The 57,671-nt window shown below is 41.9% G+C and carries 50 protein-coding genes (1 of these 50 running past the window's edge); 26 read left to right on the top strand and 24 right to left on the bottom strand.

What is annotated here, in order from left to right:
* On the bottom strand, window positions 1–755 hold the 5' portion of the coding sequence (locus KZA12_RS12065) for a solute carrier family 23 protein (protein ID WP_201622838.1). Its footprint begins 682 nt before the window's first position; the window shows 755 of its 1,437 coding nt (coding positions 1–755); it begins with the start codon at window positions 753–755; the stop codon falls past the left edge of the window.
* A 641-nt stretch (window positions 756–1,396) separates the two neighbouring features.
* Between KZA12_RS12065 and KZA12_RS12060 the strand changes: the two genes are divergently transcribed.
* Window positions 1,397–2,830, top strand: a complete 1,434-nt coding sequence (locus KZA12_RS12060) for an L-serine ammonia-lyase (protein WP_218690385.1) — start codon at window positions 1,397–1,399, stop codon at window positions 2,828–2,830.
* A gap of 195 nt (window positions 2,831–3,025) precedes the next feature.
* On the opposite strand, the gene KZA12_RS12055 is transcribed toward KZA12_RS12060, so the two are convergent.
* The 3 genes from KZA12_RS12055 to xthA all read right to left on the bottom strand — a co-directional run bounded on the left by KZA12_RS12055 (window position 3,026) and on the right by xthA (window position 6,032).
* Entirely contained in the window at window positions 3,026–3,424 is a 399-nt protein-coding gene (locus KZA12_RS12055; protein WP_201622836.1) for a DUF4377 domain-containing protein, read from the bottom strand.
* A gap of 307 nt (window positions 3,425–3,731) precedes the next feature.
* Complete coding sequence (gene argJ / locus KZA12_RS12050) at window positions 3,732–4,967, bottom strand: bifunctional glutamate N-acetyltransferase/amino-acid acetyltransferase ArgJ (protein ID WP_218690384.1); 1,236 nt, start codon at window positions 4,965–4,967, stop codon at window positions 3,732–3,734.
* A gap of 240 nt (window positions 4,968–5,207) precedes the next feature.
* Window positions 5,208–6,032 (bottom strand): exodeoxyribonuclease III, encoded by an 825-nt coding sequence (gene xthA, locus KZA12_RS12045; RefSeq protein ID WP_201622834.1) that lies wholly within the window; start codon window positions 6,030–6,032, stop codon window positions 5,208–5,210.
* A 243-nt stretch (window positions 6,033–6,275) separates the two neighbouring features.
* Here xthA and KZA12_RS12040 point away from each other — a divergent pair, with 243 nt between their 5' ends.
* The 3 genes from KZA12_RS12040 (at window position 6,276) to fetB (ending at window position 8,629) form a co-directional block, all read left to right on the top strand.
* Window positions 6,276–6,881, top strand: a complete 606-nt coding sequence (locus KZA12_RS12040; RefSeq protein ID WP_201622833.1) for a thioesterase family protein — start codon at window positions 6,276–6,278, stop codon at window positions 6,879–6,881.
* A 3-nt stretch (window positions 6,882–6,884) separates the two neighbouring features.
* Complete coding sequence (locus KZA12_RS12035; RefSeq protein WP_218690383.1) at window positions 6,885–7,757, top strand: ATP-binding cassette domain-containing protein; 873 nt, start codon at window positions 6,885–6,887, stop codon at window positions 7,755–7,757.
* An 80-nt stretch (window positions 7,758–7,837) separates the two neighbouring features.
* Window positions 7,838–8,629, top strand: coding sequence for an iron export ABC transporter permease subunit FetB (gene fetB / locus KZA12_RS12030; RefSeq protein WP_218690382.1), 792 nt, complete (start codon window positions 7,838–7,840; stop codon window positions 8,627–8,629).
* 227 nt (window positions 8,630–8,856) lie between these two features.
* On the opposite strand, the gene KZA12_RS12025 is transcribed toward fetB, so the two are convergent.
* The 5 genes from KZA12_RS12025 to sohB all read right to left on the bottom strand — a co-directional run bounded on the left by KZA12_RS12025 (window position 8,857) and on the right by sohB (window position 14,856).
* Window positions 8,857–9,726, bottom strand: coding sequence for an SDR family oxidoreductase (locus tag KZA12_RS12025; protein WP_218690381.1), 870 nt, complete (start codon window positions 9,724–9,726; stop codon window positions 8,857–8,859).
* Window positions 9,727–9,942: 216 nt separating this feature from the next.
* On the bottom strand, window positions 9,943–10,704 hold the full coding sequence (locus KZA12_RS12020; RefSeq protein ID WP_218690380.1) for a histidine phosphatase family protein: 762 nt from the start codon (window positions 10,702–10,704) through the stop codon (window positions 9,943–9,945).
* Between the two features lie 54 nt (window positions 10,705–10,758).
* On the bottom strand, window positions 10,759–12,135 hold the full coding sequence (locus KZA12_RS12015) for a phosphotransferase family protein (protein WP_218690379.1): 1,377 nt from the start codon (window positions 12,133–12,135) through the stop codon (window positions 10,759–10,761).
* Window positions 12,136–12,335: 200 nt separating this feature from the next.
* On the bottom strand, window positions 12,336–13,574 hold the full coding sequence (locus tag KZA12_RS12010) for an acyl-CoA dehydrogenase family protein (RefSeq protein WP_218690408.1): 1,239 nt from the start codon (window positions 13,572–13,574) through the stop codon (window positions 12,336–12,338).
* 307 nt (window positions 13,575–13,881) lie between these two features.
* Window positions 13,882–14,856, bottom strand: a complete 975-nt coding sequence (gene sohB, locus KZA12_RS12005) for a protease SohB (RefSeq protein ID WP_201622827.1) — start codon at window positions 14,854–14,856, stop codon at window positions 13,882–13,884.
* Window positions 14,857–15,416: 560 nt separating this feature from the next.
* On the opposite strand from sohB, the gene aspS reads away from it, so the two are divergent.
* From aspS to KZA12_RS11985, 4 genes are read left to right on the top strand one after another with little or no spacing between them, the layout of a single operon-like run.
* Entirely contained in the window at window positions 15,417–17,246 is a 1,830-nt protein-coding gene (gene aspS, locus KZA12_RS12000) for an aspartate--tRNA ligase (protein ID WP_218690407.1), read from the top strand.
* A 58-nt stretch (window positions 17,247–17,304) separates the two neighbouring features.
* On the top strand, window positions 17,305–18,255 hold the full coding sequence (locus KZA12_RS11995; protein ID WP_218690378.1) for a lysophospholipid acyltransferase family protein: 951 nt from the start codon (window positions 17,305–17,307) through the stop codon (window positions 18,253–18,255).
* Window positions 18,256–18,290: 35 nt separating this feature from the next.
* Entirely contained in the window at window positions 18,291–19,091 is an 801-nt protein-coding gene (locus KZA12_RS11990) for a glycosyltransferase (RefSeq protein WP_201622825.1), read from the top strand.
* Window positions 19,092–19,130: 39 nt separating this feature from the next.
* A complete protein-coding gene (locus tag KZA12_RS11985) occupies window positions 19,131–19,979 on the top strand; it encodes a hypothetical protein (protein WP_256932956.1) in 849 nt (282 codons plus the stop codon).
* A gap of 39 nt (window positions 19,980–20,018) precedes the next feature.
* Here the strand turns inward: KZA12_RS11985 and KZA12_RS11980 are convergent, their stop codons facing one another.
* On the bottom strand, window positions 20,019–21,116 hold the full coding sequence (locus KZA12_RS11980; protein WP_218690376.1) for a glycosyltransferase: 1,098 nt from the start codon (window positions 21,114–21,116) through the stop codon (window positions 20,019–20,021).
* A 189-nt stretch (window positions 21,117–21,305) separates the two neighbouring features.
* Here KZA12_RS11980 and KZA12_RS11975 point away from each other — a divergent pair, with 189 nt between their 5' ends.
* Together KZA12_RS11975 and KZA12_RS11970 are read left to right on the top strand one after the other, a co-directional pair.
* Complete coding sequence (locus KZA12_RS11975; protein ID WP_218690375.1) at window positions 21,306–22,073, top strand: hypothetical protein; 768 nt, start codon at window positions 21,306–21,308, stop codon at window positions 22,071–22,073.
* A 101-nt stretch (window positions 22,074–22,174) separates the two neighbouring features.
* The gene (locus tag KZA12_RS11970; protein WP_218690374.1) at window positions 22,175–22,873 is read left to right on the top strand and encodes a putative nucleotide-diphospho-sugar transferase; all 699 of its coding nucleotides are present in this window, start codon (window positions 22,175–22,177) and stop codon (window positions 22,871–22,873) included.
* A 183-nt stretch (window positions 22,874–23,056) separates the two neighbouring features.
* Here the strand turns inward: KZA12_RS11970 and KZA12_RS11965 are convergent, their stop codons facing one another.
* Both KZA12_RS11965 and KZA12_RS11960 read right to left on the bottom strand, forming a co-directional pair.
* Window positions 23,057–24,142, bottom strand: coding sequence for a glycosyltransferase (locus KZA12_RS11965; protein ID WP_218690373.1), 1,086 nt, complete (start codon window positions 24,140–24,142; stop codon window positions 23,057–23,059).
* Between the two features lie 86 nt (window positions 24,143–24,228).
* Window positions 24,229–25,092: a glycosyltransferase gene (locus KZA12_RS11960; RefSeq protein ID WP_201622873.1), complete on the bottom strand. Its 864-nt coding sequence runs from the start codon at window positions 25,090–25,092 to the stop codon at window positions 24,229–24,231.
* A gap of 266 nt (window positions 25,093–25,358) precedes the next feature.
* Here KZA12_RS11960 and KZA12_RS11955 point away from each other — a divergent pair, with 266 nt between their 5' ends.
* The 4 genes from KZA12_RS11955 to KZA12_RS11940 all read left to right on the top strand — a co-directional run bounded on the left by KZA12_RS11955 (window position 25,359) and on the right by KZA12_RS11940 (window position 29,689).
* Entirely contained in the window at window positions 25,359–26,978 is a 1,620-nt protein-coding gene (locus KZA12_RS11955) for a glycosyltransferase family 39 protein (protein WP_218690372.1), read from the top strand.
* A 125-nt stretch (window positions 26,979–27,103) separates the two neighbouring features.
* On the top strand, window positions 27,104–28,201 hold the full coding sequence (locus tag KZA12_RS11950) for a glycosyltransferase family 2 protein (protein ID WP_201622819.1): 1,098 nt from the start codon (window positions 27,104–27,106) through the stop codon (window positions 28,199–28,201).
* Complete coding sequence (locus KZA12_RS11945; protein WP_218690371.1) at window positions 28,194–28,682, top strand: GtrA family protein; 489 nt, start codon at window positions 28,194–28,196, stop codon at window positions 28,680–28,682. The genes KZA12_RS11950 and KZA12_RS11945 overlap by 8 nt, the downstream gene beginning before the upstream one ends.
* Entirely contained in the window at window positions 28,679–29,689 is a 1,011-nt protein-coding gene (locus KZA12_RS11940) for a ChbG/HpnK family deacetylase (protein WP_201622817.1), read from the top strand. Before KZA12_RS11945 ends, KZA12_RS11940 begins: the two co-directional genes overlap by 4 nt.
* Before the next feature lie 137 nt (window positions 29,690–29,826).
* Here the strand turns inward: KZA12_RS11940 and KZA12_RS11935 are convergent, their stop codons facing one another.
* A complete protein-coding gene (locus KZA12_RS11935) occupies window positions 29,827–30,756 on the bottom strand; it encodes a branched-chain amino acid transaminase (protein WP_201622816.1) in 930 nt (309 codons plus the stop codon).
* Between the two features lie 205 nt (window positions 30,757–30,961).
* Window positions 30,962–33,799 carry a bifunctional [glutamate--ammonia ligase]-adenylyl-L-tyrosine phosphorylase/[glutamate--ammonia-ligase] adenylyltransferase gene (gene glnE, locus KZA12_RS11930; protein WP_218690370.1) on the bottom strand — a complete coding sequence of 946 codons (2,838 nt, stop codon included), beginning with the start codon at window positions 33,797–33,799 and terminating at the stop codon, window positions 30,962–30,964.
* Between the two features lie 417 nt (window positions 33,800–34,216).
* Between glnE and KZA12_RS11925 the strand changes: the two genes are divergently transcribed.
* The 6 genes from KZA12_RS11925 to KZA12_RS11900 all read left to right on the top strand — a co-directional run bounded on the left by KZA12_RS11925 (window position 34,217) and on the right by KZA12_RS11900 (window position 38,558).
* On the top strand, window positions 34,217–35,503 hold the full coding sequence (locus KZA12_RS11925) for an amidohydrolase (protein ID WP_218690369.1): 1,287 nt from the start codon (window positions 34,217–34,219) through the stop codon (window positions 35,501–35,503).
* 199 nt (window positions 35,504–35,702) lie between these two features.
* Window positions 35,703–36,755, top strand: a complete 1,053-nt coding sequence (locus KZA12_RS11920) for an NADP-dependent oxidoreductase (protein ID WP_218690368.1) — start codon at window positions 35,703–35,705, stop codon at window positions 36,753–36,755.
* A 160-nt stretch (window positions 36,756–36,915) separates the two neighbouring features.
* Window positions 36,916–37,362 carry a sulfurtransferase complex subunit TusD gene (tusD, locus tag KZA12_RS11915; RefSeq protein WP_218690367.1) on the top strand — a complete coding sequence of 149 codons (447 nt, stop codon included), beginning with the start codon at window positions 36,916–36,918 and terminating at the stop codon, window positions 37,360–37,362.
* 68 nt (window positions 37,363–37,430) lie between these two features.
* Window positions 37,431–37,754, top strand: a complete 324-nt coding sequence (locus tag KZA12_RS11910; protein WP_218690366.1) for a hypothetical protein — start codon at window positions 37,431–37,433, stop codon at window positions 37,752–37,754.
* Between the two features lie 64 nt (window positions 37,755–37,818).
* A complete protein-coding gene (locus KZA12_RS11905; protein ID WP_218690365.1) occupies window positions 37,819–38,163 on the top strand; it encodes a hypothetical protein in 345 nt (114 codons plus the stop codon).
* A complete protein-coding gene (locus KZA12_RS11900) occupies window positions 38,160–38,558 on the top strand; it encodes a TusE/DsrC/DsvC family sulfur relay protein (protein WP_218690364.1) in 399 nt (132 codons plus the stop codon). Before KZA12_RS11905 ends, KZA12_RS11900 begins: the two co-directional genes overlap by 4 nt.
* 112 nt (window positions 38,559–38,670) lie before the next feature.
* Here the strand turns inward: KZA12_RS11900 and KZA12_RS11895 are convergent, their stop codons facing one another.
* Complete coding sequence (locus KZA12_RS11895) at window positions 38,671–39,222, bottom strand: tRNA (cytidine(34)-2'-O)-methyltransferase (protein WP_218690363.1); 552 nt, start codon at window positions 39,220–39,222, stop codon at window positions 38,671–38,673.
* 354 nt (window positions 39,223–39,576) lie between these two features.
* Here KZA12_RS11895 and KZA12_RS11890 point away from each other — a divergent pair, with 354 nt between their 5' ends.
* The gene (locus KZA12_RS11890) at window positions 39,577–39,717 is read left to right on the top strand and encodes an entericidin A/B family lipoprotein (RefSeq protein ID WP_201622872.1); all 141 of its coding nucleotides are present in this window, start codon (window positions 39,577–39,579) and stop codon (window positions 39,715–39,717) included.
* A 100-nt stretch (window positions 39,718–39,817) separates the two neighbouring features.
* On the opposite strand, the gene hemW is transcribed toward KZA12_RS11890, so the two are convergent.
* The gene (gene hemW, locus KZA12_RS11885) at window positions 39,818–41,110 is read right to left on the bottom strand and encodes a radical SAM family heme chaperone HemW (protein WP_373416618.1); all 1,293 of its coding nucleotides are present in this window, start codon (window positions 41,108–41,110) and stop codon (window positions 39,818–39,820) included.
* Window positions 41,111–41,464: 354 nt separating this feature from the next.
* On the opposite strand from hemW, the gene KZA12_RS11880 reads away from it, so the two are divergent.
* Window positions 41,465–41,950, top strand: a complete 486-nt coding sequence (locus KZA12_RS11880) for an EVE domain-containing protein (RefSeq protein WP_201622806.1) — start codon at window positions 41,465–41,467, stop codon at window positions 41,948–41,950.
* Between the two features lie 58 nt (window positions 41,951–42,008).
* Here KZA12_RS11880 and KZA12_RS11875 read toward each other — a convergent pair whose 3' ends face one another.
* Window positions 42,009–42,818: a tetratricopeptide repeat protein gene (locus tag KZA12_RS11875; protein ID WP_218690361.1), complete on the bottom strand. Its 810-nt coding sequence runs from the start codon at window positions 42,816–42,818 to the stop codon at window positions 42,009–42,011.
* A gap of 570 nt (window positions 42,819–43,388) precedes the next feature.
* Window positions 43,389–43,955: a hypothetical protein gene (locus tag KZA12_RS11870; RefSeq protein ID WP_218690360.1), complete on the bottom strand. Its 567-nt coding sequence runs from the start codon at window positions 43,953–43,955 to the stop codon at window positions 43,389–43,391.
* 976 nt (window positions 43,956–44,931) lie between these two features.
* Here KZA12_RS11870 and KZA12_RS11865 point away from each other — a divergent pair.
* The 3 genes from KZA12_RS11865 (at window position 44,932) to accC (ending at window position 48,867) form a co-directional block, all read left to right on the top strand.
* Window positions 44,932–46,299 carry an MATE family efflux transporter gene (locus KZA12_RS11865; protein WP_201622803.1) on the top strand — a complete coding sequence of 456 codons (1,368 nt, stop codon included), beginning with the start codon at window positions 44,932–44,934 and terminating at the stop codon, window positions 46,297–46,299.
* Between the two features lie 573 nt (window positions 46,300–46,872).
* On the top strand, window positions 46,873–47,301 hold the full coding sequence (gene accB / locus KZA12_RS11860) for an acetyl-CoA carboxylase biotin carboxyl carrier protein (RefSeq protein WP_201622802.1): 429 nt from the start codon (window positions 46,873–46,875) through the stop codon (window positions 47,299–47,301).
* Window positions 47,302–47,505: 204 nt separating this feature from the next.
* The gene (gene accC / locus KZA12_RS11855) at window positions 47,506–48,867 is read left to right on the top strand and encodes an acetyl-CoA carboxylase biotin carboxylase subunit (RefSeq protein ID WP_201622801.1); all 1,362 of its coding nucleotides are present in this window, start codon (window positions 47,506–47,508) and stop codon (window positions 48,865–48,867) included.
* A 312-nt stretch (window positions 48,868–49,179) separates the two neighbouring features.
* On the opposite strand, the gene KZA12_RS11850 is transcribed toward accC, so the two are convergent.
* Both KZA12_RS11850 and leuA read right to left on the bottom strand, forming a co-directional pair.
* Window positions 49,180–49,839, bottom strand: a complete 660-nt coding sequence (locus KZA12_RS11850; RefSeq protein ID WP_218690359.1) for a hypothetical protein — start codon at window positions 49,837–49,839, stop codon at window positions 49,180–49,182.
* 355 nt (window positions 49,840–50,194) lie between these two features.
* On the bottom strand, window positions 50,195–51,985 hold the full coding sequence (leuA, locus tag KZA12_RS11845) for a 2-isopropylmalate synthase (RefSeq protein WP_201622799.1): 1,791 nt from the start codon (window positions 51,983–51,985) through the stop codon (window positions 50,195–50,197).
* A 219-nt stretch (window positions 51,986–52,204) separates the two neighbouring features.
* On the opposite strand from leuA, the gene KZA12_RS11840 reads away from it, so the two are divergent.
* Window positions 52,205–52,702, top strand: a complete 498-nt coding sequence (locus KZA12_RS11840) for an Lrp/AsnC family transcriptional regulator (RefSeq protein WP_201622798.1) — start codon at window positions 52,205–52,207, stop codon at window positions 52,700–52,702.
* 100 nt (window positions 52,703–52,802) lie between these two features.
* Here the strand turns inward: KZA12_RS11840 and KZA12_RS11835 are convergent, their stop codons facing one another.
* The 4 genes from KZA12_RS11835 to prmC all read right to left on the bottom strand — a co-directional run bounded on the left by KZA12_RS11835 (window position 52,803) and on the right by prmC (window position 57,588).
* Window positions 52,803–54,059: a YbfB/YjiJ family MFS transporter gene (locus KZA12_RS11835; protein ID WP_218690358.1), complete on the bottom strand. Its 1,257-nt coding sequence runs from the start codon at window positions 54,057–54,059 to the stop codon at window positions 52,803–52,805.
* Between the two features lie 158 nt (window positions 54,060–54,217).
* A complete protein-coding gene (locus KZA12_RS11830) occupies window positions 54,218–55,567 on the bottom strand; it encodes an AarF/ABC1/UbiB kinase family protein (RefSeq protein WP_218690357.1) in 1,350 nt (449 codons plus the stop codon).
* Between the two features lie 190 nt (window positions 55,568–55,757).
* Window positions 55,758–56,582 carry a ThiF family adenylyltransferase gene (locus KZA12_RS11825; RefSeq protein ID WP_373416617.1) on the bottom strand — a complete coding sequence of 275 codons (825 nt, stop codon included), beginning with the start codon at window positions 56,580–56,582 and terminating at the stop codon, window positions 55,758–55,760.
* A gap of 112 nt (window positions 56,583–56,694) precedes the next feature.
* Complete coding sequence (gene prmC / locus KZA12_RS11820; RefSeq protein ID WP_218690356.1) at window positions 56,695–57,588, bottom strand: peptide chain release factor N(5)-glutamine methyltransferase; 894 nt, start codon at window positions 57,586–57,588, stop codon at window positions 56,695–56,697.
* Window positions 57,589–57,671 lie beyond the last annotated feature (83 nt).

Genomic DNA, 57,671 nt, shown 5'->3' with positions numbered 1-57,671 from the left:
ATCAAGCCGACTAATAATAATAGGCGTCTGAGCATACCGCGCGTAAATACCGCCACGCCACTGATCAACAGCACCGTAAAGGCTGCCATCCAAGCGTCAAACTGATTGGCAGATACCCCTTGAATAGTCACCGGCGCTAAGTTAAGACCGATGATCATCACAATCGCCCCAGTGACGATAGGCGGCATCAAGCGCTCAATCCAGCCAGTACCAGTCTTCATCACTAGCAAGCCGACTAAGGCATAAATGATACCACAGACCATAATACCGCCTAACGCGACATCTAAGTTGGTATTGAAGCCGACGCCTGCATAGGCAGTAACCGCTATCACTGGTCCAATGAAGGCAAAACTAGACCCTAAGTAACTGGGCATACGTCCACCGGTGATGATAAAGAACATCACGGTACAGATACCTGACATTAAGATAGCTAAGTTGGGATCAAAACCCATCAGTAATGGAGCCAGCACTGTCGAGCCAAACATAGCAAAAGTATGTTGCACGCCTAGTAGCAAACTCTTAGAGGGCGGTAGATACTCATTGATACCTACCGGATTACGATCTATATCACCTTTGAACGGTCGCCAAGTAGGGAACCAACGGCCATTTTCAAAATCTGGATTGTCAGTATATTGCCTCTTTGCGCTGCTAATACCAGCATTGTGCAAAGCGTTAGGCTCATTATTAGACGATTCATTAGATGAATGACTATCTACAGCTTTAGATGAGGATGAATGCTCTGAGGGAGGTGTCATGCGCGCTTTTCCTTTAAGGCTTGATATTATAAAGCGATATCCTTAACTGACATCAAAAGATAACTGGGTAAAATTGGCTGGTAACAATATTGGGCTGGGCTGGCTAGCCACTATATTACCTATATTGTATGACACTAGCGTATTTCGCTAGCTGTCAACGATTAGATATGCTTAACTAACTCCACTAGGTTGAGTATTGACAAGATAAGCATATTTTTTGGCATTGCCATATTTACAGGATGTTACATAATTATAGATGCCGAGCATCATAACGGAATTCAATAATAAACAACAGCTATTATTCACGTGTCTCACGTACTCTTACGTTTAAAAATTTCTATAGACCCTAGCATTAACTTACCTTTTTGCCTGCCTTACAAGCCACTGTTATCGATGCTATTTACTTTAGTATTTATGCTAGTGCTTATACTGATAGCTATGTTAATAGTTAAGTTTATAGTTCAGTTAATAGTTATGCTGCTATTGATCATTATATTTGCTAGCTAATTACTAGCTGATGAGCCACTCAGCTAAACTCTAAAACTGCCCGAAAAACTAGATAAAAAATAAATAATTTTTCAATATAAAGCGGTGTATCATCACCACATTGACTCCCTTTAACTTCTCTTTGGTAATTGACTATGATTAGTGTATTTGATTTATTTAAAATTGGTATTGGTCCATCAAGCTCCCATACGGTAGGCCCAATGGTAGCAGCTAATTTATTCTTAGTCTCCCTACTCAAGCAAGCAAAACTGACTGATGTAACCGCTATTGAGATTGAGTTGTACGGCTCTTTAGCGGCAACTGGTAAAGGTCACGCTACCGATACTGCCATACTGTTAGGTTTACTTGGACATAAGCCAAGTACTATTGACACCCGCTTAACAGACCAGTATCTAACGCCGATATTTTCTGAGCAGCAATTGAACTTATCAGGTGAGCATAGCGTCGGCTTTGACATTGAACGCGATATTCGCTGGTACGGCGACACGGTATTGCCTTATCACCCTAACGCTATGACTATCTGCGCTGTATTGGCTGACGGCACTCGCTATCAGCAGACTTATTACTCCGTAGGTGGCGGTTTCGTCATCAATGAAGAAGACGCCAACGATCCTGAGCAAGATAGTGCTGCGCCAACTATTGGTCGCATTCCTTATCCCTTTGATAGCGCCGCAGAGCTACTTGAACAGTGCCACCTGCATAACTTAACGGTTAGCGAACTAGTATTAGCCAATGAGTGTCACTATCGCCATAAAGATGAGGTTTATGCTTATCTAGATTCGATTTGGGAGGCGATGCAGGACTGTGTCACTAGAGGCTGTGAAAATGGCGGTATCCTACCCGGCGGCTTGAACGTTAGGCGTCGGGCGCAGGCTCTGCATTTGCAACTTTGTGCCGAAAAAGATCTTCCTGCTACTAAAAGTGATAAATTAGCAGCGATGGATTGGGTGGATTTATATGCCTTGGCAGTTAATGAAGAAAACGCTAATGGGGGCAACGTAGTGACTGCTCCGACTAATGGTGCTGCCGGTATTATCCCAGCAGTCATGCATTACTATCGTGATTTTATCGCCAGTTATAGTAATGATGGCGCGCGTAAATTTTTATTAAACTCTACTGCTATTGGCAGCCTAATTAAGCAAAACGCTTCTATTTCTGGTGCGGAAGTCGGCTGTCAAGGTGAAGTTGGTTCTGCTTGTGCTATGGCGGCTTCTGGTCTAGCTGAGATTATGGGCGGCGATCCTGCTAAGTGCTTAAATGCTGCTGAAATTGGTATTGAACATAACCTAGGTCTAACTTGTGACCCTGTCGGCGGCTTAGTACAAGTACCTTGCATTGAACGTAATGCTATGGGCGCGGTCAAAGCCATCAACGCTGCACGTCTAGCCTGCCGAGGCAATGGAGAGCATTTTGTCTCTTTCGATAAAGTAGTCAAAACTATGAAACAGACTGGCGCTGACATGCTAGATAATTATAAAGAGACTTCACGTGGTGGTCTGGCAGTTTATGCCGATAATCGTATTCCTACTGTCTCTCAAGGGGTCAGTGTCAAATACAGTCAATGCTAATACTTGTATATTTTTTAGACACTAACAGATTTTAATATTAAAAGATAAGCAAAAAAAAGCCTCTAACGAATTAGAGGCTTTTTTTATTGAGCATCGCTGTCAAATATTATAGCTATCAGATTAAGCAGCTATCAGATTAAAAACTTATAAATCAGACAGCTATCTAATCAAATAATAACCCAACTTAGACAATGATTACTCTGCAGTCTTTGAAACCACTTCATTCAAGATCCACATAGGCTTAACTGTACCAGCCGCTTCGTCAGCTACCGCTTCTTGACGTAAGTCTAGGATATAGCGATAGTTTGGCTCATAAGTGAACCCTTGGATGTTACCATTCAAAGTGTTGTAGTTCTTTTGATAAGTTTGACGATACTGAATACATTCAGCTTCAACAACATTGCCATCATTAGCAGTATATTCACAGATAGCCTTACGTGGGGCAATCTCTACTTTAAAGCTTGGAATGTTAACGACTTTAACGTTTACAGACTGGCCTTCAACAACCATAGTGCGCTCGTTATCCAAGCCCATAGTAGAACAACCCGCTAATACAAAAGTTGATGCTAATGCTGCTAATACTAATTTTTTCATTATGCTATTCCTCAGTTAATAAACGTTTTATGACTGTTAAATTATCTATATAAGCTTTTAGAATACTTGCTATTGCCAAAACAATTGGTAATAAGCCTTAACCTTATCAAAAGCTATGTATCTTATTTTTTTGCTGCGATAAGTATAGACCGCTTAAAACCTTGTACTCTATAACTGCTTTGTAATTAAACGTCAAAGTTTGCAACAGCATTCGATCTCAGTCTTATAGTTATACCCTTACTGGTGCGATAGTAGTTTCTGTCAAAATCTGAATAAGCACTAGGGTTACTTGTCTAAAACACCCTGATTAGCTGCGATAATCAGCATTAATCTTCACGTACTCATAAGATAAATCACAAGTATAAACCGTATCACTAGCACTGCCTCGTGCTAAATCAATATGAATAGTAATCTCAGGACGACTCATGACCTCATTACCTGCTTGTTCGTTATAACTAGGTGCTACTACGCCATTCTGACAGATCATCACTTCGTTCAACGACACATCGACTTGTTCTGTATCTAAATCTTCAACGCCAGCGTAACCGACTGCTGCTAATATCCGTCCCCAGTTGGCGTCACTAGCAAAAAATGCAGTCTTAACGAGCGGCGAATGGGCAACAGCATACGCCACATCACAGCACTCTTTAGTAGTCTTACCACTCGTAACTTTAACCGTTATAAACTTAGTAGCCCCTTCTCCATCACGCACAATCAATTGGGCTAAGCGCACAAAGACAGCCGTTAATGCGCTAAATAACGCTTGGTAATGAGGATGTTCTGGACTATCAATAACCTCGGCGCTGGCTTTACCGGTGGCAATCAATACACAACAGTCATTAGTCGATGTGTCGCCATCTACGGTAATGCGATTAAAGGACTGCTCATTAATGGCAGTGAGCATCTCTTGTAATAGATCAGCTGCGATGTTGGCATCAGTAGCAACATAGCCAAGCATAGTCGCCATGTTGGGACGAATCATTCCTGAGCCTTTAGACATACCAGTGATATGGTAGCTGATACTACTATCCCCACTAGTTATCTCTACTTTTTGGCTGGCTACTTTGGGTATAGTATCAGTAGTGCGGATACCATTAGCAGCGGCTAACCAATTGTCAGCGCCTAGCTGAGACAATGCTGTATCTAGTCCCGCTACTATAGCCTCGCTGTTTAATGGCTCACCAATGACTCCTGTTGAGAATGGTAATACCATTGTCGTATCAACTGCAGCTTTACTGGCTAACGCTTGGCAAATATCCAGTGCACGGCGTTTACCATCAGCACCAGTACCGGCATTGGCGTTACCCGTATTAGTCACTAGATAACGGGGACTATTAGCAGCAAAATGCTCACGCAATACTCGTACTGGCGCGGCACAAAATGCATTTTTGGTAGTGACCACTGCGGTATTAGCGCCTTGCGCAATCTCTATTACCACTAAATCATTGCGGTCTTGGTAACGTACCCCAGCGGCAGTAGCACTTAAAGTAATGCCATCGATAGCATAAATGGTATTTGGTACTGCAACATTGCCAACAGCCATAGTGACTCCTTATTATTGGTAGATTGTTATTAATAAATTATGATTAATAAATTATTTTTAATGGTGCTCATTAGTACGTCTAACTGTTTATAGATATAACTGCGCGTAGCTATAGTTAAGAGTAGATATAAGCAGTAATTATTAACAGGAGGCGATCAAAAGTGCTGTTTAGAGTTGACGTCTAACAGCACTAGCTACTATAACTAACTGACCTTGAGCTTTATATCGATAAGGCAATAATTAAGATTTGCTTAAGTCAAACTTTGACCAAATAGGAGCATGATCAGAAGGCTTTTCCATAGCACGTAGCTCATAGCTTATACCAGAGTCTAGACATTGCTCAGTGAGATCTGGGGTACATAAAATATGATCAATTCGCATACCACGTTTAGGCTCGTCATTAAAGCCACGGCTGCGATAATCAAACCAGCTATATAGCTCATTGCTCTTTGGATAATGCTGACGATAAGTGTCGATAAGATCACGTGACATCAGTGCTGCATACCATTCGCGCTCCTCTGGCAAAAATGAAGTTTTACCATTTTTGAGCCAACGCTTAGCATTGACTTCACCAATACCAATATCGATATCTTCAGGAGCAATATTCATATCACCCATGACTATCAATGAGCGTCCTTCAGCTTTTAGCGTATCAATATACGCCATCAAATCAGCATAATAAGCACGTTTCATAGGGTATTTAGTGGGATGATCTTGACTCTCACCTTGTGGAAAATAGCCATTAAGCACATCTATCTCACGGCCCTGCAATAGATAACGGCCATGAATAAAACGCTTTTGCGCCTCTTCATCTTCTCCAGGAAAGCCTTTTTGCACAAAGATAGGCGGCTCTTTAGACATCAACGCCACGCCATAATGACCCTTTTGTCCAAAGTACTCTACGTGATAACCAAGACCTTCTACATCATCAATAGGGAACTGATCATCATGTACTTTGGTCTCTTGTAGACCTATGACATCAGGGTCGATTATATCGCGTAAAGCCTCTAGCTGATGTGGGCGGGCACGAATACCATTAACATTAAAACTGACAAAACAAGTCATGCATAATCCTATTCTTTTTAGTGGGTTTATTAACAGCGTTTTATTTTAAACAATATATAATTTTAATCAGCTACTGACATAAACTTTGCTTGGCTCTAGTGGTTAAGATAAAGTATAAATATTATGGCTGCTATAAGTACTATGACTACCGCTATTGTCTTCTATAATGCTAGTCTAATAGCCAATAATACGCTAAAAACACTAGTAGACACGCCTAATCATTAATCTCTATTGAGACCCTTTATGACTAATCAAAAAATAAGCAGTACTGCCAATCTATTACAACAAACCACGCCTTTATTCGCCACCGATTACCATATCTATATCAATCATACCGATGCTGGCGGCATAGTCTATCATGCCAATCATCTAGTGTTTTTTGAGAACTGCCGTCGTGACTGGTTTACTAAGATTGGACTTAATACCTATTTTTTGCAAGCTGATGATGGTCAAATCCAACATTTTGTAGTCAGTCAAGCCGAGCTACAATACCGTAAAGCTATCTTTCTCGATGAAATTATCACTGTACAAATCGATAAAGTTGACCTAAAACCAGCCAGCATTATATTTTATCAAAGCATTCACCGCCAATCAGCAGCAGCTGATTCACTAGCCACTACCAGTCCTAGTAGTAGCCTGTTAAGTAGCGCTAGAATTGTCATCGCTTGTGTACAAAATCAAATCAAAAGTGAAACGCCTTCGCCAATTGAAAACTCAGCGGACAACCAAGCAGCGACTCAAGCACCAGCAGCTGCCCCTAGTGCCGCGCCTATTAGACCGATTCGAGTGCCCAAAAAGCTGCATCATCTCATTGAGCAAGCCATGATTCAGCATGCACAAGGTCAATAGCCGTTGCCAATTCCTACTGCTATTAATAACCAGCCCTTATTGAGCTTTAGTGAGCTCAGTGCGCGGGGCACAGCTTCCCTAGGATCTCATACTGATAGTAGTATCGGGACTAGTAACGCTGTTGCTAAAACTGCCACTAACGCTGCCAAAGCACCTAAACCTTATAACCTAGCTAGCATCTATAAACCAGCTAAAAGCTGGTTTGGCAGTTTATGGCGCCAATCATTATCGACCCAGCTACCCTTAGAGACTCAGCGGCCCTTACTACTTGACGGTGCGAATGGTCAGCTATTAGCAGGACAATTGACAGTCTTAACTGGGGCCTCAGGCAGTGGCAAGTCGGTACTGCTACGCTTGCTTGCCGGCCTAACCTCAATCAGTACAGGCGACATTCATCTTAATGGAATTAGTATTTTTGATTCGTCGCCTATCTACTGGCGAGCTCAAGTAGCGTTGCTCAGTCAGCATCCACAGCTAATAGAAGGCAGCGTTCTTGACAATCTACAGTTGCCTTACACTCTAGATGCTCATCATAATCAGCAGTTTGATAAGCAATGGCACCTTAAACAGCTGAGCTATTTGCAGCGCGACGAGCAGTTATTATATCAGTCAACGGCCTATCTATCAGGTGGTGAACGACAACTAGTAAATATCTTGCGCTTATTACAATTAGACCCCCAAGTACTGCTACTAGATGAGCCCACGGCCGCTTTAGATCCACAAACCGCAGCAGACTTGATTAGACTGTTGCTTAAGTGGCTGCATGATGACTCAAATCGTGCGCTACTATGGATAACTCATGATATCGATAGCATTATGCCGTTTGCTGATAGCCATTGGCAGATGCAAGCGGGGCGGCTGACCAAGCTGGCCTAAACCAGATCTACCATTAGATATATTTTACAGCTTAACCTCACCCTGATAAAAATGACAAACACTTTTGATGATAAGCCCCTATGACTAACACTAATGAGCTGCAAATCTTGCTAACCACTACTGATATAGCTTTGGCCAGCAGCTTAATTTTGCTAGTCATGTTGGTATCTTGGCGCTTACGTTTACACTTAGGCTCTACTTTGCTGATAGCGGCAGTACGTACTATTGTACAGCTGAGCTTTATAGGGCTGATACTAGCTTGGGTGTTTGCCCGTGAGCAATGGTATGAAGTGCTCTTGATTCTAACCATGATGACTCTGATCGCTGGTATTGCTGCCAAAAACCGAGTCAAGCGGGTGTATAAAGGCTTGTTTACGGATACTTTGCTTGCCGTTAGTTTATCAGCAGTCCTAGTAACTACTATTGCTATCACGATAATATTGCAAGTTAGTCCTTGGTACACCCCGCAGTTCATTATCCCGATTCTAGGTCTCATACTGGGCAATTCACTTACCGCTATCTCTTTGACTAGCAATCAGCTTGTCGAGGCTTTTTATAGTCAGCAGCCACGAATTGAGATGATGCTATCCTTATCCGCCACCCCTTATGAGGCGATACACTCGCCGATGCGCGCCGCTATTATCAGTGGTATGACCCCTACTCTGAACTCCATGCTGGTGGTCGGTATTGTTAGTTTACCGGGAATGATGACGGGTCAAATACTTGCCGGTGCTGATCCAAGCCAAGCGGTACGCTATCAAATTGTGTCTATGTTTTTGATTTGTGCCAGTAGTACTCTTGGCTGCACTTTGAGCGCCCTACTCACTTACCGCCGGTTCTTTAATGCCAATAAGCAATTCGTCCTTCCTTAACTGCTCTTATCCGCTTGTTATTTAACTGATTTAAAATTACGTTTTTCTATAACTTCCTAAATACTTGTAAGCACTTGACTGTGAGGACTACCATTACACAGCCCCTCACTGGATAGTAAATAAAAAAAAATCAATAAAAAAGCCCTGCAAGCTACTTATTGATAATAAATAACTTACAGGGCTTTTGCTGGCGATTAATCAAAACCAACACCACAACGCTACCGAAATCAGCTTATTTTGTTGACCACATTTAAGGGAAGATGTTTCATTGCTTGACCAACTATAGACCATGGTAAGCTTGGCACACAAGCTTCATCAACCCCAGACTCAATCGCCGCTACCATAGCTTTAGTGCCAGTATCGGCATCCACCTGAAAAGGTAATGGCTTAGCATTAGTATTGATTTCAGTGCGGATATAACCCGGATAAATTGTCGAGACTTTGATCGGTAGCTTGGTGAGCAGCATATCAGCACGAATCCCTTCTGCTAAATGTGCCAAGCCCGCTTTACTAGCCCCATAAGTGGTCATGTGCTTAGGCAGTCCACGCATAGCGGACATACTCGATATCACTACTAGATGACCATTATTTTGTGCACGAAATATTTGCATAGCCGCTTCACACTGGGCCAAAGCTGAGACAAAGTTGATTTCAGCAGTACGGCGATTGGTTTCAAACCGGCCTTTACCGATCCGGCGACTCTCACCAACACCAGCATTAACGACTACTCGATCTATCTGGCCAAAGTCGGTAGCAAAGCGGTCGAACACTTCAAATATAGCAGCATAATCACTGACATCAAGCTCTCGATACTCCACTCGTATATTAGGGTAGCTAGTTGTCAGCTCTTCTTTAAGCTGCTCTAAGCGCTCAGTACGCCGTGCACAAATCGCTAAGTTATAGCCCAATTTGGCAAACAATCTTGCCATACCTTCACCTAAACCTGAGCTGGCACCAGTGATCAAAACGGTTTGGTCTTTTCCAACTTGCTTTTTGTTAAGAGTAGCTAGATAACGGGCAGGTTGAATGGCACCAAACGCTTGATCTTTAGTTTGCTTTGCCGCTTGGGTTACCAAGCTCAATAGTTTATGCTGCATGGGCAATCCTTGCTATGTCTGTAGGCAGATAAAGCCTAAAAATGTTGAGTTCAACCGGACATTATAAGGTTTATCGTTGCAACAATGAATGCAAGTTGTGTAGTTATGTAGGCCTAGCCCGCCCTCTAATTATTGGGCGAGCTGTCTTTGATAAACACCCCAGTTATCCTACGGCTGGAAAAATAGTGCTTAGCACTGAGTAGTTACTAGTTAATACTAATGTTTAGTCACAAAACTATTACCGGCACTGAACAGATGACTGTGCTCGTTATACGATAGTAATTGTAGCTTCTGTTGATGAATACTAATAGCAGTAACCCCAGTGTTGACTGAACTCTGAGTCAATTGATAAGCAGTAGCACTATGCTGCTGCAACAGATGGGCAGTAATGGCGGCAATCACCCCACCTGAAGTAAATACTAATACTGTACTGTCTTGATTAAGATGCGCTAGATTGTCTACTTGCGTACGTAGCTGCTGTAGCGCTTGCTGCGCACGTTGGCTAAATTGTGGCCAGCTCTCCAAGTAATCTTCATCATGATCACCAGCATGCCAGCGTTGCATAGCCATCCCAAACAGCTCCCCTAATCGAGACAAGGGCTTATTTTCTCGCTTAAGCTCAGCGGCAATCTGAGCTTGCGTAGACAGCGTCGGATTAGACTTGACGAATACATCCTCGTGATTGAATTCATCGAATAAAGGCAATACATAACTTTCAGGGTTCGCTAGATCTAAAATAGCAGCGGAACCCTGATGATCAATGTTGGCTTGGGCTGGCTGATATGATTGCCAAAAATGCTGTGCTGAATCACGTTGACGCACTAAGCTGCCACTAAAGATAGCATCTATACGCCGCTGACTATTGCCATAATGCTGACCAAGCATCTTAGCTTGTAGCGTCCCAAGCTCTGAGAGCTGATCATAATTCTCTTGTCCAAATGAGGCTTGGCCGTGACGAGCTAAAAGGAGGGTTGTCATAAAGTAGTGCCTGTTATCATTATATTTTAGAATAAGGTTATAAATTTAAGCCGATTACTTATCTATAGATTTTGCGTCCTGTTCAATAGCCGCTGCTGGCGCAAAATAAGCTTTAGGTAATACACTTTTGATTACCGCTTGTAGCGGGCCAGGAAGCTGTTCAATAGTAGTAGCATCGATACCTCTATCTGCTAAGTGTGGCTGCACGTAATTCATAAACAGCGCATCGCCTTCATACTTAGCGATCAGTTTAAGGCATTTAGCATGCAAGACATGGACAATAATCCAAAAGTTCTTAAAAGCCGGATTGCTAGTTTGTTTATGGTAAAAACGATAATAGATCTGCTGCACTATACCAGCTAAGCGGAACAAGCCAAACACTTCATAAAAGGTCCAATTGTCTAGCTCTAGGCCCGTCTGGGCAAGATAATACTCAACCACTTCATCACGAGTCATCATACCGGCAAGATGAGTGGGCTGTCGACGCGACTGCTGCATAATAATATTGTCATCGGCCTCAATCCAATAAGCCAAGGCACTGCCTAAATCCATTAATGGATCGCCTAAAGTAGCCATTTCCCAATCGAGTACCCCTATCACTTGGGTGGGATCGTCAGCGGCCAAGATGACATTATCGAAGCGCCAATCATTGTGGATGACGCAAGTGTTACTGTCTTTAGGGGTATGGTTAGCTAGCCATTGTCTCACCACAGCGAAACTAGGTACATTCGGGGTCTTGGCTTTGACATAGCGCTTATCCCAACCACTGACTTGACGCTCACAGTAACCCTCACCGCGGCCTAAGGCTACTAGCTCAGGGTGCTGCTGATAATCAACTTGATGCAGCTTAATTAAGGCATCAATGACGTTAGTGCATAGCTCATGAGTTTGACTAGTATCAAAATCTATTTCTTTAGGCAAATTAGCACGAGGAATAATACCTTCCATGCGCTCCATCACATAAAAGTCGGCACCGATAACCGCCTCGTCAGTACACAGAGCAATCATCTTTGGCACGTAAGGATAGACCTTTACTAGCGCTTTTTGTACTGTATATTCCCGTACCATATCATGCGCTGATTTGGCTTTAGTGCCTTTAGGGGGACGACGTAGAATAAGGTCTTGATTGGCATATTGTAGACGATAAGTCCAGTTTGATGCCCCGCCTGAGAACTGAGTAACGACAGGCTCTCCTACTACCTCTACGCCCTGCTCGCGTAGCCATATAGTTACTGCTTGCGCATCAAGCTCCTCGCCTTCACGCACCTCACCGCCTTTATCTAGTACAGTATGGGTCAATGATTTATCGGTGCTATTGGATTTTTGATTAGTATGGCTATCGGTAGCTAGGTTGTCGCTACTGTTATTGCCATTGCCATTGCCACTGTTATTTGAGCGGCTACTTTGCAGATTGTTATTATTGTCTGACATGTGATAATCCTTATCTCGATGTTAAGCTAACTGCAAATTTTTATTAAAAAAACGAAATCTAATAAGGGCTAACGAAATTCCATTGTTTACTTAGGCTATTTTACATGAGTTCTTACTGGCTCATCGTAAGGTTGTAGCGGCTATCAAGTTGCTATTATTTAGCTAGTCTTGATAGCGCCATTAGCCTATATTTCGCTTTACTACTTGCGCTTAGAGCTAAAACCTTGACGCTTAAGCTCCAATTTAGCAATCATAGTTTTATGCACTTCATCAGGGCCATCCGCCAGTCGTAGTGCTCTTGCTTGCGCAAAGAAACCCGGTAGCATAGTATCTTGACAGACTCCCATACCGCCGTATATTTGAATCGCCATATCGACTACTTCTTGCAACATCGTTGGTGCTACTACTTTGATCGCTGATATCTCAGTTAACGCCGCTTTGGTGCCTTGGCTGTCCATCTTTTGCGCAGCATATAAGGTTAGCAGACGCGCCTGATCAATTTTGATACGCGCCTCAGCGATACGCTCGAGATTGCCCCCCAATTGTAGTAATGGCTTACCAAAAGCTGTACGCGTCATACCACGCCCGACAGCCAGCTCTAATGACTTTTCAGCAGCGCCAACACAGCGCATACAATGATGAATCCGGCCTGGCCCTAAGCGACCTTGCGCAATCTCAAAACCCATACCTGGCCCACCAATAAAGCTATCTAGCGGCACACGTACATCAACAAAGCTTACCTCACCATGACCGTGCGGCGCATCATAATCACCGAATACTTTTAGCATCCGCTCTATAGTGACACCAGCAGTATTGACGGGCACTAATACCATAGAGTGCTGATGATGACGATCTCTATCTTCGCTAGGGGTATGCGCCATAACGATTAATAAATCAACGGCAGGATCTCCCAAACCAGATGACCACCATTTGCTACCATTAATGATAATCTCATCGCCTTCTACTACTGCTGTTGCTTGCATGTTAGTGGCATCACTTGACGCTACCGAGGGCTCTGTCATGCAGAATACTGAGCGTGTCTTGCCTGCTAACAATGGCGTTAACCATCTGTCCTGCTGAATGCTACTGCCGTAACGCCATAATAGCTCCATATTGCCACTATCAGGAGCATTACAATTAAAGATATGTGGGGCCAATAAACTACGCCCCGTCAACTCAGCAATAGGAGCGTAATCGGTCACTGAAAGACCAGCTCCCAAAATATCATCAGGCAAGAACAAATTCCAAAGACCTGCTTCACGTGCTTGCAGACGTAACTGCTCATACGCTGCTGGCCATTGCCAACTCTTCCAGTTGCCATCAGGATTGAGCTCATGACACTGTTGCCAAAACTGGGCCTCTATTGGCTCGATTTGGGTGGCGATAAAGTCTTTTACTTGCTGGTAAATAGCTTGGCCTTGCTCACTAGTAGTGAACATCAAATCATTAGTAGACATGAATAACTTCCTTTTTATTCTAGATTAATTATCTTATTGAAGGTTGCTGGGAGGTTGGGTAGCAGTAGCTATTAAAAGCCATTTGAATAATAAGGTATACAGGGGCTTATTGTGGTTGCTCAATCCAGTTATAACATAGCAATTATTATTAAACAGTAAAAAAGGCGCGACTAGTTAGGTCACGCCCTTACAAAATACAAACACTGAGGGTATTAAAAAACCAGCACTAATAAAGGCAGCTTTTAGTGCGTTTAAAGCTTAAGCTAAAAACACCTTTTATAGTCAATCCCTACTTTAAGATATTGAGGCGACTGTTGAAGTCAAAACGGGCTAAGGCTTCTGGTAATTTATCAATGACTATACTCAATGTGGCCTCTGCTGCTTGTGCTAGTCCTAGCTTTTCAGCAAAGGTTGGCTTTTGACGTGAGTGCAAAGCATAAACTTCATAATCTTCCATCAGCTCTAAAATATAGCTATCTGACGTCTGCAAGCTGTCTACTAAGTTAAGATGTAGCGCATCTTCGCCATACCAATGCTCACCAGTAGCCACTTTATCTAAATCTAGCATTGAGCGATAACGATTGACGAAATGCTTAAATAGCTCATGAGTTTGCTCTAGCTCTTGCTGATATTTGGCACGATCTTCATCGTCATTTTCACCGAATACAGTTACGGTGCGCTTATAGTCACCAGCAGTGAACTGCTCATAATCTACATCGTGATTCTTTAACCATTTATGGAAGTTGGGTAGCTGCGAAACCACGCCGATAGAACCAACAACTGCAAAGGGAGCCGCTACGATCTTGTCCGCAACACAAGCCATCATATAGCCACCGCTAGCTGCCACTTTGTCCACGCATACAGTTAGCTTTAAGCCCGCGTCTCTAAGACGAACCAACTGTGCTGCTGCTAGACCATAACCATGGACTATGCCGCCTGGTGACTCTAAGCGTATGACGACTTCATCACCTTTATTGGCAGTGCTGATTAACGTGCTAATCTCTTCACGTAAATGCTTGACGGCGGAAGCTTTCATATCACCATCGAAATCAAGGACAAAAACTTGCGCGCTTGGGGTTTTATTCTTACTCTTATTTTTAGCTTTTAATGCTTGCTTAGCTTTTTTGGCGAGCCCTTTTTTGAGTAGTTTGAGCGCCGCTTTACCTTGAGTGGCCTCAACCAAATCCTCACGATGCTGTTTTTGAGATTCATTAAGATGCATTACTTTTAGTTCGACAGGATTTTTAGGCGGATGAAATAACATCGATAGTATTCCTTAATTAATAGGTTAAATGACAAAGAGCTGCCAAGTTAAAACAGTAATATTTTTGGTATCAGCATGATATGACCCCTATATTAAAACTTTTCAAGTCGCTCAGCGATTATTGAAAGCTAAAACATTTTACAGGCATTATTTAGTAATCAGGAGTTACAAAATGGGCAGATACAGCCTATCCCTACCAGAGGATTCTATCAGTAGAGTTGTATAACAAAAGCACATTAGGCATAATATGCGTTTACACTTATTTTTATGCACTCCATTGTTATGAGTTTGCTGATATGGTGTTTTTTTGCTAATGGCAATTGTCTATCTAAAGACTAGCGCTTATTATCGCTAAAATTGCAACGCTTACAAGCAACTAACTCTTCAATTAACTGGCCCTAGTCTACAGCGCCAGTTAATTTGAGTGGGTTGAAATCTACTAACGATGGCTGCATTATTGTTCTTTGAATCGAGCAGACAACTGGATAACTATTATTATGACCGACCCTATCACAACCAACAGCATTATAAACCAAACTCAACTCGCCACAGAAAGTGAGATGAGTGTACATAGCGGTTACCGTGATGAATATTGTGGTGCAGTAACCGAAAATCTATTAGAGCAAACCATCACTATCGTCGGTTGGGTACATCGTCGTCGCGATCATGGTGGGGTTATCTTTTTAGACATGCGTGACCGTGCTGGTATTCTACAAGTGGTCGTTGATCCAGATACCCCAGAAGCTTTTGCTACTGCTGATGCTGTACGCCCTGAATATGTACTAAAAATAACTGGCCGTGTACGTCGTCGTTATGAAGGTACCGAAAACGCTACGATGACTAGTGGTCAAATTGAGTTATTGGGCAAAGAAATTGAAGTATTAGCGAAATCTGAAACCCCACCTTTTCCATTAAATGATGAAAACACTACGGTATCAGAAGATTTGCGTTTGAAATATCGCTACTTAGATATGCGCCGCCCACAAATGCAAGAACGCATGGTATTCCGTGCCAAAGCTACTTCAACGATTCGTCGCTACTTAGATGACCATGGTTTTTTAGACGTGGAAACCCCTATTTTGACTCGTGCTACCCCTGAAGGTGCTCGCGATTATTTAGTACCTTCACGTACGCGTCCAGGTAACTTCTTTGCTTTACCACAGTCGCCACAGCTGTTTAAACAACTACTAATGGTTTCTGGCTTTGATCGCTATTATCAAATCGCTAAATGTTTCCGTGATGAAGATTTGCGTGCTGATCGTCAGCCTGAATTTACCCAAGTCGATATCGAAACCTCTTTCTTAGATGAAGAAGGCATCATGGCCATCAACGAAGGCCTGATCAAGCATCTATTTAAGACTATGTTAGGTGTTGAGTTTGAACAGTTTCCTCGTATGACTTACGCAGAAGCTATGCGCGATTACGCTTCAGATAAGCCTGACTTACGCATTCCGCTAAAATTAGTCGATGTCGCTGATCTAATGCAAAGTGTTGATTTTAAAGTATTCGCCGGCCCTGCTAATGATCCTAAAGGTCGTGTTGCCGCCTTACGTATCCCTAAGGGTGCTTCGATAAGCCGTAAGCAAATCGATGAATACACTAAATTCGTTGGTATCTATGGCGCGCGTGGTTTGGCTTATATCAAAGTCAACGATGCTAGCAATATCAATAACGGCGTTGATAAAGAGTCTGGCCTACAATCACCAATCATCAAAAACATGACGGATGAAGTGCTAGCTAGCTTGATTGAACGTACCCAAGCAGAAGATGGCGATATCATTTTCTTTGGTGCGGATAAAGCCAATATCGTTAATGATGCTATAGGCGCACTACGCCAAAAGATTGGTTTAGATCTGCAGATGACTACTTGTGAGTGGGCGCCACTTTGGGTGACTGATTTCCCAATGTTTGAAGAAACTGACGATGGCAAATGGACTTCAATGCATCATCCGTTTACTAAGCCTAAAGGATCTGTTCAAGAGCTAAAAGACAGCCCAGCAACCGCTCTATCTATAGCTTATGATATGGTAGTGAATGGTACAGAAGTTGGTGGTGGTAGCTTACGTATCAATACCTTTGATATGCAGCAAGCCGTACTTGAAGCTTTGGGTATAGGCGAGCAAGAAGCGCAAGACAAATTTGGCTTCTTACTTGATGCACTAAAATTCGGTGCACCACCGCATGGTGGTTTAGCTTTTGGTTTAGATCGCTTGATTATGCTGATGGTAGGTGCCAGCTCTATCCGTGATGTTATTGCTTTCCCAAAAACCAAAACTGCTGAGTGTCCTCTAACTCAAGCTCCTGCTGAAGTAGATAGCAAGCAGCTGCGTGATTTGGGTATCCGTGTACGAGAAAAGGTACAAGCTGACACTACTAAATCTGCTGAATAGATAATCTGACTATGCCCTATTGTATTTTACAGTCTCATCGACTAGCTTGTGATCGGTCATGAACCCTTATCACCTGTTCAAATATGTGCCATTGTCCCTGCTACAGGGGCTAGCACATATTGTCGCTTGGATTGTCATGCGTATGTCAGACGCAAGTTTAGTACGCACTATTGGCATTAATATAACTTTGACAGATCTAGACTTATCTGAATTACAAAAGCAAAAGTTGACTAAAGCTATCGTTGTCAATCAATGTCTTAGTAGCGTTGAGTCTATAAAAAGCTGGGCAATGCCTCCTAAGTGGAGTATGGAACAGATTCGAGATATCTATAATAAAGATATCTTGTTGCAAGGACTGGCTGACCCTAATGGGATGCTCGCAATTATACCGCATTTAGGTACTTGGGAGATGATGAACGCTTGGCTCAATCAGTTCGGTTCCCCCACTATCATGTACAAGCCGGTTAAGGGCAAGCTCATTAATGAGTTTGTACTGCAAGGTCGGCAGCGGCTTAATGCCACTTTAGTCCCTACTGACGGTAGTGGGGTTAAGGCGATTTTTAAAACGCTAAAACAGGGTGGCTTTAGTATGGTGCTGCCTGATCATGTGCCTGAACCTTCAGGTGGTGTAATTGTTCCTTTCTTTGGGGTGGAAACTTTAACTAGCACTTTAGCTTCCAAACTGGCCAGCAAAACCAACTGTGCTTTAGTAGGCGTGTCTTGTATTCGTCGTAGCGATGGTCAGGGCTTTGACATTCATTGTTATAAATTCGATGATCAAGCATTATATAGCCGCGATTCTGCGGTCTCTACTTATGCGCTTAATCAGGCTATGGAGCGAATGATCCGACCCCATTGTAGCCATTACATGTGGGGCTATCGACGTTTTAAGCATTTACCTAATTTAGGTAATCCCTATAATAGTGATGAAAAAACAATCGCTGCTTATGTACTTAATAAGCGCAACAGTACTGTTGAGCTAGATCCCCCTATGGATTTAAACAACTAGTTACCCGTTCTATGTGTTTCACTGACGAGTCCTCTATGACTACCAACAGCCCCAAAATCTCTTCAATCATCGAAACCGCTACTGACACCAGCTCAGCTGATCAGCGTTACGTTATCTGTATGAAATGGGGGGATAAGTATGGTGCTGAATATGTCAATCGCCTCTATAACATGGTCAGCCGTCATTTAACTTTAGACTTTCAGATGATTTGTCTCACTGATGATAGTAGCGGTATCGATCCTGCTATTCGCAGCTATCCTATTCCTGAGCTTAACTTACCCGCAGGACCTGAACGAGGCTGGAAAAAACTCACCACTTTTAAAACTGACTTATATGACTTAAAAGGTGTAGCGCTTTTTTTAGATATTGATATTGTTATCGTTAATAATATCGACGGCTTCTTTACTTACCAAGCACAGCATGAAGATAGCGTAGTCATCATCCGTGATTGGAAAAAGCCTTGGCGAATGATTGGTAATAGCTCAGTATATCGTTTTAACGTTGGCATGAATACGTATCCTGACTTACTAAGCAATTTTGAGCGTAATTTTGACACTATCCGCCAACAAGTACGCCATGAACAGGCTTATTTATCAAACTATTTGCGTGAGCATCATCATTTAGAGTATTGGGACAAAACTTGGTGTGTCAGCTTTAAATACCAATGCATGGCTCCTGTGCCTTTTAACTTTTTACGCCCACCAAAGCTGCCAAAAGACGCAAAAATTGTTATCTTTCATGGCGAGATAAACCCGCCAGAAGCTATCAATGGTGGTGGTGGAAAATGGTATCGACACGTTAAGCCTAGTCCTTGGTTACAAGACCATTGGCTATAAAACCTAGGGTAATTATTTAAAGATAAAATGGAGCTTAATTTGGAACTACCGCCTACTGTTGTATTTAATATTGATGATCAACCTATCACTATTCACGCTTTTAATAGTAGTGAAGCGAAACAAAGTCTGAATAACCAAGCAGTCAACATTATTGCTTCAGGTCCCTCTGCTGCAAACTTGGCATTCTCAGAACTGATAGAGATAGCGACTATTTTTGTTAATGGTAGTATTAGTTTACTTGCTCAGCACGATTTTACTCAAGTCGTCGGCTGGGTAATAAGCGATGCCCGCTTTATTAATCATCAGCCAGAAATTCTTAAAAACCATTACAGAGGCCAGCCTCTATATGCAACCTTAGCCGTGTTTGAGGCTTTAGCAGCAGCTCATCCTGATATTATGCACAGTTATCATAGTTCGATGCGTATCTTATACCCAGTAGATAGGCCTTGGGGCGTTAAATCAAATAGGCTTTGGTTCAGCAAACTAACCTTTAAGAAAAAGCTACTAAATAAAAAGAAGCCCTTATCCTACTTTGCTAATGATCCTAACTTTGTTATTGATAGTAGCCATAAACCTGCTCCTATCGGCGTTTCATTAGATGTGACTTATGGATTTGTAGAAGCCGGTACGGTAGCTTATGTTGCAGCGCAATTGGCCTTTTCTAGATCTGTGTCTATCATCAATTTATATGGTATCGATTTACTAAACAGTGCTGAGCCTAGATTTTATGAAAATAAAGATAATAGTGCGCCAAGCAAGCTTGATAAAGCTATTACAGACCGTATCGTGCCATCATTCAATCTACTAGGGAAAGTTTATAAAGAGCACGGCGTCCCTATTGTCAATCACTCTGCTATTTCTAAAGATTTATTTAATAGTTTTGACTAATAGCTTTGATTGACTATTCCTCATATACCCAAATCACTGCTATAACTTCCCAGAAAATTTTAGATACTGATCAGCAATATTATCAGGCAGTAGCTGCTGATCAAACGGTGCTTTATAACGTTCAGGACTAATCAGGGCAGCACTGATTAGCTTGGCTAACCCCTCGATATCTCCTACCGCTACTAGGCTTTGCTTAGGCAATAACTCTCTTGGACCAAACGGACAGTCGGTACTAATCACTGGTACATTTAGTGCTTGCGCCTCGACGATGACATAGCCAAACCCTTCAAATTTAGAGGTGAGAACGAGCAGTGCTGCCGCTACTATTAACGGGTAAGGATTTGCTTGAAATCCCAAAAACTTGACGCAATCATCAATACCTAGCTGCTTAGCTAGCTGCTTTATTTGTTCTTCAAGTTTGCCACTGCCTACTAATACCAAAGGAAGTTTGCGATCTGTTTTAGCATAAGCTTGTAGTAAATCTTGATGACCTTTCATAATATCGAATGATGCCACATGAATAATATATCCATTAGCGCTCAGACCAAACTGATTGATGTTTGGCGGTTGTGCTACTGCTTGTTTAATCGTCTTAACGTCACAGGGATTATAAATTGTCTTAGTTGTATTAATATTACCTATTAACGCTAACAAATCTTGACGGGCCCCTTCACTAACACAGCTACACGGATACGCCCCATACACCATTTTTAAATGAGTAAGCGTTGACACAGGTTCGGCTATCAGCTTGTCAGCGAACTGTTTAGAGAGCGCCGTGTGTAATACGTTAATAATGTTGGGCAATTGACTATAGGCCATTATCCAGTTGAGCTTATAGATATTGACTAGTATTAGACTAGGCTTACCTATATTACCAAGCACATAATCATCGATACGCTTGGCAACTGATTTATAAGCAGTGGCTTGTTCTGAGTGTTGCGGCAAAAGCGGTTCATTATATGGCACAACATGATAATTAACCCGCTGATCTAGTGGCATCTTTTGAGTATCTTCTAGACAAAGCACATGAACACAGTAGTTCATATCTGCATAAGCACGCGCTAATGTGGTCACCATGCGCTCAGCACCACGACCTTCTAATGCTTTTAAGATAAGTAAAATAATAGGTTTGGTCATAGAGGCCTTTATATATGGAGGTTTTAAAATGATAAGATACAAGGCTTGCCAGTTTGAGTTGATTATTATTCAACTATGGCATAAGTAGCCATAAAATCGCGGCTTGGATATAGCTTAATGAGGTACTATTTGTCAAAATGTACCTGTTCGATAATTTAACATTGTATTTCTGAGTAAGGCTTAAATGAAATGACAGCACTTTCAAAATGGCAAAGTAAACTTATTTTACTATTCAAGAGTGAAAGAACTTTCAATGCTCAGGCAATCGTTAGTGAATTCACTAAAAAAACGATTGCCGAGATGAAAGAAACTATTATTACAGAAGCCGTATGTAACACTGATGCACTGTCTGATAAGCCACGAACTAAAGACTTAACCGCTCATTTAGATAATTTAAAACATCAGTTTATTGGACAATCAGAACTGTGTTTTTACCATGCAACACTGGTGGTACTGCTACGTCGCAATTATAAAACAACAGATATCTTTGCTGAATTTCAAGCCTTGTGGGAAAGTGAGTTTGATTACCTATTAAAGCATTTGTCGCTGCGCTGGATTGTCTCTGCTTGTGATACTTTTATTGATTATTCAGACAATAATAACAGAGCTACTATTTTATTGAATGTCGTTACTTTGGTAAATACTTTAAAAGTTTATGAAACTAAGCAGTTTTTGCAACTAAACGATACTATCGAGCAAACCCCACTACTAACAGATAAAGTCAATGCGCTTTACCACAGCCATCTACCTTTATATGACGGACTTACTTATTTCCGTATCGGTACTGATGATAGTTTAAAAAATATGCGCAGTCGTTATGAAAAGTTTTATGCAATCGATAAAATGGCGACAATTATGCTACTATTCATTTTTGATAAACTTCAAAGCAATAACAGTGCGTTTGCTACTCTAAGAGCTCTACACACAGACGAAAAGTCTCAATGGTGGCTAGATTGAGTTTATCAGTTAAATAGGTTTGAATTAGCTTATAGCTTTAAAAACCTATCTCAAACCTATACTAATGCACTTTATCCTCATCTAAATTTATAGAGTATCAAATGTCTACAACATCTCAACCTTTGTCTTTCACCAATATGGAAGCTACAGATAGCTTTGTTGTTTGTTGTTTTTATACTGATAGCTATCTCAACCATGCTCTATCCTTAAAACAATCTTTGGACGACTTTGGCTTAAATTATTACTTTAAGCAAGTTGATGACGCTGGTTATTGGGAAGCCAATACTCGCATCAAGCCGCATTTTATTTTGCAATGCTTACAACAGTTTCCAAATAAAAACATTCTGTATTTGGATGCCGATGCTTTAGTCAAAAAGCCTTTAGATTACTTTAATCATATCACTACTGACGTTGCCTTTTACAAGACTAAAGGTATGCCAGGCATGTCTCATGATTACTTAGCCAGCACTATGTACTTTAGCAACACCCCTAATACTATAAGGCTAGTTGAGCAGTGGATAGAGGAACAAGTAGATGGCAAGCGCACGCAAGTTGATCAAGACAGCCTAGATACTGCTATGGAAAAGCTTGCTGATACCCTAACCGTCGAGCCTCTCAATCCGGGCTACATAAAGATTTTTGATAAAGACTATGACGGAGAGATATACATTGAGCAGTTTCAAGCTAGCCGTGGTCAAACTAAGCTCAAACGTCAAAACATTAGAACCCGTAATCGGATTATTGGTGGCGTCGCACTGTTAGTTATAATAGCGATTGCTAGCTATTTGATAATGAAGTGAAGTAACTTTTATAATCGGTAATAGATAAAATAATACCCGTCTCAATGGGTATAGCTGATAAGAATTGTAGCTCAATATTCAGCTATACTACTTTGCAGAACGGCTAAAGATCTGCCCACTTGTGCTTGCGTGTTTTTATTTCCAATGGTTCTAAAAATTAGCCCTGTGCACATTCAGCATCAGTTAGTTTTGTATAAATGCCAAGTACTTCTCAGCTATAGTAGTAGGTAACAGTGCTTCATCAAAGTCAGCATAAAACTGCTGTGGATCTTGCATTGCCTGACTTAGCTTTTTAGAGATGGCGCTGATATTAGCTTTTGGCATCAAATTGTTCTCCGGTAAAAGCTCTCTTGGGCCAGATGGACAGTCGGTGCTAATAACAGGTACGCCAAGCGCTAGAGCTTCTGCTATTACTAGAGCAAATCCTTCCCAATCTGAGGCTAGCACCTTAAACTTTGCATGTTTGATATAAGGATAAGGGTTTTCGCAGAAACCTAAGAATACTACCTTATCCGTCAGTCCCAACTGGGTAACTAATTGCTCTATATCTTTTTGTAGCTTTCCTTGGCCTAGTAGCAGTAACGGTAAAGACTGATCAGTCTGTGCATAAGCTTTCAGCAGTATGTCGTGGCGTTTGGCTTCTTTAAAGCTACCCACATGGATAATATAGTTTTGATACTCTGGGACAAAGGCATCGGCTAACTTTTGAATCTCGTATCTATCTATCGGATTATGGATAGCTGCTATTGGAGTAATATCCCCAAACTGGGTTATAAAATCTTCCTTAACCCCAGCACTGACACAGACGCAAGGATGCTTAGAATAAGTAGCTATCAATTTTGACTTCAATTGCTGAAGATTATCCGCTTGAGAAAACCTATAATATAATGACAAAGTATTATGAATGACGTAAACAATATTGGGCAATTTACTATAAGAAAAAATACCATCCGAGCGTTCAAGATTCGATAAAACTAGGATAGGATGACCAATTTTTTTGCCTATGTATTGATCAACGGTTCGAGCAATGACCGAATTGCGAATCTTACCTTTAGGTAGCCACCTATAGCGCTCATAGTCAATTAAATGGTAAGTTAAGTTTTCATTTAAGGTAAACTCAACTTTAGAATTAAAGGTTAATACGTGGACATCAAATCCTAATTGATGAAAAGCTGCCCCTATAGTTAATACAAAACGCTCGGCACCTGCGCCTTGTAAAGAGTTGATAGACAAAACGATTTTATCTTTTTTTGATAAGATAGCAGACATCTGGCACTCATTAAATTAAGTTATATTAGATTACTAATTTCGCATGCTACCTTCTTTTAACCATTATTAGTAGCTTCATTGGTAGTTTAACGATTAAATAAACGTGATAGAAACGACTTAGACTCATTTGCCCGAGTTACTTTATTACCTTTATAGCGCTTATGAGTCTTTTTTGGAAAGCTGCCAAAAGGTTGCACTCTATAGTTATCTAACTGGTAACCATCAGCAAGGGCATCGTTATAGTAGCTATCGAACAATTCAATAAGCTCTGATCTAGGGTGCGGTATTATTTTGCCATCAAACCAATGCTCAAAGCCTTCCTTCTCAACTCTTGCTAACGCATATTTATGGCTAAACTGAGTGCCCATATCTGAGTAATGCAGTATTTTGATATCTTCGATTGCCAGATCTTCTCCATCGACACAGTTATAGCTGTCTTGATACGGTTGCACCAATTGCGCTTTTTCTTTTAGTAAGTCCATCATTTTTTGATGACCGTCAGCATCCATCTTAAGCTGTTCCATAGGCAGGATAACATTTTGTGCTTTACTACAATCCCAGATACAAGTACATAGGCGTGTCATATCCGCTTTTGTTTTGGCTGCAACGATAGCTTGCCCAGCAATAGGATGCTGCCATAGCTTGGCTAGATCGCTTAAAACAATAACATCAGCATCCATATATATTGCTCTTCCAGAGTAGTTACAATACTCCGGAACTGCCCAACGAAATCCTGAAAAAGGGGTGGCCCATTTAGTAGTATTCCAGCCCTCACCCGTTTCAGGGTTAGAGTACCAGTAGCTCTGAGGATCACGTGATAGCTGCATCCATACGATTTCAACAGGCATGCTAGTATGTTTATGAATACTGTAGTCCAATACCATCATTTGTTCTAAATCACAGTTATTAGGATCGCAACCAACAAATACTCGGATAGTGTCATTGTTCATAAGACGTTCTCATAATTTTATAACGATATTAGAAAACAAAAAATTATCACGTCATGCTTTTACAGATGGCGCAATTATTTAGTCAATAATTGAATTTAGCTATATCTACAAATTCAGATAGAATGATAACTCTGACTATGACTTACTAGCAATAGACTTTATACTATCATCCAAACTATTTAGAGTCGCTCATAACACAGTGTTATATCGAGCAACAGCGATCTCAAAATGACTCCAAACCTTTGCATGATAAGAAGAGTTCAAACATGACCCCTAATAATGAACTTCTCTGCAGTTCTACTTCTAAAGATGGTAATTTTAAAGATAGTAGCAATACTGGCAAAAGTAACTTACAGCAATGGCAAAGATTTGGTCTATTGTTATTGGTTTACTTCCTGATTTGGTCAATAGCCCCAGTCTTTCTCGCTAGTAGCGTACCATTCGATGTCAGTGAAGGTATCAACTGGGGCAGCGAATGGCAATGGGGTTATTACAAGCATCCCCCATTTTCATCTTGGGTATTATACAGCTTCTATAAAATTTTTGGTCATGTTGGCCCCTACTTACTCAGCCAGCTCTATGTAATACTAACGCTGTTTTTAGTTTATCAGCTAGGCAAGCAAATTTGGTCACAAGCTATTGCACTGTTGGGCAGCGTGCTGACTTTGGCAATAGTCTATTATACTTACCCTAGCCTTGAGTTTAATCATAATGTAGCTCAATTTCCTATTTGGGCCGGATTGTATTTAGCTTTTTATCAAGCCTTAACTCGCAACCGTCTAACCGACTGGCTATTACTAGGGGTGTTGGGTGGTCTTGGTATGCTCACTAAGTACAGCGTAGTATTTTTGCTGCTACCGATGGCGCTATACTTGATTCTGCCAAGACAATGGCCGCTATTAAAACAGCCACAGCCTTGGTTTGCAGCTTTTATTATGCTGGCTATATTTGCACCGCACTTATATTGGCTAGTAAGCCATGACTGGCTGCCCTTTGGTTATGCCAGTGGCCGCGCCCATGATGTGGGTGAAGGTGCCGATAACATTAAGCGTCATTTTAGTTGGCTAAGTTTTATCATCGCCCAACTAGTGGCTCATATTCCGTTACTGCTGATACTATTATTTAATCGTAAACGCTTATTGGCTATTAGCGACTATAAGCATAGCTTGCCAAAGGGTGCTTCTTTACTTTGGTATCTTTGGCTGGCTCCTATAGGGGTACTAATCATATTGAGCTTATTATTTGGTATAGGTTTGCGTGATATGTGGGGTATGCCGATGTGGGCGCTATCAGGACTTCTTGCGGCCTCCTTTATCTCCCCTGCCAGCCAAAAGCTAACTACGAGCAAGATAACTAAGGCGCTTATTATTTGGTTGACACTCGCTACGGTATTGACAGTGATATACGTAGGGTTTGGTGATAAGATACGCGATAAGCCATCAAGGATGCAATGGCCAGAACAGGCACTTGCGGCACAAGCACAAGCTACTTGGCAGTCTTTAAGTAGTTGTCCACTTGACAGTGTATCAGGTGATCGCTGGCTTGGTGCTTTAGTGGCTATGAATAACGGTTTTCCCTCACAGATGATATCAGGACCTGCTAGCCATTCACCATGGATGAATACTGAGCGCTTACAACAAAATGGTACTTTAGTAGTCTGGCAAAACACGGGTGCTAATGCCAATAGTTATAAACAAGACGATATCGTTTTGCCTTTGCTAGAGGAAGTGGCTGTAAGTACGGCTAATCAGCAAGAAAGTGCAACTAACTCTAATTTATTGACTAAGCAACAAGGTCAATGGAGAATGGCTTGGCGAGATACAAATATCACTGAGCCGTTAGTCATAAACTGGGTTGCTTATATTCCTAGCAACTGTGCTAAGTAGCCTATATGTCCTAGATAGTCTGTAATCAAAGGCTATCTATCTATTATATTAAGTAGTTACTAATTAGAACCATCAAACCCTAATAATAAGCCCTCAATCCTCTTTGTAACCTTAACGAGTTTTTCATGTCGCAGGATTATAGTTACTCACCGTACTTGTCTATCATTATGCCAGCCTACAATGATGCTGAAGCGTTACAGGCGTTCTTACCACAAGTATTTGAGTTTGCCGCAGCATTAGCTACACCTAAAGCCGACGATATTACCGATAACAATAACCATAAGCGCCTAAGCTGTGAGATCATCATCGTTGACGATGGTAGTAGTGATCATCTATTAGAAGTAGTGACAACTTTGATGCCGAGTCGCCCTAATAACACTGAGCTGATTTTATTACGTTTATCGCGTAATTTTGGTAAGGAGCCAGCGCTGAGTGCTGGGCTTGCTCAAGCAGATGGTGAGTTAGTGGCAATGATAGATGCCGATGGCCAACATCCTTTGCCAGTATTAGCCCAAATGCTTAGCATGATTGAGCAGTCTAATATTGACATGGTTGCCGGTATTCAGGCTAACCGTCCTCATGAAAGCAAACTGGCTAAAACTTTAAAGCGTAGTTTTTACTTGTTTATCCAAGATCGTCAGCGTTATGAGATTCGCCCCAATGCTGGCGACTTTCGAGTGATGAATCGTAAGGTCGTAATGGCACTGCGCTCATTGCCTGAGCGTCAACGTTTTATGAAAGGCTTATATGCTTGGGTAGGTTTCAATACGGTTTATTTGCCTTTTACTGCCGATAATCGCGATACCGGCGAGAGTAAGTTTAACTTCGGTAGTCTGTTTGAGTTGGCCTTAGTAGGTATTACTTCTTTTTCACAAAAACCTTTACGCCTGATATCACGTATGGGCTTTATAGTGTCAGCACTAGCTTTTTTATATGGTCTTTATATCGTTATCGAAACCTTATTGTTTGGCAGTGACGTTGCTGGCTGGGCCACTGTTGCCGCTGGCATTATGTTCTCCACTGGTATCCAGCTAGTCTGCATTGGAGTCATTGGCGAATATGTCGGTCGTCTCTACGAAGAAGTAAAACAGCGCCCTTTATATTTAATTGATGAAGCTATTAGTAGCACTGATAACAATAATGGCGCAACTCGTGACATCAGCATCAATAGCTATGAGAGATCCAACTCCTTAACTAAACAAACAACGAACAATAATGAATAAAATAGCTATAACTCAGTCAGCATCGCAGCAAGCACTATGGTTTTTAGCTGTTGGTGCTAGTGCAGCTTTAGTGCATTTTTTGATACTTATAAGCGTTGTAAACTTTACTACTGTTAGTCCGGCATGGGCTAATGTTGTCGCCTTTTTAATAGCCTTTATTGTTAGTTTTTTTGGCCATTTTTATCTTACTTTTAGTCAGTCTAATAGTAGTACTGATAAACATAGTTCTAATAACGATGACTATATAAAAAATCGTCGTACCAGCGTTAACAAAACACCTTCATCTTGGCGCCATTCATTACCAATATTACTTAAATGGTTCGCCAGTTCGTTACTTGGTTTTATAGCCAATCAGAGTTTATTCGTCTTAGGACTAAGCTGGTTCGGTGAGCGTTATTACATAATAATATGGTTGGTAGTCACTGGTGTTATCACCGTGATGACTTTTGCATTAGGTAAACTTTGGGCATTTAAATCATGAATAACACCTCTCAAAATAATAAGGCGCAAAATAACGTGAGCTCTCCTCCTAATAACGCCCGCGCGGTCATCATTAACGTTGATGACTTAGGACTATCAGACGCTGTCAATAAGGCGGTAATACGTTTGGCTGAGCGTGGAATTATTGGTGCTAGTAGCTATATGGTCGGCGGCAATATCAGTGATAGCGATATCACTAAGCTGGCTGAAATGAATGTCGATATTGGTCTCCATTTAGATTTGACTGGTGTCTACCCATCAACGCTAAGTGCTACGCTTAAGTCTTTGATTATAGCTAGCTATTTACGTCGATTAAAACCCATGCAAGTGACTGAGGTTATCCAGCATCAGTTAGATAGTTTTGAAGATAAATTCAATCGTGCGCCAGCATTTATTGATGGTCATCAGCACATTCATCAGTTCCCGATCATACGTGAGCGTTTGATCCAAGAGTTAACTAGCCGTTATGGTAGTAGCAATGATAAAGCAAATAAAAGCTCGCATCATACTATTAGCGCGCGCGTGACCACCCCTCTTGTTAACGACTTTAAGTCTTGGGTTATCTATTCTCTTGGCGGTCGAGTATGGAATAAACTATGTCGGCAGCATAATATCGCTACTAATGATAAATTCGGTGGGGTTTATGGTTTTGATGTTACTAGCCAGCAGCTAGCAGCCCTATGGGACAAATGGCTGAGTGCAGCTCCACGGACTAGATATCTGCAGCCAGGTTTATATATTGAGTCTTTTACTTTTGAGTCTTCGGGGACTTATGCTCAGTATGGGTCAACCACCCCGCCTATTCATTCTGTACCGTTGTCTTTACCACGTGATGTAACGACTACTTTACTAATGTGCCATCCTGCTGTGCCTGATAATAGCTGGCAAGATGAGATTAAGGCGGCACGTGAGCGCGAGTTTGCCTGGTTGATGAGTAATCAATTTGAAGACTTATTGCAGCAGCAGCAAGTTAGGTTAGTGCGTTGGTCTGATATCGTAGCTATGTAGAGTAGACGATAATTATTTTTACTTTAGCCCAATAAAAAGCCAAGACTCGTAACAAGTCTTGGCTTTTTATTGGCACTATTCTTAGCTAAAAAGCTTTAATTAAAAGACTCTAGCTTAACAAACCTAGTTAATAAAGCTTAGTCAATAAAGCTTAACCAATGCATATACTGCTCATTACGGCCATGAACCACATCGAAGTACAAGGTTTGCAGTTTTTCAGTCAATGGGCCACGACCACCGTTACCAATAGTGCGGTCATCGTATTCACGAATAGGAGTGACTTCAGCAGCAGTACCTGTCATAAAGATTTCATCGGCTAAGTAAAACTCGTCACGAGTGATACGACGCTCAGTGACTTTAATGCCTAAATCGTTAGCGAATTGAATGATACTACGACGAGTAATGCCATCTAAAGCTCCGCCTGCTAGATCTGGTGTATGTAGCTCACCGTCTTTGACTAAGAATAAGTTCTCACCTGATCCTTGGCAGACATAGCCTTGTGAATCCATCATGATCGCTTCATCATAGCCGTTACGAGTCACTTCACGGTTAGCCATAATAGACACCGGATAGTTACTTGAGGCTTTGGCCTTACACATGGTGACATTTGGCAGATGATGAGTATAAGAGGAAGTCTTGACTCGGATACCATTTTGGATGCCCTCTTCACCAAGATAAGCGCCCCAATGCCAAGCAGCAACCATAGCATTGATACTATTATCATGAGCCGCTAAGCCCAATTTTTCAGCGCCAATCCATATTAATGGACGGATATAAGCTTCTGCTAAGTTATTCTGTTTGACTACATCTTTGTGCGCTTGCTCTAGAGTCGCTGCATCAAAAGGCACTTGCATTTGGAAGATTTTTGCTGAGCCTAACAGACGATCTACATGATCTTTTAGACGAAATACGGCCGTACGCTTGTCAGCAGTTTGATAAGCACGAACCCCTTCAAATACGGCGATACCATAATGCAAACTATGAGTAAGTACATGAATTTTGGCATCAGGCTGATCGATCATCGTGCCATTCATCCAAAGCTTGCCGTCTTGTGTTGCCATGTTCATTTGATATTCCTTATGCTAGCGCTAACGTCTAACTTGTATGTTGAGTTTTAATTTTTATCGTGATTTTATTATCTAGTTTACTGCTCGATTGCTTGAGTGCTATAACAGTTAAGCGAGTTATTGTTGCAAGCTGCGAGAGATTATATCACCAGCAGCTATCGCAAATGAAATCTTTTAGTTTACCCTTATAGGGCTTTTATTTATGCTAAACACCCATCAAACGCTGCCACTGACCTTGTACTAAAGTGCGCGTTTCCACCCATAATCCTTCATCTACTAGCAGTGATTGCTCGGATAGCGCTAATTGATGACTGGCGGCACGAATACGCAGGTAGGCTTCAGTCAAGTCTTGACAGATTTCATTGCTCCAAATACCCAGTAAGGCCATTTCCTCAAAGATACGTACGTTATCACTCCATTTGGTCAAGCTAGGATAGTCATGAGAATAAGCCAATACTGCAAACTGCGCTAAGAACTCGATATCAACGATACCGCCTGCATCTTGTTTTAAATGAAACTTGCCTTCTTGTTGTTCCCACTGGCTAGTGCCTAAATGCTTTTGCATTTTTATACGCATACTAGTCACCTCTATGCGCACTTCATCTAAGGTGCGTGGCAGCGCTAGTACTTCACGGCGAATATCACAAAAGCGTGCCATCACCCTTTTATCACCACATATTGCCCGCGCACGAACTAGCGCTTGATGCTCCCAAGACCAAGCTTTACTGAGCTGATAAGTCTCAAACGCATGACAGGAAACCACCATCATGCCCGCATTGCCAGATGGTCGTAGGCGCATATCTATCTCATAAGCACGACCGTCTCGAGTCTGAGTATTTAGATAAGTCATTAGCTTTTGTGCCAGACGAGCGGCAAACTTCATACCACTGACGGAGGTTTCACCAGTCGTCATGCCCTCCTCTTTTATCTTGTGCAAGAACACTAAGTCTAAATCAGAAGAATAAGACAGCTCAAGCCCGCCAAGTTTGCCATAGCCGATAATAGCAAAGCCGCAATCAGCCTCTGTTACCGGATCTCCATCTTGGCCAATAGGATAACCATAACGTCTAACGAGCTCAGAGAAGCCGCGCTCAAGCGCCGCTTCTAATACTACAGCGGCAATAAAAGTCAGCGAGTCAGATACTTTCATGATCGGCCTTTCTGCTAGTACATCGCTGGCCGCTACTGCTAACACTTGATTCTTTTTAAACAGTCGTAGTACGCTTAGCAGCTCCTCTTCGTCCTCACGCTCTACACGCAGCAGGCGTTGACGCAATATATCACGCAGCTCAGGCTTATCTGGTAAGTGGCGATAGCGCTGCTGTAAAAAGGTGTCAAGCAATACCGGATATAGCGCCAGCTCATTAGCAATCCACGGGCTTGCCGATAGCATAGGAATTAGCTCAACGGTCGCATTGGGATTTTCAGCCAGCATGACTAAGTAGATAGAACGCCGACAAATAGCTTCTAACAAAGTGATCAATCGGGGCAAAGCGGTATTGGCTAGCTGTTGCTGTTGTTGATGGGCAAGCAAAGCATGCAACACTACAGGATAAGCTGCATCCAAGCGAGATCTGGCCTCATCACTGAGGTTTGCTACCATTTTTGACTGCCAAAAAGCATCTAACTGCGCTCGGCTCTGTTGCGTCAGCACAGTGTCAAGTTGGGCGATTTGCTGAGCAATATTAGCAGGCTCAAGGGTACTGTCTTCTTGCGCTGGCATTTGCCGTTCTGTCACCATACGCTCAAATGGCGCATTAACGTCCTCTCGATGATCATTTAAGGTTACTAACAAGGCCGACCAGTCGGCAAAGCCTAAAGTTAATGCCAAGTTATGCTGCCAAAACTCATCATGAGGCAGGCGCTGGGTCTGCTGATCATTGATAGCCTGAATAGCGTGCTCAAGACGACGCAAAAATCGATAAGCGGCTTGCAGTTTCTGATAAGTGGGCGGCTCGAAGTATTCAAGCTCATACAAAGCTTGCATCGCTTTTAGACAAGACTTGACCTGTAACTGCGGCTGACGCCCACCGTAAATAAGCTGAAAGGCTTGCACAATAAATTCAATATCACGAATACCACCAGCACCCAGCTTAATATTATCCAAATCCTCACGCTGCGCCACTTGATTTTGAATCAAGGATTTCATTTCACGCAGTGCTGAAAAGGCACTGTAATCCACATAATAACGAAAAACAAAAGGCTTTATCATTGCCTGTATTTCATCATAAAACGGTGATTCAATTTGACCCACTACTCGCGCCTTCAACCAAGCAAAACGCTCCCATGCACGACCATGATTGCTAAAATACTTCTGTAATGCTGACAGATGAATCGCCAAGTCACTACCATCACCCCAAGGACGCAAACGCATGTCTACTCGAAATACAAAACCGTCAGCAGTATTATTATCGAGCAGCCTAATGATCCCTTGACCTAGACGAGTCATAAAGCGCTTGTTATCAATACTACGTGTGCCTTTTGATTTATCTCCATCAGTCTCGCCGCGACCTTGATGGATAAATACTAGATCAATATCACTAGACAAATTAAGCTCTTGCGCGCCCAATTTTCCCATCGCCATAATAGCCATATCATCGACTTGTGGCTTGCCTTGCGCATTGATAAAAGTGGGCTGGCCATACTTAGATACTAACTGCTGATAAGTATAGCTCTTGGCAAATAACAGACAGCCATCAGCAAAGTCAGAGAGCTCATCGGTTAATTGTTCAAGCTTAATCAGAGCCAAAGCATCTTGCCAAATCCAGCGCATCATCATCAGCATACGTAGATGCCGTAAGCCACTCATCACCTTACTCTCATCGGCCAGCTGATAATTCTCATCTAAAGTATAATCTTGAATCAAATCGTCGATCTGCTGGCGAGTGAGCGTCTGCTCTAATGGGTAGCTGCGCAAAAACGTCTGACAGGATATGGTCCGACTTTCCCATATTTGATAAGCGAACTCACTGGCGGTTTGCAAAACTTGTAGCTGCTCAGGTGTTGGCTGGTAGTCTTTATGATTGGATGTAGCAGAGGACATAGGGGCACAGACTCCTGGCGAGATAGTTGAGAATACTGAGATTTAAAACCATTGCTAAAACTAAGCTTTGAGCAATAGCAGCGCTAATTTTTATATAAACATTAGTGACCACAGCAAGCGTTATATTAATTAAACAAAACTTACTAATCGTAGTGGTAAGTGTCTAAGCCTATACTGAGCTAAAATTATTCCCAAAGAATTATAAAGACATCTATAGCAACAGTGCTTAGCATAAAATTACTTTTAACAACGTTGACACTCTTGGATTGAACCTGCTTTATGGTAGCATAAATACCCTGAGCATGACCGATCTAGCCGTTGTCTGAGGGTTCATAAAAATACTTAGCAGTAACTTGGTTAAATATTTTGCAACGCTATCTTAAAACAATCCATGCCATGATTCTAAGTGAGTACTCTATGTCACCTACTAGGCTGAACTCTATAACTAATAATGATTTTTTGCTAAGTAATGTTCGCTTAGAAACCGGCTTTGTTTATGATGAGCAGCAACAAGTCATCGCTACCCAAACGGCTATTTTCGATATTATAGTCACTAACGGCATCATTCAACAGATAACTAAAAAAGCAGCCATAAGCTCTGCGGGCTTACCGAATAATTCGAATGACGATTTACAGAAGCACTCAAACAACGTTGATGCTAACGGTTTGTTGATGTTACCTACTTTTCAAGATATGCACATCCACATCGATAAGACTTATTATGGTGGGGTTTGGCAAGCAGCGCCGTGGACTGGCAGTATCAAAGATATGATTAGCTTAGAAGAAAAACTAATTCCTAAGTTATTACCTAACTCGCAACACAGAGCTGAACTCGCTATCGAGCTGATGCAAAGTCACGGCTCTACTTTTGCACGCTGTCATTGCAATGTAGACCCAGTCAGCGGTCTTAAAAGCTTAGAGCACTTGCTATTAGCCTTAGACAATTATAAAGACCATTTTAACTGGGAAATTGCGGCTTTTCCGCAGCACGGTATTCTCTATTCACAATCTGAGAGCTTATTACGAGAAGCGGCCCAGATGGACATCGACTTTATCGGTGGTCTTGATCCGACGATTGTAGATGGTGATGCGAAAAAGTCTTTAGATATCATGTTCGATATCGCCTTAGATTATGACAAAGGCGTTGATATTCATCTGCATGAAGACTTGCCCTCTGGTAAAGCGGTCATGGAGCACATGATAAAACGGGTTAAAGAAAACCAAGCCCTACAAGGCAAAACCTTTATCACTCATGCTTATGCTCTGGCAATGCTACCACCACTAGAGCTTGAGCATCTAGCCGCTGAGTTCGCAGAATATGGTATCGGTATTGTCACTAGTGTGCCTATAGGACAAAATGCGTTACCTATTCCTACTCTATTGAAACATCAAGTTCAGGTGCTAACCGGTACCGATAACTTAATGGATAATTTTTCGCCCTTTGGCTTAGGCGACATGCTACAAAAGGCTAATTTATGTGCGCAACTTTATGGTTGGACTGACGAATATCGTCTAAATCGTGCCTTACAGATGGCTACTAATAATAAGCAAACTTTACCCTTAAACGATCAAGGCCAGCAAGTTTGGCCTTATGTAGGTGCCGACGCTAATTTTATATTAGTCAAAGCCTGTTGTTCAGCGGAAGCGGTCGCCCGTCTACCCAAACGTGAAGCGGTTTATTATCAAGGTAGAGCCATACTTTAGATGCGTCCTTCAATAAAGCCTTAAATAGGCTAGCCTCTGTTAATAGCTTATCGCTAATATTAGAAGCTTATCAAAGCTAATAGTTTTGATTATAAATAGTGTTTAGTTAATAATTAATTATTGAACAATTGCCTATTATAGTAAAGCTTTAGAAAAATATAAAATATAAAATATAAAATATAAAACAAAGGATATTACAATGAATGACTCACAACAAAATCAACAGATCGTCTTGGCTCAGCACCCTAAAGGTCAAGTGAATCAACAGACTTTTAGACTTGAAAATATCGCTATGCCTGACTGCCAAGCTGGGGAGGTACTGCTAAAAAGTATCTACGTATCCGTCGATCCGGGTATGCGCGGCTTTATGGATAAAGGTGATAGCGATAATGCGGGTAAGAAATTTCAGATTGATGAGGCTATTACTAGTAGAAGTGTAGCGCAAGTCATCGATAGTGCTAGTGAGGGTTTTAAAAAAGGCGATATCGTTCATGGTCGCTTAGCTTGGAAAAAGTATCAGAGCTTTGCTGTAGATACTCTTGAAAAAGTAGATCCGGATATCGCACCGATTTCAACCGCAGTAAGTATGCTTGGTATACCAGGCTTAGCGGCTTATTTTGGTATGCTAAAAATCGGCCAGATCAAACAAGGCGAAACCGTAGTAGTATCCGGCGCCGCAGGTTCAGTAGGTAGCATCGCCGTACAGATTGCACGCATTAACGGCTGTAGAGTTATCGGCATTGCTGGCTCTGCTAAAAAGGTAGACTATCTACAAGACGACTTAGGGGTAGATAAAGCCATTAACTATCATCAAACTACTGATATGCAAGCGGCTATCAAACAAGCCTGTCCGGATGGGGTCGATGTGTTCTTTGATAATGTCGGTGGTGAGCTATTCGATGCCGTATTCGCTAATATTAATGAGCATGCCCGCATCGCTATCTGTGGGCAAATCGCTGATTATAACCACGGTGAAGTACCACAAGGCCCACGCCCTATGCATCATTTGATCAAAAAAAGCGCTCGTATGGAAGGCTTTGTGGTTTATGATTTTGCCGATGAATTCGATGCTGCTAAGCAGCAGCTTAGTCAATGGTATAATGAAGGTAAAATGACCTACAGAGAAAACCTGATAGAAGGTTTTGAAAATATACCTTCAGCCTTTATTGGCTTATTCGAAGGTGAGAATATCGGCAAGCAAATGGTGCAAGTTGCTGATGTCAACACTAATGCTCCAGTCGATACCCAATAAAATAACCACATCACTCTATGAGGCGACACTGCGCTTTGCTTGGGGATCTATCTTTGTCATAATAGACTCGATAACGTTAAAAATGACTTGATAATATTCTTCAGTGACTATGAATAACAATGAACAACCATAAAACCCGACAACTTGTGATGCTACGCTTATGACTACTGTTACTCCGCTATTGTTAATTACCAAAGATCCTAGCCATCCACTCGCTGAGCTAGCATTGCGTTACGCCCGTGCTTTCGTTGAACAAGCGGCTGAAGTAAATACTAGTAATCAAACTCAGATCTCTGATAACAGTAAGGTCGCTTGTACACCCTTAAAGCTTTTCTTTTATGCGGATGCCGCCCATATGGCCAATCGCCTACGCTGGCAATCTGCCGATCAAGCCAATCTGACCCAACAGTGGCAAGCACTTGCACAGCGCTATAAGTTACCCTTAGCTGTCTGTGTCAGCACTGCCCTTAGTCGTGGTGTTAGTGATAGCGACAACAGCGCCCGTCATCAATTACAAGGTGACAATGTCGCTCAAGGTTTTGACTTAGTCGGCTTAAGTGATCTGGCTATGATGATGCAAAGTGACTGCCGTCTAATACAGTTTTAGCAAAAATGGCAATCAAGCAATAACCATAACAACGGCAAGCTATAGCAAAGCCTAAGTAAGGATAAATAATGAAGTTACTGATTCAGCTGCGTACTCCAACTGAGATGGCAAGCTATGAGGGCTGCGCACTGGCCTTAACCTTAGCGACTTTTGGTCATCAAGTGCAGCTTTATTTAGATGCGCCAGTGTTTGGCTTATTGATGCAGCCTAAATCACGCTTGCACGGCATGATTCAATCGCTAGAATTATATGACATGCCAGCAGCTTGGCTACCTAATGATGTCTTTAGCGGTTGGCTGACAGGTATGGTGCCTCTCGACTTAGCTAGCCAGTTAACGCTCATTCCTGAAGTAGTTAACAGCCAAGACTTTGAGCAAATATTAACTTTTTAGGGATTATTGCAAACCTTATCCCAAGCGCTTTTAGCCTCTTTATTTTGTAAAAACGGACACTTGCATGGCAACTCTATATCAATTACATAGCACGATGGATACCCTAAGAAGCTGTACTAGTGAGATGGCTCTTACTTGGCAGGACGGTGACAGTATTATCTTGCTCGGTTCAACAGTGGCTTTTGCTGCATGGTTAACCGCTTATCTCGATGATGCCGATATAGTAGATATCAAAGCTATCTATGCCTTAGCTGATGATGTGGCGCAACTTAGCACTGATACCGCAGCCCAACTCAATCTTGATAGCAAGCTCACCGCTATATTGACGGATAGTGAATGGGTGGCTTTGACTCTAGGGGATTATGCTGACAGTCAGCCGTTCGATAAAGTAGTGACTATTGCCTTATGACCGATAAAACCTTAAATGCTGAGGTAACTGGCACGGCTAATAAGGACTGTAATAAAAGTGATGCTGAGCTTAGTAACGCCACCCCCTTAGTATTGGACGAAGACGGCCATCTGTGTAATCATAATATTTGGACAGCAGCTATCGCCCAGCAACTCGCCGATACTTTAGAGGTTGAGCTAAGTGCTGAGCATTTAGCCGTTTTACAGCAAGTTCGCAGCTTTTTTGATAAGTTCAATCATGCTCCTGCTACTCGTCCACTGATCAAATGGCTACAGCAGACCTTACCTGAGCACGATATCAGTAACCAAAAGCTACAGCAGCTATTTAACACTGGATTGGTGGCGCGTCATGTCAATCGCTTAGCTGGTCTGCCTAAACCACCAAACTGTTTATAGTTAGTATTCAGCAGCATTTTATATATACTTTTTCAGCTTCTCTAGACTCAGCTCTTAGCGTAGTTAACTGCTCGTTGAACTGGCTTTTTTTAAGCCAGCTCAGCTAAACTGGCTATTTGGCATCATAGACAGTCAAAGTATCATAACCAGTGCTGCGACCGTTGTCACCATTGAAGCCCTGCTGTCGCCATACTTCATAGAGACATATTGCTACGCTGTTAGACAGATTTAAACTGCGCGAATCAGGAAGCATTGGTAGTCTTAGCCAATTATTGACACCAATGTCTTCTCGTATCTCATCAGCTAATCCAGCTGTTTCAGAACCAAACACTAAAGCGACATTGCTAGCATTAGCTTGACCAGCATCAGCCTGTTCTGTGAAGCTATAATCGTAGAAGGGCTTGCTAAGTTTAGTAGTCAAGGCAGTAATGGTGTGACAGTCACAAGCGATTAGAGCTTGCTTAGCAGCTGCCCAATTATCATGAACTTGCAACTGAGCATATTCATGGTAATCAAGCCCTGCTCGACGCAACTTTTTGTCATCTAGCTCAAAACCTAGCGGCTGCACTAAATGTAGTTGCGCACCAGTATTAGCACATAATCGAATGATGTTACCAGTATTGCTAGGCATCTTTGGTGCTACTAGCACGATATGAATGGTCATAGAGTTTCCATAAATTAAAAAAAGACCAAAAATTGACAGCTATAGTATAGTGCAAAAATATATTTTATGGGGTTGCAAGCCCAGTAACTATCTATAGAAACTTACAGAGATAACGATTTAAAGCTGATGACGGTAATCAAAAGTTACAGTTTATTAGTAATAATTACACTTTGATACTTTGCATATTTTTTAACTTTTATTATGATGTCTGTGTCGGATAGCAAGCATATGTTAAGATTGATATTTAATCTTTTGATAGAACTACCTATTCAATATTTGATAAATAATGCTCAAGCCAAGCGCTTAGTATCATTTGTTTTACCTGTATTACCCACCCATTTTGAGGAAAATATTATGAAAAAAGTAATTATCGCATCTTTAGCTGCTATGGTTGTATTGACTGGTTGTAACACATTCAAAGGTTTTGGCCAAGACGTATCAAGCGCTGGCGATGCTGTGACTGGTACTGCTAAAGAAGTACAGAAAAAAATCTAAGCTACGCCTATTTAGAAGTTATAAAGGGCTTACCATGTCATTTGGTAAGCCCTTTTTTTGTCTAGAGATACGGCTTAGTCCGCACTCTGTTATTTGATGATCACAGAAACTCGCGCAAGATTTGATTAAGATAGCGCTGACCCAGCTTAGTCGGTTGCAGTCTATCTGTGCTAGCGACCAACAAGCCTTGGTTCACCAGCTTATCTACTTTCGCTGCAATGTTGTCATAAGCCAAGCCAGTGCGCTGCGTAAATAATTGCCAACTCACCCCAGTATGTAAACGTAAGGCATTGAGCATAAACTCACTGACCAATTCATCACTAGCAATCGTATGCCAGTCAACCATTTTGGGCGCACTTAGCTTGCTTGTAGCCATTATAGAAGAGCTATCTAGAGTAAGGTCAGGTAAGTGTTGGTAGGCAACATAATCTTTTGGTAGTCGTGATTTGCTAAAGCGATAAATATCGGGCTGTAGCAATGATCCACCCTTTACTACTGAGCCTGATAGAATATTTGCTAAGCGTTTTGACTGATCGTCACTAACCGTCACCTTACCGTGCGCCCCCGCTCCAATCGCCAAGTAATCACCAAATTGCCAATAATTCACATTATGACGACAAGGCTGATCTAATCTACCCGCCCATGCTGATACTTCATAATTGCTATAGCCTAAACTTTGGAGTAGCGCATTGCCTGCCTGCTCAATATCCGCCAAGTCATCCTCATCAGGCAAGATAGGCTGACTTCGATAGAATACTGTATTAGGCTCGATAGTTAGCTGATACCATGAGATATGCGTGGCACCCGTATCATGGGCGGTTTGTATGTCATACAAGGCCTCAACGAGGGTTTGCTGCGGTAAGCCGTGCATCAAGTCTACATTTACTCGAGTAAAGCCAGCTTCGCGTGCAGCTTTAATAGCCGTCACAGCTTGCATAGGATCATGGATACGCCCAAGCGTCACTAGCTTATCCGCACAGAAGCTTTGCACTCCTATGGACAATCGATTAATTCCTACCTTTAGATATTCAGCAAACGGCGCGTGCTCTAAGGTTCCAGGATTAGCTTCCATAGTGATTTCGATATCATCAGCAAAATCAAAGACCTGACGTAACCCAGCAAAGAGGCGCTGATATTGTAAGATAGGCAATAATGACGGCGTGCCCCCACCAATAAATATTGAGCTGATCTGACGTCTTTGAGTCAGGGGCTGCTGCAGTTTTGCATCTAGCAGTAGCGCATCTACATACTCATCATATCTCTCATCCAGCGCCTGCTCACTATCCACTGGTAATTCATGTGAATTAAAATCACAATAAGGGCATTTTTTTACGCACCATGGAATATGAATGTACAGCGCTAGCGGAATATCTAACGCTTTTATAGTAGGCAAGCCTGTATCATCCTGCTTAGCCTCAGCTTTAGGAACGTTAGCTTTATGAATATTGTTATTAGTATCAGGTTGAGATATTGACATAGGATAAACTTATAGTTGCAAGACTGCATTAAGCAGTAGACGTGGCTGGCTAGAGTAACGGCTAAACCAATAAAAGCAAAGCTTTGATGATATTTGATTAATAGTGGTTGTCTGCTAAAAAAACAATGACTGATAAAGATAAGAGCTGAAATAGGCTATATCGATAACATAACCAGTAACAAACGCTAATACTAACCGTCTACACTTATAGGCAAAATGGTTGGCAGATATTGATAATATTCTAACAATAGTGAAAAAAGGACATCAAGCATGGCGTATTGGTTAATGAAATCTAATCCTAAGTTTTTTGGTATTGACGATCTGCGCCGCATGGGGACTGATGCTTGGGACGGCGTACGTAACTATCGTGCTCGTAATTTTATGCGTGATGATATGAGAGTCGGTGATCAAGTGATTTTTTATCATTCAAGCGCCAAACCCTCTGGTGTCGCTGGAATCATGACTATCAGTAAGGCGGGCTACCCTGATCCCAGTCAGTTCCATCCCGAACATCGCCATTATGACCCTATAGCAACCGAAGAGAAGCCACGCTGGTATATGGTGGAGGTTACTTTTGAGCAGGCCTTGATAGAAACCTTACCCTTATCTGCTATTAAATTCATACCAGCTCTTGAAGATTCTTTATTACTTAGAAAAGGCTGTCAGCAATTGACGGTTATCCCCCTTGAGCCTAAGCACTGGCAAGCGATAATGGATATGGCTGAAAGCTTAGAGTTGTTAGAGGACTATGAATAAAATATAGCTATAGGAGCCAATCAGGTTTCTTACGTTTATTTTTTTGTAAGCCTTGACTCTATTCTGTTTGAAGTAGAAATAAATTCGCATACCTATGACAAGCTGATGGGTAATCGTTGTCACATGCCTTATTTAGTAAATCTTTTGCAGTAGCTATGTCTTTGTATACTCCTTCACCATCGTAGTACATTAAGCCCAGAGTAAATTGAGCACTGCCACTTCCCAAATTGGCTGCTTTTGTATACCAATCTATAGCTTGGGCATAACTTTGTTTTACACCCCAACCTTCTTGGTTTATTTCTCCTAATCTATAGTGCGCTTCAGCGTTTCCCTGTTTAGCGGCTTTTTGATACCAATCTATAGCCTCATTGTAGCTAGCAATTGTATAATAGTGCCAACCAAGCATATTTTGTGCTTCAGCGTTTCCCTGCTTAGCGGCTTTTTGATAAAATTCCAGTGCTCTGGCAGCATCTAAACGTACTCCATCTCCTAAGTCATACATTACCCCAAGACTATATTGCGCCTCAGCATAACCCTGATCAGCTGCCTTGTGATACCATTCTAATGCTTGAGCATCATTTTGAAGTCTATCTTCACCAGTTTGATATGCTCGTCCAATTCTATACTGTGCCTCAGCATTTCCTTGCTCAGCTGCCTTCTGATACAAATCTACTGCTGTAACAAAATCTGGAAATATATCTTTAACAGTTTTGTCGCCAAAATAAAGCCTGTGTACCTCTTTAGCATCACCTTTACTGGTTAATTGTTGAGTTTGGCCAAAGTCTACTGCCATAGCAGATACCGATAGCATCGTAGGTACTAACAAAAGCGTTATTTTGCTGATAAATGAGGCTTTAAACAGTGGCATGGTGAGTCTCGAATGAGTCGTTTTTAGGATTATATTTTTGCAGTAGTGCCATGGTAGCATAACCATTTTAGGTCGCTCGGCTCGGTAACTTTTTTATGTCTAAAGCCATTTACCATAACGTCCTTTTTTTGCAGTATGTTCGCTGCCTGTATAGCGCACCGATCACAAATTAAGACTACTTTCAGGTATGCAAAGCTTAGTAGCCAACATAAAGTTGATCAAATAAATGTCTCATTTGGATATCTATGCGCAAGCAGAGATTGGCAAAACGAGCTTGGTAGTGATTGGCATAGCCTAATAGCAATAGGTATGGGTATGGGTATGGGTATGGGAGATGAGTTTGTATTAGCGCAAAAGTCGTGTGTGCAATCTATCGACAAGCTACTTACTCAATAGATTATAGCAAAAACGCTTGTTTGAGCTAAATGCTCCGATTATTGGCACCAGTAGCCTATAACTTGCTATTCAAGTCCTCACTAGGGTAGCGAACCAGTGAAAGCAGATTACTGATTCGCCAAAGGTTTAGGCTAAAAACTTGGCTTTAAAAGGTAAATACAGGAAAAATTTAGTTTAAAATTGACTGTAGTCCACTTTAACGAGTTTAGATTGCTGAACCTTTTTTAGTTTGAATGTCTTGGTCTTTTCATCCCAAATGTTGACATAATAGGTGATAAGTTGTTTACCGGTGGTTTCATTAACTCTCTCGCCTTCACAATTGCGGCTGATAAATAAGCGGCTATTGGGATAGAAAGCCAAACGCTCGTTGTCATCGAGTTCCGCTTCGTCTGCAAAGCATTCTGCGCCACTTTCATAAGGGGTGACACTATCCTCAGTTTCACCCAGTGGGATATCGTATACTTTGCCAGTACGTTTATCAATCATAGCCCCTGACACACAGCTTGTACCACAGCCCCAGGTTGTTACGATATAGTTACCCGCGAAGTTAATGTCACCATCTTTATGAGCAGCTTTTAGACGAGTACGAAAAGAGCTCCAGTCACCTAGTTTTAAGGGTGCTTGTTTACCGTTATAAATTTTAGCAGGGTATTTCTCAAAGCTGTAACCAGCGATGGTTTGGGCATGAGAAGTAGAGATACAAGCCAAGGCAAAACCAAGACAGGTCGCAAGCTTTTTCATAGCAATTCCTTTTTTAATAGGGATTAGTACAGAAAACGGAAGTTATAGTTATAGTACGGTAAATACATTTTTTAATTATATATAAACTTCATTAAATAAGTTTTTCTCAAATTACTTATGCAAATAATAATCTGATAAGGTTTAGTAAAGTCTTACAAGCTGTATGTTGAGCTTGAATACAATCAAATTTAAGCTATGCTTGAGCAAACGTATAGGTAAAATTGGTAAACTAACGACTAGATGAGGAGTTTGCCATGACTAAGAAAAAGCAAAGCTATAGTACGGGGTTTAAAGTACAGGTCAATCTCGGGCGCTCTAGCTCTCACATAGATTCTGACTGTCATAGCGTAATCTTCCGTGATTGGCTATAGCTCAGGGTGGGAGCAAACTTATTAACAACTGGCTAGGAATTAACTGTACTATTAAAGAAGCCTCCTATATTTAAAGTAGATAACTATGTTGTCGGTAAAGTTGTCGGTAAAGTTAGCGGTAGTCTAGATGCTTTAGAGTTTTTTGATATGAAATACCTTAATGACTCAGGAATTGAGACTATAAACCTATTGACCACTTTTGCAGGTAGCTTAAAGGATAAGCAAGCAGGCTCACCTTGCAAAGCTTCGTTGAAAACGTTGACATCATAGCGTAGCTTGTTTACCATCGTGCCTAGTTATCATTATGATGATCTGTTAGCTTTAGACCTGTCAATTCACTCTTTGAATTGACGGGTTATTTTTATTTTAGTGACTAGCAGTTTCGGTACTTGGCAGTTATTGCTATAGAATTGCTAATACTGTTTTTATCATCCTGACTGTTTTTATCATCCTGACTGTTTCTACCTTCCTGACTGTTGTATCGTACTGACCGTTTTATCATACTCACTGTTATAGCTTGCTAACAGTGACTGTAATCGACTTTTAAGCTCAAACCTTAATATTAACCATCTATAACCATCGTAAATAATGAAAAGTTGCTAACCATGGCTTTGCCGATATCCTTTACCGATTTTAAAAGCTATAGCTTACGCTTAGGCGTACTTGCGCTACCTATTTTAGTTACCCAGTTTTGCCAAGCCGCACTTGGTGTCGTCGATGCTATCATGGCCGGACAAGTCTCCGCCCTTGACTTGGCAGCAGTGGCTGTTGGCTCAGGTATTTGGCTGCCGCTATTTCTCCTAGCAACCGGAATATTGATTGCCACGACTCCACTTATTGGCGAGGCAATAGGCCAAAATAACCAACATCAAGTTCCGCACATTACCCAGCAATCCTTATGGACAGCCGCGGTAATCGGTATTATTGGTTTTATTATTGTCAATCTCATGCCCAATGTACTAGCACTTATGGGTGTCCCCGAAAACATTCAACCTATAGCCGCCCAATACTTACATGGCGTATCCTTTGGTTTCCCTGCTATGGCAGTGTATGCCGTGCTACGCAGCTACTGCGAAGCGCTGGGTCGTCCAGAGCCTGTGACTGTTATCAGTATAATTGGCTTACTCGCTGATATCCCACTCAACTATATTTTTATTCATGGGCTTTATGGCATGCCTGAGATGGGCGGCGCTGGTTGCGGAGTTGCCACGGCTATCGTGTTATGGATAACCGTATTACTATTAGCTGCTTACACCGCCTTTACTAAACGCCAGCAGTTTGCCAAAACTCGGTTTTTTCAAAATTTTGCGGCGCCTAATCGTGTGCAGATCACTAAGCTGCTTAAGTTAGGAATACCTATTGGTATTTCTATCTTCTTTGAGGCTAGTCTTTTTAGCTTAGGAGCCATCATTATCAGCCCCTTAGGGGAGATAGCTACTGCCTCGCACCAAGTGGCGCTATCGGTGACCGGTCAGCTGTTTATGATACCGATCTCCGTAGCTATGGCTCTAACTATCATGGTCTCTAATCGCTTCGGTGAGAAGAACCTGTTGGCCCTACGCCATGTCCAAACTACTGGGCTTATCTGGACTATTCTTATCGCTGTAACTTGTATGCTAGGAATTTGGTTATTTAGACCTTATTTAGCAGCGGCCTTTACTGACAATCCACAAGTACGAGCGCAAGCGATGCACTTATTAATCTTTGCCCTAGCTTATCAGTTGTTTGATGGCTGGCAAGTTAATATCGCCGGTATCCTACGTGGTATGCAAGATACTACTGTCCCTATGTGGGTGACGCTGTTTTGCTATTGGATAGTGGCGTTGCCATTAGGTATTTATTTAGTACGCTATACTAATATAGGGGCACAAGGCTTTTGGATGGCGCTAATTACTGGTCTGTTTTTATCTTCAATTCTATTGACGCTACGTTTACGCCATCAGCAAAAACGCTTACAGAGCCTATGGGCTTAGAGCGCAGATAGCCCTTATCGACATCTATGGCAATCATAGAGTCTTGAAGTTGTAAATAGTCAACTGTTATAAATAAAAGTCGTCGTGCCATTGGGTGCAGCGGCTTTTTTTATAGCAGTGACTGTACAATAGGTTTATTACTAGGCGATAAGTCTCAGTAAAACAGCTGTTAATCAGTGCTAGCGCTACTCAGCCAGTTAGACTATGATAAATGCATCGCTGTAGGTATTGTTGGGTTACGGAATTGGGCGCTATGTTTTGACACACCCCTATATCTAGAGCTTTAAAATGCTACAACACTAAGCTAAATCCTAGCAATAGTTAAGCGGTCGTTAAAATTATGTAAAAAATCCAGTTAACAACTGTACATTGATTGCTCATTGAGACGAATATAGGTATCATGAGCAATTGCTTAAACTATATCTTGTTACACTATCGAGCCAATTGCTCTTTTGATAACGAAATTGTTAATTAGCAACCTTTTAAACGGCTTCTTTAAATAGTCATCTTAAGTAATCACCTTTGTTTTTTCTTATAATCTTTTTAACCTCAGTATAAGGTCTTATAAAAACTATGGATATTGAAAAAATACGCACCCTAATAGCGCTCATGGAAGAGAACGAACTAGTCAATTTAGAAGTGAGTTCAGACGATGAGCATATCAGTTTAACTCGTCATTATGACGCCCCGGCGCCAACGATGATGGCTGCACCTACTGCTGGTGTAGCACCAGTAGCGGCTACTACAAAACCTGCTGGTAAAGCGGGTAAAGTTGAAAACTCGCCAATGGTCGGTGTGTTCTATTCAGCTCCTACTCCTAATGACCCACCGTTTGTAAAGGTTGGTCAGCAGGTTAAAGCTGGTGACACTATTGGTATCATCGAAGCTATGAAAATTATGAACCCACTTGAAGCCACTCAAAGCGGTATTATCGATGAAATCTTAGTGGATAACTCTGAGGTTGTACAGTTTGGTCAGCCCGTTGTACGCTATAAGGCTTAAGCTTTAGCACCTAAGGTTAATATTAGTTATTAACCTTAAGTCTAGCAATAAGCCCAATAGTATCTGCCCGACTCTACCTTCATGATTGATAGGTTGTTACCCAGATTGCTGTGTTAAATGCTAGGGTCTAATCACCCCTGCAAACTATGACCAGTAATCAGTGACAACCGTATCAGTCAACGCCGCTTTGACAAGGATGAACCCATGATAAAAAAACTGCTCATCGCCAACCGAGGTGAGATTGCCCTACGTATCGTTCGCGCTTGTAAAGCGCTTGGTATTGAAACTGTAGGCGTCTACTCTACTGCTGACGAAAATCTAATGCATCTACGTTTTGTTGACGAAGCCATATGTATTGGTAAACCTAATGCTAATCAGAGTTATCTTGATATCAGTACTATTTTGACTGCTGCTGAAATCTCTGGTGCGGATGCTATCCATCCCGGCTATGGTTTTTTAGCTGAAAGTGCTGAATTTGCTGAGCGTGTTGAGGAAGCAGGGTTAACCTTCGTCGGTCCTAATGCTGATCATATTCGCCTAATGGGCAATAAGGTCTCAGCTATCAATGCCATGAAAAAGGCTGGCGTGCCTACTGTACCCGGCTCAGTGGGTGCAGTTAATATCCATAATGCTGAAGAGCAAGCCCGTAATATCGGCTTTCCACTATTGATCAAAGCAGCCTCTGGCGGCGGTGGTCGTGGGATGCGTGTTGTTGAGCGTTTTGACGAGGTGGTCAGTCAAGTACAAGCCGCCAAGCAAGAAGCTGAGCTGTGGTTCGGTGATGACACAGTCTATATGGAACGCTATCTACAAAACCCACGTCACGTCGAAATCCAAGTGCTAGGTGATGGTAATGGTAATGCTATCCATCTGTATGATCGTGATTGCTCACTACAGCGTCGCCATCAAAAAGTACTAGAAGAAGCCCCTGCTCCTGATATCCCTGATGATGTACGTCAGCCTATCTTAGATGCTTGTGTCAAAGCCTGTGAATTAGTTAAGTATCGCGGTGCTGGTACTTTTGAATTCTTATTTGAAAACGATGAGTTTTTCTTTATTGAAATGAATACTCGGGTTCAGGTTGAGCATCCTATTACTGAGATGATTACGGGTATCGATGTGGTCGTTGAACAGCTGAAAATTGCAGCAGGTTATGGATTATCTTATCGCCAGAGCGATATTGAGATTCAAGGGCACGCTATTGAGTGTCGTATCAACGCTGAAGATGCTACTACTTTTGCCCCTTCGCCAGGTACAGTCACTCAGTTGTTTGCCCCTAGTGGCGCTGGCGTACGTTTTGACTCTCATCTATACCCAGGATATGAGATTCCTAGCTATTATGACTCGTTGATTGGCAAGCTTATCTGCCATGGTCAGACTCGTCAACAAGCTATAGCCAAGACCTTACATGCTTTAGATGAGTTAATCATCGAAGGGATCAAAACCAACGTTCCCCTTCACCGTGATGTTATTTTATCTGATGAAAATTTTGTAGAAAGAGCGCAGAATATTCATTATTTGGAAAAAGAACTATTGAAGCCAAAAGATCCTAAAAAAACGGCTTAATTATCTGTTGATTAGGCGGTGTTGAACCTTCATAAGTAGGCACTGTTGATTAGGCGGTGTTGAACCTTTATAAGTAGACACTGTTGATAAACAGCCTTTAAATAAAAAAACCGCTATCTCTAGTAGATAGCGGTTTTTTATTGTCTGGCATATTGTTTGAACTACTACATTTTAACTTTACTACTATAAGGAATCATAGCCTTAATATGGTCATCGACATTAACATACTTATAGAAACTGCTTTGCTTTTAAAAATTATTTTGCTATGAAAAATTGCTGTGATTGTACAAGTTAAGCCGTTTATTAGAACACTTAAGGCAGTACTCTATTAAAGTCCATAAAGCATTCCTCACCTTCAGAATCTGCACACCACTGCATATTATTACCATCATGCTTTAAAAAAGCTATCAAAGCATCATCAGTTTGATCCACTTGATTGCCCGAACAGTCAGGCTGATTATTATCATAAGTAGTTTTCATAGCGATAATAGGCAAACCCTCTTCGCGATGGGTAATTAGATAGCGACCATAAGTAAGCTCTTTGCCACTAACGGCTAACATCTCATTATCGGCACCGAAATTATATAACTCACGGCACTGATTGTTGCGTAGTGAAGCCGCTTTGATGTTTTGGCTAGCTATGATCTTAGCGCTATCACTTATGAGCATGCCATCAGGCGTAGGTTTGACTATACGAAGCTCACTGCTGTCAACTATCCCCTCAGCTACCTGGTTTATTGATTCGCCACCCAGCGCTTTGCTAGCGTTGAGCTCTTGCTTCTCAGCAGCTTTTGCTATCTTTGCTACTCGTTCGCTCATCGCCTGTGTCCTCTCTAGATCAATCTCCCACTGCCCAGCAATGGCGGGACTAATATGAGTTGTAATCACTGCTTGGCTGACTTGCTCACCAGCAGTTGGGAAAGTTGACAAGATACCAGCTAAGGTAAAAGAAGCAAGAGAGAGCGGTTCCATAATTAACCTTTTTATTTATACTAAGAGATAATCCGTCTAATAGCGTAAGTGCTACACCATAAAAATACAAGTAACATTATGCTATTAGCCGCTAGGGGTAAACCATAACTTTAAGCTTACCTTTACTGAATACTAAATATAGCAACCTTAGTCAAAATTAGTCTACAGACATAACCTTGGCTAGCTTAAGACAAAAAAATAACGCCCTATCTTAAGCCGGTTTAAGGCTTGCGATATAGCATTATATTTATAGCCATTACCGTAGCTACAGTAATGGCTATAATTTTAACGAAGTTTTTAACTCTATTGCTAGTTGCAAATAACTAGAATACTAACTAAAAGCTAAGATTCTACTCTAAGCTGCCGCTTTGCTAGTTGCTTGTGCAAAAGCTGACAACGCGCCTTTTAGCATAGCGGATACTGTACTGCTACAAGTGCCGATACCTGAGTAGACGTCGCCATCTACATTAAGCTGGATATAAGCTGCGGCATTGGCATTGGTTTTATTATCACTATTGTTATCATCGTCAATGCTATTACCATTACTGGCACTATGCTGCGGATTAATGGCATGCTCTGCATAGTTGATGATGTGTAACGACTTACCAGTATGCTGAGCTAAGCCATTAATAAATGAGGATAGAGGTCCATTACCAGTGCCTTCAATAGTGATAGTTTCATTGTTCATCTGCACTTGACCGTTAAAGAAGACTTCACCGGCTTTATTATTGACACTGTAATCAAGTAAATCAAAATTACCTTGCTGCAAATAAGTGTTTTCAAAAGTCTGCAAGATCTCATCGTTTTGCAATTCACGCGCGGTGCTTTCTGCTTGCTTTTGCACGACACCACTAAAGTCGATTTGCATCCAGCGTGGTAAGTTAAAGCCGTAATTGCGCTGCAAAATATAAGCCACGCCGCCTTTACCTGATTGGCTGTTAATACGTACCACATCTTGATAGCTGCGACCTATGTGTGCAGGATCTATTGGTAGGTAAGCGACATCCCAAACGTTATCCGTCTGCTCTTTATGCTGCTCATTATAATCAAGAGACTTCTTAATAGCATCCTGATGCGAGCCACTAAAGGCGGTAAATACTAGCTCGCCAACATACGGATGGCGTGGGTGCACTGGTAAGTTATTACACTCACTCACCACTTGCACAATCTCACTCATGTCACTGAAATCAAGCTCTGGATCTACGCCTTGGCTAAATAAGTTCATAGCCATGACCATGATATCCATATTACCAGTACGCTCACCATTACCTAATAGTGTGCCCTCGATACGATCAGCACCAGCAAGTACACCAAGCTCAGCGGCAGCTACTGCACAGCCACGGTCATTATGAGTATGCAGACTGATAGTCACGTGCTCACGTTTGGCAAGGTGGCGACAGAAGTATTCAACTTGATCGGCAAAGACGTTAGGCATAGAAGCCTCAACCGTCGCTGGCAAGTTCAAAATCACCTCTTGACCAGTTTCAGGTTTCCAAACTTCACAAACCGCATCACAAACCTCTACGGCATACTCAGTTTCGGTTTGGCTAAAGCTCTCAGGCGAATACTGAAATACCCACTCAGTTTCAGGATATTTGGCCGCATATTGTACTAATAGATTAGCACCTGCTATAGCAATTTCTTTTATCTCAGCTTTATCTTTGCCGTAGACTTTTTCACGCTGTATACGACAAGTAGAATTATAAACATGGACGATAGCACGCTTAGCACCAGCTAAGGATTCAAAGGTGCGAGCTATCAAATGCTCACGGGCTTGCACTAATACTTGCAAAGTTACATCTTCAGGAACATGGTTCTCTTCGATCAACTTTCGAGCAAAATCAAACTCCACTTGCGCCGCTGACGGAAAACCAATTTCAATCTCTTTAAAACCAACCCCAACTAAGGTCTTAAAGAAACGCATTTTTTGCTCGATAGTCATCGGATCAATCAAAGCTTGGTTGCCATCACGCAGATCTACACTAGCCCATATTGGCGACTTTTCTAGGGTTTTACTCGGCCAAGTGCGATCTGGTAATGAAGGCGCAAAAGCGAATGGACGATATTTTTGAAAGTCAAAAGCCGCATGTTTTGGGGTGATTTTTGCAGCAGTAGATTTAGCATGGTGTGGGGCTTGTTGAGACATAATCAATCCTTAGAGAAGGTAGCAAGTTGCGTAGGGTCTACTACCGTTGCAATTTAAATAGTGAGACTATCATAGAAGATAATAAAAGTTTATGCGATTATAATAACAAAGTTTGTGAGGTGAAAAACTGCTTAATTTTACTTAATATAGCACTATATTAGTGATAAACATCGACTTAAGTATTATAATTAGCTAAATCCGCTAAATTTAAGTCTCGTAATGCAAAGTAATGATAAAAGTAGCCAACTCTCTATAATTATTGATGAGACTGATAAGCAGTTATTGCGTTTATTACAGACTGACGCAAGAATGAGTATCACTGAGCTTGCCGAACAAGTCAACCTGTCCGCTACTCCTTGTGCAAGACGAGTTAAGCGCTTAGAAGACAGCGGTATTATTACTGGTTATCACCTGCAAACTGATGCGCAAAAGCTCGGTTATCCCCTAGCTATTTTTATCTCTGTTAGTATGGATCGTCATACCGCAGAGCGCTTTGAGCAGTTTGAAAGCAAGGTAAAAAGCTTCGATGAAGTGATTAGCTGTAGTATCGTTACTGGGCGTAGCGAAGACTATTTGATCAAAGTACGCGTACGCGACATGGCCCATTATGAAGAGTTTTTATTGCATAGACTCAATCGCATTGAAGGAGTCGCACAAGTACATACTAGCTTTGAGCTACGTGAGATATTCTCTAGAAGTATAGTCAGCGCAAACTAACTTGGCAGAGTTCACAAAGTAAATTGCAATCCGCTAGATAAACTTATCGATGATGGCGTGGTATTGTCAGCTAACCGCTAGCGATATAAGGCATCAGCAATCAGTCTTGCTCTATACGCTGCGGCTGGCGACGAAATAATAGCAGCAACACTACACCTATCACTAAGCCGATACCAGCAACTAGTAGACCTGCATTAAAGTTATCATCCTTTCCTGCCAGCGCTACAGTCACTAAGGGCCCGACAAACTGACCCGCCGCATAAGCTAAGGTGGCCAGTCCCATCAGTAAATTTGAAAAAGCAGGATTGATATTTTTAATAATATTAAGGGTCATCGATACCATACCGGCGAAGCTCAAGCCCAAGATAACTGCATTACTATACAACCCTAGCGCCCCATCGAATACTGAAGGGATGAACATACCGATAGCTTGTAGCACGGTCAGACCAATCAAGGTATTAATCTCGCCAATGCGTTTAGCAAGTGCGCCCCAAAGTGGATTAGAGAGCATCGCAAAGATACCTACTATCAGCCAAATCAGTAGCCCAGCGTAAGTTTGATTAGCAAGCTGTTGCGTCGCCATAACTGGCAAAAAGGTTGCTGAAGTAATATAACCGAACCCAGCCAGCACATAGCTACCAGCTAATAGAGCAATAGCTTTAGTATGCCCTACTACTGCCTCGTATAATGAGCGCTTAAAATTAAAATAGGTTTGTTTTATAGAAGGGTATTTAATATCAGCGGTTAACTTAGCTGCGTCCGTCTTTATAGGGCGTATTGCATATAACAATACTAATAACGGCAGACTAGTTATCCCAGCGACTAGCCAGATCACATTGAAATGGTAGCCCAACGTCAATAGCCACCAAGTCAAGATAGCCGAGGCACTGATTCCTGTACCGATTCCAGCATAATGCACCGTTGATAGCAAAGAGCGTCGTGCTGGACTGAACTTTTGAATAATAAAAGACGAGCCCAATATCAGACCGATGCCACTAGCAATGCCTGCTAGCAGACGAATAATGTACCATAAGCTCAAGGGCAGATGCGGTATCACCAGCAGCGTCGTAGAGACTATACTGACAATCATACCCATCATCAACGCCTGCCAAGTAAGGCGCTGCGGTACAAACATCGCAATCAGCGCCCCAATAAAGTAGCCGATATAATTGATTGATGCTAGCCAGCCTGCAATAGTAGTCGACAGCGTTAGCTGAGTCATAATATCGGGCAAAGTGGCGGTAAATAAGAAGCGACCATAACCCATCGCCACAGCCAGACAGTATAGTCCTATCCAAGCAATGGCGGTTTGGTTAGTAATAGTTGGTATGATAGAGCGGCGAGATATAGTTGTCATAATAGACCCAGTTTATGCCAACTCACAGCAATCAGCGCAGCATCTTGGTTTTGAATAATTTAGTATCAATATCTTAGTACTGATAACTTGCTATTAGTATTTTAGTATTAATACCTTAGCATTGATATTGCCAACACTTCGATAGGACTACCCTTTGGCTAAGAAGCAATAAATTTGGATGTGGTCGCTATTGAGTCATTTTGTCCCAACATCGCTACCCGATTATCGCTAAACATATCCATATCTGGAGCTAAAGTACGCATAAAACGGTCAAAATATAACAGCTGCTTAGTCAATAGCGCAAAGTCACGTGGGAAATGAATACCATGACGTTTACCAACATCAACAATCTCAAGCATCATTTTATTGAGCTCATCCGCTTGCTCTTTTACATTAATAGGCACGCCGTTAGTGAAGCTAATATCTTCTGCCATAATAGTCTTCATCATTCGCTGCAAGTCTTCAGCTAAAGCAGACGCATCTACTTGCTTATTTTTATGAGTCATCTCCATATCGATCATGTGCTGAGCCATAGCCTGATAATCGTTAGTTTGCAAAGCTTGCATCATACCCATACAAGCTCGCCAGCTCTCAGCTTTTAACTTACCAACGATACCGAAATCCAAAAAGCCAATACGGCCATCAGTTAATAGCATTAGATTACCAGCATGTAAATCGGCGTGGAAACTATTGCATAGCATCAAACTGGCAAACCAAGTATTGAGAGTATCGGCCATCACTTGCGCAGGATCACTGCAATACTGACGCATGGCTGTTTCATCGACCATAGAGATACCACGCAAGCGGCTCATAGTTAATACGCGCTTAGTAGTGAATTCATCATAGACTTTTGGCGCAATAACTCGTGTATTACCTGACACTGCCAAAAACTGCTGAAAGTCGCGAATGTTTTGCGCTTCGGCAATAAAGTCGGTTTCCGCCAACATGCGCAAACGAATCTCATCGATAATCGGCGCAATACTAGCGAACTTCATCGAAGGCATCATAATCTCTAGCAGTTTTGTCACTGCATGCAGCACCCCCAAGTCAGTCTGCATAATAGTTTCGACATTAGGCTTTTGTACCTTTAATACTACTTCGTCACCGTTATGCAGCCGTGCCGCATGAACTTGGGCAATAGAAGCCGATGCAAGGGGTTCTTTATCGATATACGCAAACTGATCGGCAAGCGTTTGACCATAGACAGCTAGCTCTGCGGTTAATACTTGCTCGATATAAGCATAAGACAGTGGCGTAGTCTGATCTAAACAGCTTTGAAAAGCTTCGACATACTCACGCGGAAATAACGAGGGCGTGCTGGCAATAAACTGACCTATTTTGATATAAGTGGTGCCTAACTGTTCAAAAGTTTCTTTTAATAATTGCGCATCAGGTTTTTCACCAGTAGCGACTCGGAACGCAGATAGTCCTGCTACGCTGGCGGTCTGACGAATGCGATTCATCACATTAAGGGTGTGTTTTAATAAGTGGGGGCGATGAATTTTCATAAAGGACAACTTTATTAATAAGAGAGATAATAAAATAACTGCTCAATGAGTTAGGCAGTCATAATCGCTATTGATATAACTATGATAATAATCGATAAAAAAGGCTAGTAACAAGCTTAGCTTAGCTTAAAATATAGTTCGAAAACATATCTTAAAAATATGAGCTTAAGCTTAGTAGACCTAGCTAATACTAAGTTAACTCACGGCACACCGTACAGCGTTCATCGAGTCGATAACCCATCAGCCGTTGCTGCATGCGGCTACCATCCCATAATAACAGCTTGCCTGCTAGCGGGTTCTTACTCAAGCCTAAATATTGTAAGGCAGCATTAGCCTGTAAGCTACCCATAATTGCGGTAGTACTAGCTAGCACCCCTGAATTGGCACAAGTTCGCTCATCTGCTGTTTGCTCAGCCTGATCACTAGCGGCTGCATTAGCAACCGTAGCATCACCAAATACACAATGGTAACAGCCAGTATTTAATTGCGGCTCGAATAGTGCCAACTGTCCCTCCATTGCTATGGCTGAGGCAGATAATAACGGAATTTTATAGCGCACACTAATGCGATTGATGATATCACGAGTAGCAAAATTATCAGTGCAGTCTAATAGCAAATCAGGTAAGCCTGAAGCCATATCAAGTAGCTCATAAGCATTGTCTATGCTGAGACGCGCGACGGTTCCAAAAGCCTTTATCAACGGATTAATAGTGTTTAACATCTGCGCTGCAGTCAAAGCTTTGGCTTGACCAATATCTTCTGGCAAAAACAAAGTCTGACGCTGTAAGTTACTAGCCTCAATCACATCGTCGTCTATTAGATGTAGTTGCCCAACACCTGCCCGTGCTAGGGTTTCTGAAGCAGGACAGCCAAGGCCACCAGCGCCAATCATCACAATACGTGCAGCCTTTAGGCGCAGCTGAGCGTCAATATCCCAACCATCGAGCAATATCTGCCGAGTATAGCGAAGTAGTTCATCATCGGTTAGCGACTGATTATCTGTTGACTGCATCATATTGAGTACCAAAGCTAATAATAAAACAGCTAATCTTCTAAGCTTGACTAAAAAACTGTGCTGAAAAAACGGACTTAAAGTGTGTCGTTAACAGGGATTTTCCAAAAAGTAGTTAACGGGCAAGCTGCCCAAGTGTCACCCTATCGTTACCGCCAAAATCCTTAACGGTTCGCACGCTATCAAAGCCGCTATCAATCAACAATTGGCGCACAGCTAATCCTTGATCAAAACCATGCTCGATAGCTAGTAGACCACCCAGTTGTAGGTATTGCGGGGCCTGTTGTACTATATGCTCTATATCTGCCAAACCCTTATTGGCCGCACTCAAAGCACTGATTGGTTCTGCCTGCAAGCGGGCTAAATGCTCGTCGGCTTCATCGATATAAGGGGGGTTGGAGACGATAACATCAAACAGCTGGCTGGCCTTAGTAGACAGTTCACTATACCAGCTACTAGGTACAAACTTGATATTGTCGATCCTGTTTAGCTGAGCATTAGCAGTAGCTACTTTTAGTGCCTCTAGCGAGAGATCAACGGCCACAACTTGCCAGTTGGCTTGCTTTAATTCGTAAGCCAAACTAATAGCAATACACCCTGAACCCGTACCTAAATCAAGTAGTCGTCTCGGCATTACTGTATTAGCTTGCGTATTTGCAGGGTTAATCTTGTGCTGTGCATTTATCCAGTCGAGCACTTGCTCAACCAAGACCTCAGTATCTGGTCTTGGGATCAGGGTATGCTCATTAACTTGGAAGCTAAGCGACCAAAACTCCTGCTGACCCGTTAGATAAGCTAGTGGTATGCCCTGCTCCATCTTAGTCACGCCAGCATTAAATTGGTCAAGCTCGCTAGCTGTCAGCTGATAGTGGTCATCAGTGATCAAAAATAACGCTGGCTTATCGATGACATAAAGCAGCCAATCAGTAAGCCAAAACGATGGCACAGCTAACGCTTTAGCTGTGCTTGCCGCCTGCTGTTTGATTTGCTGAACGTTAAGAATAGTCATAGTTGGCTCTTAACTACTGGACAGTTAATGTTAATATTTCTCTTAAGGTTGCTATAGATATTCATTTAGATATCTAGGCTGAT

Origin of the sequence: Psychrobacter sp. BF1, assembly GCF_019279065.1 — a bacterium.
GTDB classification, from domain to species: Bacteria; Pseudomonadota; Gammaproteobacteria; order Pseudomonadales; family Moraxellaceae; genus Psychrobacter; species Psychrobacter urativorans.
The sequence above is the reverse complement of the archived record's forward strand: the minus strand, read 5'-3'. Positions and strand labels throughout refer to the sequence as shown.

Coding starts and splice junctions, on each gene's coding strand:
- KZA12_RS11995 (WP_218690378.1), top strand. CDS start 17,305: ATGAACCCTTATCACCTGTTCAAATATGTGCCATTGTCCCTGCTACAG.
- KZA12_RS11850 (WP_218690359.1), bottom strand. CDS start 49,839: ATGGAACCGCTCTCTCTTGCTTCTTTTACCTTAGCTGGTATCTTGTCA.
- KZA12_RS11880 (WP_201622806.1), top strand. CDS start 41,465: ATGGCGTATTGGTTAATGAAATCTAATCCTAAGTTTTTTGGTATTGAC.
- KZA12_RS11925 (WP_218690369.1), top strand. CDS start 34,217: ATGTCACCTACTAGGCTGAACTCTATAACTAATAATGATTTTTTGCTA.
- KZA12_RS12040 (WP_201622833.1), top strand. CDS start 6,276: ATGACTAATCAAAAAATAAGCAGTACTGCCAATCTATTACAACAAACC.
- KZA12_RS11975 (WP_218690375.1), top strand. CDS start 21,306: ATGACAGCACTTTCAAAATGGCAAAGTAAACTTATTTTACTATTCAAG.
- argJ (WP_218690384.1), bottom strand. CDS start 4,967: ATGGCTGTTGGCAATGTTGCAGTACCAAATACCATTTATGCTATCGAT.
- KZA12_RS12025 (WP_218690381.1), bottom strand. CDS start 9,726: ATGCAGCATAAACTATTGAGCTTGGTAACCCAAGCGGCAAAGCAAACT.
- KZA12_RS11905 (WP_218690365.1), top strand. CDS start 37,819: ATGGCAACTCTATATCAATTACATAGCACGATGGATACCCTAAGAAGC.
- KZA12_RS11965 (WP_218690373.1), bottom strand. CDS start 24,142: ATGTCTGCTATCTTATCAAAAAAAGATAAAATCGTTTTGTCTATCAAC.
- KZA12_RS11940 (WP_201622817.1), top strand. CDS start 28,679: ATGAATAACACCTCTCAAAATAATAAGGCGCAAAATAACGTGAGCTCT.
- KZA12_RS11840 (WP_201622798.1), top strand. CDS start 52,205: ATGCAAAGTAATGATAAAAGTAGCCAACTCTCTATAATTATTGATGAG.
- KZA12_RS11970 (WP_218690374.1), top strand. CDS start 22,175: ATGTCTACAACATCTCAACCTTTGTCTTTCACCAATATGGAAGCTACA.
- KZA12_RS11825 (WP_373416617.1), bottom strand. CDS start 56,582: ATGATGCAGTCAACAGATAATCAGTCGCTAACCGATGATGAACTACTT.
- KZA12_RS11990 (WP_201622825.1), top strand. CDS start 18,291: ATGACTACCAACAGCCCCAAAATCTCTTCAATCATCGAAACCGCTACT.
- KZA12_RS11875 (WP_218690361.1), bottom strand. CDS start 42,818: ATGCCACTGTTTAAAGCCTCATTTATCAGCAAAATAACGCTTTTGTTA.
- accB (WP_201622802.1), top strand. CDS start 46,873: ATGGATATTGAAAAAATACGCACCCTAATAGCGCTCATGGAAGAGAAC.
- KZA12_RS11980 (WP_218690376.1), bottom strand. CDS start 21,116: ATGACCAAACCTATTATTTTACTTATCTTAAAAGCATTAGAAGGTCGT.
- glnE (WP_218690370.1), bottom strand. CDS start 33,799: ATGTCCTCTGCTACATCCAATCATAAAGACTACCAGCCAACACCTGAG.
- accC (WP_201622801.1), top strand. CDS start 47,506: ATGATAAAAAAACTGCTCATCGCCAACCGAGGTGAGATTGCCCTACGT.
- KZA12_RS11920 (WP_218690368.1), top strand. CDS start 35,703: ATGAATGACTCACAACAAAATCAACAGATCGTCTTGGCTCAGCACCCT.
- KZA12_RS12010 (WP_218690408.1), bottom strand. CDS start 13,574: ATGTTCACTACTAGTGAGCAAGGCCAAGCTATTTACCAGCAAGTAAAA.
- KZA12_RS11890 (WP_201622872.1), top strand. CDS start 39,577: ATGAAAAAAGTAATTATCGCATCTTTAGCTGCTATGGTTGTATTGACT.
- prmC (WP_218690356.1), bottom strand. CDS start 57,588: ATGACTATTCTTAACGTTCAGCAAATCAAACAGCAGGCGGCAAGCACA.
- KZA12_RS11900 (WP_218690364.1), top strand. CDS start 38,160: ATGACCGATAAAACCTTAAATGCTGAGGTAACTGGCACGGCTAATAAG.
- KZA12_RS11935 (WP_201622816.1), bottom strand. CDS start 30,756: ATGAACATGGCAACACAAGACGGCAAGCTTTGGATGAATGGCACGATG.
- tusD (WP_218690367.1), top strand. CDS start 36,916: ATGACTACTGTTACTCCGCTATTGTTAATTACCAAAGATCCTAGCCAT.
- leuA (WP_201622799.1), bottom strand. CDS start 51,985: ATGTCTCAACAAGCCCCACACCATGCTAAATCTACTGCTGCAAAAATC.
- KZA12_RS11910 (WP_218690366.1), top strand. CDS start 37,431: ATGAAGTTACTGATTCAGCTGCGTACTCCAACTGAGATGGCAAGCTAT.
- KZA12_RS11955 (WP_218690372.1), top strand. CDS start 25,359: ATGACCCCTAATAATGAACTTCTCTGCAGTTCTACTTCTAAAGATGGT.
- KZA12_RS11945 (WP_218690371.1), top strand. CDS start 28,194: ATGAATAAAATAGCTATAACTCAGTCAGCATCGCAGCAAGCACTATGG.
- KZA12_RS12020 (WP_218690380.1), bottom strand. CDS start 10,704: ATGACAACCCTCCTTTTAGCTCGTCACGGCCAAGCCTCATTTGGACAA.
- aspS (WP_218690407.1), top strand. CDS start 15,417: ATGAGTGTACATAGCGGTTACCGTGATGAATATTGTGGTGCAGTAACC.
- KZA12_RS11960 (WP_201622873.1), bottom strand. CDS start 25,092: ATGAACAATGACACTATCCGAGTATTTGTTGGTTGCGATCCTAATAAC.
- KZA12_RS11870 (WP_218690360.1), bottom strand. CDS start 43,955: ATGAAAAAGCTTGCGACCTGTCTTGGTTTTGCCTTGGCTTGTATCTCT.
- KZA12_RS12055 (WP_201622836.1), bottom strand. CDS start 3,424: ATGAAAAAATTAGTATTAGCAGCATTAGCATCAACTTTTGTATTAGCG.
- KZA12_RS12015 (WP_218690379.1), bottom strand. CDS start 12,135: ATGTCAGACAATAATAACAATCTGCAAAGTAGCCGCTCAAATAACAGT.
- KZA12_RS11830 (WP_218690357.1), bottom strand. CDS start 55,567: ATGAAAATTCATCGCCCCCACTTATTAAAACACACCCTTAATGTGATG.
- fetB (WP_218690382.1), top strand. CDS start 7,838: ATGACTAACACTAATGAGCTGCAAATCTTGCTAACCACTACTGATATA.
- sohB (WP_201622827.1), bottom strand. CDS start 14,856: ATGTTATTTCATCCGCCTAAAAATCCTGTCGAACTAAAAGTAATGCAT.
- KZA12_RS11865 (WP_201622803.1), top strand. CDS start 44,932: ATGGCTTTGCCGATATCCTTTACCGATTTTAAAAGCTATAGCTTACGC.
- KZA12_RS11950 (WP_201622819.1), top strand. CDS start 27,104: ATGTCGCAGGATTATAGTTACTCACCGTACTTGTCTATCATTATGCCA.
- xthA (WP_201622834.1), bottom strand. CDS start 6,032: ATGACTTGTTTTGTCAGTTTTAATGTTAATGGTATTCGTGCCCGCCCA.
- KZA12_RS11835 (WP_218690358.1), bottom strand. CDS start 54,059: ATGACAACTATATCTCGCCGCTCTATCATACCAACTATTACTAACCAA.
- KZA12_RS12060 (WP_218690385.1), top strand. CDS start 1,397: ATGATTAGTGTATTTGATTTATTTAAAATTGGTATTGGTCCATCAAGC.
- KZA12_RS11895 (WP_218690363.1), bottom strand. CDS start 39,222: ATGACCATTCATATCGTGCTAGTAGCACCAAAGATGCCTAGCAATACT.